This window comes from Microvirga makkahensis, from assembly GCF_009830105.1.
Classification (GTDB): domain Bacteria; phylum Pseudomonadota; class Alphaproteobacteria; order Rhizobiales; family Beijerinckiaceae; genus Microvirga; species Microvirga makkahensis.
In genome coordinates this window covers 1-54,124 of sequence record NZ_WURB01000014.1, presented here as the reverse complement: position 1 = coordinate 54,124, position 54,124 = coordinate 1, and the positions used below count along the sequence as shown (strand labels likewise).

62 protein-coding genes, 1 tRNA gene and 2 pseudogenes (1 of these 65 cut by a window edge) are annotated in these 54,124 nt (G+C 63.1%); 39 read left to right on the top strand and 26 right to left on the bottom strand.

All coding sequences use genetic code 11. The annotated features are described in order from the left end of the window. Positions 1–149, top strand: partial view of a hypothetical protein gene (locus GR328_RS17620; protein ID WP_160886041.1) — the 3' portion only. It extends 103 nt beyond the left edge of the window; 149 of the gene's 252 nt are visible here — the last part of the coding sequence; the start codon falls outside the window, past its left edge; it ends in the stop codon at positions 147–149. A 138-nt stretch (positions 150–287) separates the two neighbouring features. On the opposite strand, the gene GR328_RS17615 is transcribed toward GR328_RS17620, so the two are convergent. After that, positions 288–746 (bottom strand): GNAT family N-acetyltransferase, encoded by a 459-nt coding sequence (locus GR328_RS17615; protein ID WP_160886039.1) that lies wholly within the window; start codon positions 744–746, stop codon positions 288–290. Continuing rightward, entirely contained in the window at positions 743–1,384 is a 642-nt protein-coding gene (locus tag GR328_RS17610; protein WP_160886038.1) for a glutathione S-transferase family protein, read from the bottom strand. The genes GR328_RS17615 and GR328_RS17610 overlap by 4 nt, the downstream gene beginning before the upstream one ends. Positions 1,385–1,482: 98 nt before the next feature. On the opposite strand from GR328_RS17610, the gene GR328_RS17605 reads away from it, so the two are divergent. Both GR328_RS17605 and GR328_RS17600 read left to right on the top strand, forming a co-directional pair. Then, a complete protein-coding gene (locus tag GR328_RS17605; RefSeq protein ID WP_160886037.1) occupies positions 1,483–1,887 on the top strand; it encodes a DUF4345 domain-containing protein in 405 nt (134 codons plus the stop codon). A 197-nt stretch (positions 1,888–2,084) separates the two neighbouring features. Continuing rightward, positions 2,085–3,491 (top strand): adenylate/guanylate cyclase domain-containing protein, encoded by a 1,407-nt coding sequence (locus GR328_RS17600; RefSeq protein WP_160886035.1) that lies wholly within the window; start codon positions 2,085–2,087, stop codon positions 3,489–3,491. Between the two features lie 149 nt (positions 3,492–3,640). Here GR328_RS17600 and GR328_RS17595 read toward each other — a convergent pair whose 3' ends face one another. Both GR328_RS17595 and gatB read right to left on the bottom strand, forming a co-directional pair. Beyond that, entirely contained in the window at positions 3,641–4,129 is a 489-nt protein-coding gene (locus GR328_RS17595; RefSeq protein WP_160886033.1) for a GNAT family N-acetyltransferase, read from the bottom strand. 3 nt (positions 4,130–4,132) lie between these two features. Further along, positions 4,133–5,608, bottom strand: a complete 1,476-nt coding sequence (gene gatB, locus GR328_RS17590; protein ID WP_160886031.1) for an Asp-tRNA(Asn)/Glu-tRNA(Gln) amidotransferase subunit GatB — start codon at positions 5,606–5,608, stop codon at positions 4,133–4,135. 221 nt (positions 5,609–5,829) lie between these two features. On the opposite strand from gatB, the gene GR328_RS17585 reads away from it, so the two are divergent. Continuing rightward, positions 5,830–6,159 (top strand): hypothetical protein, encoded by a 330-nt coding sequence (locus GR328_RS17585; protein WP_160886029.1) that lies wholly within the window; start codon positions 5,830–5,832, stop codon positions 6,157–6,159. Between the two features lie 65 nt (positions 6,160–6,224). Here GR328_RS17585 and GR328_RS17580 read toward each other — a convergent pair whose 3' ends face one another. Continuing rightward, complete coding sequence (locus tag GR328_RS17580; protein WP_160886027.1) at positions 6,225–7,148, bottom strand: DMT family transporter; 924 nt, start codon at positions 7,146–7,148, stop codon at positions 6,225–6,227. 130 nt (positions 7,149–7,278) lie between these two features. On the opposite strand from GR328_RS17580, the gene GR328_RS17575 reads away from it, so the two are divergent. Then, positions 7,279–7,977 carry an ArsR/SmtB family transcription factor gene (locus tag GR328_RS17575; RefSeq protein ID WP_160886025.1) on the top strand — a complete coding sequence of 233 codons (699 nt, stop codon included), beginning with the start codon at positions 7,279–7,281 and terminating at the stop codon, positions 7,975–7,977. Between the two features lie 16 nt (positions 7,978–7,993). Here GR328_RS17575 and GR328_RS17570 read toward each other — a convergent pair whose 3' ends face one another. The 4 genes from GR328_RS17570 to GR328_RS17555 form a co-directional block, all read right to left on the bottom strand. Then, positions 7,994–8,302: a hypothetical protein gene (locus GR328_RS17570; RefSeq protein WP_160886023.1), complete on the bottom strand. Its 309-nt coding sequence runs from the start codon at positions 8,300–8,302 to the stop codon at positions 7,994–7,996. Beyond that, on the bottom strand, positions 8,299–9,813 hold the full coding sequence (gene gatA / locus GR328_RS17565; RefSeq protein WP_160886021.1) for an Asp-tRNA(Asn)/Glu-tRNA(Gln) amidotransferase subunit GatA: 1,515 nt from the start codon (positions 9,811–9,813) through the stop codon (positions 8,299–8,301). Before gatA ends, GR328_RS17570 begins: the two co-directional genes overlap by 4 nt. A 115-nt stretch (positions 9,814–9,928) precedes the next feature. Next, positions 9,929–10,216, bottom strand: coding sequence for an Asp-tRNA(Asn)/Glu-tRNA(Gln) amidotransferase subunit GatC (gatC, locus tag GR328_RS17560; protein ID WP_160886019.1), 288 nt, complete (start codon positions 10,214–10,216; stop codon positions 9,929–9,931). 175 nt (positions 10,217–10,391) lie between these two features. Next, positions 10,392–11,093 carry a metal-dependent hydrolase gene (locus tag GR328_RS17555; RefSeq protein WP_160886017.1) on the bottom strand — a complete coding sequence of 234 codons (702 nt, stop codon included), beginning with the start codon at positions 11,091–11,093 and terminating at the stop codon, positions 10,392–10,394. A 129-nt stretch (positions 11,094–11,222) separates the two neighbouring features. Here GR328_RS17555 and GR328_RS17550 point away from each other — a divergent pair, with 129 nt between their 5' ends. From GR328_RS17550 to GR328_RS17525, 6 genes are all read left to right on the top strand, one after another. Beyond that, positions 11,223–12,488 carry an ABC transporter substrate-binding protein gene (locus GR328_RS17550; protein ID WP_160886015.1) on the top strand — a complete coding sequence of 422 codons (1,266 nt, stop codon included), beginning with the start codon at positions 11,223–11,225 and terminating at the stop codon, positions 12,486–12,488. 2 nt (positions 12,489–12,490) lie between these two features. After that, positions 12,491–13,462 carry a carbohydrate ABC transporter permease gene (locus tag GR328_RS17545; protein ID WP_205790100.1) on the top strand — a complete coding sequence of 324 codons (972 nt, stop codon included), beginning with the start codon at positions 12,491–12,493 and terminating at the stop codon, positions 13,460–13,462. After that, positions 13,459–14,283: a carbohydrate ABC transporter permease gene (locus tag GR328_RS17540; RefSeq protein ID WP_160886013.1), complete on the top strand. Its 825-nt coding sequence runs from the start codon at positions 13,459–13,461 to the stop codon at positions 14,281–14,283. Before GR328_RS17545 ends, GR328_RS17540 begins: the two co-directional genes overlap by 4 nt. A 19-nt stretch (positions 14,284–14,302) precedes the next feature. Beyond that, complete coding sequence (locus GR328_RS17535; RefSeq protein ID WP_160886011.1) at positions 14,303–15,439, top strand: ABC transporter ATP-binding protein; 1,137 nt, start codon at positions 14,303–14,305, stop codon at positions 15,437–15,439. Between the two features lie 63 nt (positions 15,440–15,502). After that, positions 15,503–16,063, top strand: a complete 561-nt coding sequence (gene ruvX / locus GR328_RS17530; protein ID WP_160886009.1) for a Holliday junction resolvase RuvX — start codon at positions 15,503–15,505, stop codon at positions 16,061–16,063. Positions 16,064–16,234: 171 nt separating this feature from the next. Continuing rightward, positions 16,235–16,308, top strand: a tRNA-Gln gene (locus GR328_RS17525). Between the two features lie 41 nt (positions 16,309–16,349). Here GR328_RS17525 and GR328_RS27480 read toward each other — a convergent pair. From GR328_RS27480 to GR328_RS17515, 3 genes are all read right to left on the bottom strand, one after another. Continuing rightward, on the bottom strand, positions 16,350–16,856 hold the full coding sequence (locus tag GR328_RS27480; protein WP_343039417.1) for a tyrosine-type recombinase/integrase: 507 nt from the start codon (positions 16,854–16,856) through the stop codon (positions 16,350–16,352). Between the two features lie 183 nt (positions 16,857–17,039). Further along, complete coding sequence (locus GR328_RS27475; protein ID WP_246215942.1) at positions 17,040–17,207, bottom strand: hypothetical protein; 168 nt, start codon at positions 17,205–17,207, stop codon at positions 17,040–17,042. A 163-nt stretch (positions 17,208–17,370) separates the two neighbouring features. Further along, positions 17,371–17,574, bottom strand: a complete 204-nt coding sequence (locus GR328_RS17515) for a hypothetical protein (protein WP_160886007.1) — start codon at positions 17,572–17,574, stop codon at positions 17,371–17,373. 39 nt (positions 17,575–17,613) lie between these two features. Here GR328_RS17515 and GR328_RS17510 point away from each other — a divergent pair, with 39 nt between their 5' ends. From GR328_RS17510 to GR328_RS17500, 3 genes are all read left to right on the top strand, one after another. After that, positions 17,614–18,138: a type VI secretion system-associated protein TagO gene (locus GR328_RS17510; protein ID WP_160886005.1), complete on the top strand. Its 525-nt coding sequence runs from the start codon at positions 17,614–17,616 to the stop codon at positions 18,136–18,138. A gap of 13 nt (positions 18,139–18,151) precedes the next feature. Further along, on the top strand, positions 18,152–18,718 hold the full coding sequence (locus tag GR328_RS17505) for a hypothetical protein (protein ID WP_160886003.1): 567 nt from the start codon (positions 18,152–18,154) through the stop codon (positions 18,716–18,718). 551 nt (positions 18,719–19,269) lie between these two features. Then, positions 19,270–19,605: a hypothetical protein gene (locus tag GR328_RS17500; RefSeq protein ID WP_160886001.1), complete on the top strand. Its 336-nt coding sequence runs from the start codon at positions 19,270–19,272 to the stop codon at positions 19,603–19,605. Positions 19,606–19,713: 108 nt separating this feature from the next. Here the strand turns inward: GR328_RS17500 and GR328_RS28055 are convergent, their stop codons facing one another. From GR328_RS28055 to GR328_RS17475, 6 genes are all read right to left on the bottom strand, one after another. Then, the gene (locus tag GR328_RS28055; RefSeq protein ID WP_281352000.1) at positions 19,714–20,013 is read right to left on the bottom strand and encodes an HGGxSTG domain-containing protein; all 300 of its coding nucleotides are present in this window, start codon (positions 20,011–20,013) and stop codon (positions 19,714–19,716) included. 159 nt (positions 20,014–20,172) lie between these two features. After that, on the bottom strand, positions 20,173–20,400 hold the full coding sequence (locus tag GR328_RS17495) for a hypothetical protein (RefSeq protein ID WP_160885999.1): 228 nt from the start codon (positions 20,398–20,400) through the stop codon (positions 20,173–20,175). Then, positions 20,397–20,537, bottom strand: a complete 141-nt coding sequence (locus GR328_RS17490) for a hypothetical protein (RefSeq protein ID WP_160885997.1) — start codon at positions 20,535–20,537, stop codon at positions 20,397–20,399. Before GR328_RS17490 ends, GR328_RS17495 begins: the two co-directional genes overlap by 4 nt. An 84-nt stretch (positions 20,538–20,621) precedes the next feature. Then, on the bottom strand, positions 20,622–20,765 hold the full coding sequence (locus GR328_RS17485; RefSeq protein ID WP_160885995.1) for a hypothetical protein: 144 nt from the start codon (positions 20,763–20,765) through the stop codon (positions 20,622–20,624). 37 nt (positions 20,766–20,802) lie between these two features. Then, the gene (locus GR328_RS17480) at positions 20,803–21,660 is read right to left on the bottom strand and encodes an AAA family ATPase (protein ID WP_160885993.1); all 858 of its coding nucleotides are present in this window, start codon (positions 21,658–21,660) and stop codon (positions 20,803–20,805) included. Then, complete coding sequence (locus GR328_RS17475; protein WP_160885991.1) at positions 21,651–21,890, bottom strand: hypothetical protein; 240 nt, start codon at positions 21,888–21,890, stop codon at positions 21,651–21,653. The genes GR328_RS17480 and GR328_RS17475 overlap by 10 nt, the downstream gene beginning before the upstream one ends. A gap of 586 nt (positions 21,891–22,476) precedes the next feature. Between GR328_RS17475 and GR328_RS17470 the strand changes: the two genes are divergently transcribed. The 6 genes and pseudogenes from GR328_RS17470 to GR328_RS17445 all read left to right on the top strand — a co-directional run bounded on the left by GR328_RS17470 (position 22,477) and on the right by GR328_RS17445 (position 25,575). Next, positions 22,477–22,842, top strand: a complete 366-nt coding sequence (locus GR328_RS17470) for a hypothetical protein (RefSeq protein WP_160885989.1) — start codon at positions 22,477–22,479, stop codon at positions 22,840–22,842. A gap of 523 nt (positions 22,843–23,365) precedes the next feature. Then, positions 23,366–23,734 carry a hypothetical protein gene (locus GR328_RS17465; RefSeq protein ID WP_160885987.1) on the top strand — a complete coding sequence of 123 codons (369 nt, stop codon included), beginning with the start codon at positions 23,366–23,368 and terminating at the stop codon, positions 23,732–23,734. A gap of 126 nt (positions 23,735–23,860) precedes the next feature. After that, positions 23,861–24,225, top strand: a pseudogene (locus GR328_RS17460) (four-helix bundle copper-binding protein). Next, positions 24,222–24,764, top strand: coding sequence for a DUF305 domain-containing protein (locus GR328_RS17455; protein ID WP_160885985.1), 543 nt, complete (start codon positions 24,222–24,224; stop codon positions 24,762–24,764). Before GR328_RS17460 ends, GR328_RS17455 begins: the two are co-directional and overlap by 4 nt. A gap of 106 nt (positions 24,765–24,870) precedes the next feature. Continuing rightward, on the top strand, positions 24,871–25,344 hold the full coding sequence (locus GR328_RS17450) for a DUF305 domain-containing protein (RefSeq protein ID WP_160885983.1): 474 nt from the start codon (positions 24,871–24,873) through the stop codon (positions 25,342–25,344). A gap of 24 nt (positions 25,345–25,368) precedes the next feature. Further along, on the top strand, positions 25,369–25,575 hold the full coding sequence (locus GR328_RS17445) for a hypothetical protein (protein WP_160885981.1): 207 nt from the start codon (positions 25,369–25,371) through the stop codon (positions 25,573–25,575). 267 nt (positions 25,576–25,842) lie between these two features. On the opposite strand, the gene GR328_RS17440 is transcribed toward GR328_RS17445, so the two are convergent. Beyond that, entirely contained in the window at positions 25,843–26,106 is a 264-nt protein-coding gene (locus GR328_RS17440; protein WP_160885979.1) for a heavy-metal-associated domain-containing protein, read from the bottom strand. Positions 26,107–27,042: 936 nt separating this feature from the next. On the opposite strand from GR328_RS17440, the gene GR328_RS17435 reads away from it, so the two are divergent. Then, positions 27,043–27,609, top strand: a complete 567-nt coding sequence (locus GR328_RS17435; protein WP_160885977.1) for a L,D-transpeptidase — start codon at positions 27,043–27,045, stop codon at positions 27,607–27,609. A 27-nt stretch (positions 27,610–27,636) separates the two neighbouring features. Here the strand turns inward: GR328_RS17435 and GR328_RS17430 are convergent, their stop codons facing one another. Beyond that, positions 27,637–27,891 (bottom strand): hypothetical protein, encoded by a 255-nt coding sequence (locus tag GR328_RS17430; protein ID WP_160885975.1) that lies wholly within the window; start codon positions 27,889–27,891, stop codon positions 27,637–27,639. Between the two features lie 1,257 nt (positions 27,892–29,148). Between GR328_RS17430 and GR328_RS17425 the strand changes: the two genes are divergently transcribed. From GR328_RS17425 to GR328_RS17415, 3 genes are all read left to right on the top strand, one after another. Beyond that, positions 29,149–29,574 (top strand): cupredoxin domain-containing protein, encoded by a 426-nt coding sequence (locus tag GR328_RS17425; RefSeq protein WP_246215941.1) that lies wholly within the window; start codon positions 29,149–29,151, stop codon positions 29,572–29,574. Positions 29,575–29,892: 318 nt separating this feature from the next. After that, the gene (locus tag GR328_RS17420; protein ID WP_246215944.1) at positions 29,893–31,032 is read left to right on the top strand and encodes an ABC transporter substrate-binding protein; all 1,140 of its coding nucleotides are present in this window, start codon (positions 29,893–29,895) and stop codon (positions 31,030–31,032) included. A gap of 19 nt (positions 31,033–31,051) precedes the next feature. Next, on the top strand, positions 31,052–32,041 hold the full coding sequence (locus tag GR328_RS17415) for a YVTN family beta-propeller repeat protein (protein WP_160885971.1): 990 nt from the start codon (positions 31,052–31,054) through the stop codon (positions 32,039–32,041). Positions 32,042–32,491: 450 nt separating this feature from the next. Here GR328_RS17415 and GR328_RS17410 read toward each other — a convergent pair whose 3' ends face one another. Together GR328_RS17410 and GR328_RS17405 are read right to left on the bottom strand one after the other, a co-directional pair. After that, a complete protein-coding gene (locus GR328_RS17410) occupies positions 32,492–33,805 on the bottom strand; it encodes a DUF5666 domain-containing protein (RefSeq protein WP_160885969.1) in 1,314 nt (437 codons plus the stop codon). Beyond that, a complete protein-coding gene (locus GR328_RS17405) occupies positions 33,802–34,671 on the bottom strand; it encodes a DUF6502 family protein (RefSeq protein ID WP_160885967.1) in 870 nt (289 codons plus the stop codon). The genes GR328_RS17410 and GR328_RS17405 overlap by 4 nt, the downstream gene beginning before the upstream one ends. 126 nt (positions 34,672–34,797) lie before the next feature. Between GR328_RS17405 and GR328_RS26900 the strand changes: the two genes are divergently transcribed. The 12 genes from GR328_RS26900 to GR328_RS17350 all read left to right on the top strand — a co-directional run bounded on the left by GR328_RS26900 (position 34,798) and on the right by GR328_RS17350 (position 46,822). Beyond that, positions 34,798–35,547 carry a hypothetical protein gene (locus tag GR328_RS26900; RefSeq protein WP_205790098.1) on the top strand — a complete coding sequence of 250 codons (750 nt, stop codon included), beginning with the start codon at positions 34,798–34,800 and terminating at the stop codon, positions 35,545–35,547. Between the two features lie 165 nt (positions 35,548–35,712). Then, positions 35,713–36,099, top strand: coding sequence for a response regulator (locus GR328_RS17395; protein ID WP_160885965.1), 387 nt, complete (start codon positions 35,713–35,715; stop codon positions 36,097–36,099). A gap of 441 nt (positions 36,100–36,540) precedes the next feature. Next, entirely contained in the window at positions 36,541–36,822 is a 282-nt protein-coding gene (locus GR328_RS17390; protein WP_160885963.1) for a hypothetical protein, read from the top strand. Positions 36,823–37,451: 629 nt separating this feature from the next. Beyond that, the gene (locus GR328_RS26695) at positions 37,452–37,613 is read left to right on the top strand and encodes a hypothetical protein (RefSeq protein ID WP_170304134.1); all 162 of its coding nucleotides are present in this window, start codon (positions 37,452–37,454) and stop codon (positions 37,611–37,613) included. 249 nt (positions 37,614–37,862) lie between these two features. Next, on the top strand, positions 37,863–38,066 hold the full coding sequence (locus tag GR328_RS17385; protein ID WP_160885961.1) for a hypothetical protein: 204 nt from the start codon (positions 37,863–37,865) through the stop codon (positions 38,064–38,066). Between the two features lie 241 nt (positions 38,067–38,307). After that, the gene (locus GR328_RS17380; protein WP_343039413.1) at positions 38,308–40,290 is read left to right on the top strand and encodes an AMP-dependent synthetase/ligase; all 1,983 of its coding nucleotides are present in this window, start codon (positions 38,308–38,310) and stop codon (positions 40,288–40,290) included. Continuing rightward, the gene (locus GR328_RS17375) at positions 40,287–41,087 is read left to right on the top strand and encodes an ABC transporter ATP-binding protein (RefSeq protein ID WP_160885959.1); all 801 of its coding nucleotides are present in this window, start codon (positions 40,287–40,289) and stop codon (positions 41,085–41,087) included. The genes GR328_RS17380 and GR328_RS17375 overlap by 4 nt, the downstream gene beginning before the upstream one ends. Positions 41,088–41,097: 10 nt before the next feature. Next, entirely contained in the window at positions 41,098–42,054 is a 957-nt protein-coding gene (locus GR328_RS17370) for a branched-chain amino acid ABC transporter permease (protein WP_205790096.1), read from the top strand. A gap of 12 nt (positions 42,055–42,066) precedes the next feature. Next, positions 42,067–43,152, top strand: a complete 1,086-nt coding sequence (locus GR328_RS17365; protein ID WP_160885957.1) for an ABC transporter permease subunit — start codon at positions 42,067–42,069, stop codon at positions 43,150–43,152. 71 nt (positions 43,153–43,223) lie between these two features. Further along, entirely contained in the window at positions 43,224–44,546 is a 1,323-nt protein-coding gene (locus GR328_RS17360; RefSeq protein WP_160885955.1) for an ABC transporter substrate-binding protein, read from the top strand. A 167-nt stretch (positions 44,547–44,713) separates the two neighbouring features. Next, complete coding sequence (locus GR328_RS17355; protein WP_160885953.1) at positions 44,714–45,562, top strand: ABC transporter ATP-binding protein; 849 nt, start codon at positions 44,714–44,716, stop codon at positions 45,560–45,562. Between the two features lie 27 nt (positions 45,563–45,589). Then, on the top strand, positions 45,590–46,822 hold the full coding sequence (locus GR328_RS17350) for a phenylacetate--CoA ligase family protein (RefSeq protein ID WP_160885951.1): 1,233 nt from the start codon (positions 45,590–45,592) through the stop codon (positions 46,820–46,822). Positions 46,823–47,155: 333 nt separating this feature from the next. Here GR328_RS17350 and GR328_RS17345 read toward each other — a convergent pair whose 3' ends face one another. The 3 genes from GR328_RS17345 to GR328_RS17335 all read right to left on the bottom strand — a co-directional run bounded on the left by GR328_RS17345 (position 47,156) and on the right by GR328_RS17335 (position 49,666). Then, a complete protein-coding gene (locus GR328_RS17345; protein ID WP_160885949.1) occupies positions 47,156–47,932 on the bottom strand; it encodes an outer membrane protein in 777 nt (258 codons plus the stop codon). Positions 47,933–48,347: 415 nt separating this feature from the next. Next, on the bottom strand, positions 48,348–48,785 hold the full coding sequence (locus tag GR328_RS17340) for a sigma-70 family RNA polymerase sigma factor (RefSeq protein WP_160885947.1): 438 nt from the start codon (positions 48,783–48,785) through the stop codon (positions 48,348–48,350). Positions 48,786–48,877: 92 nt separating this feature from the next. Continuing rightward, on the bottom strand, positions 48,878–49,666 hold the full coding sequence (locus tag GR328_RS17335; RefSeq protein WP_160885945.1) for a pentapeptide repeat-containing protein: 789 nt from the start codon (positions 49,664–49,666) through the stop codon (positions 48,878–48,880). Between the two features lie 632 nt (positions 49,667–50,298). Here GR328_RS17335 and GR328_RS17330 point away from each other — a divergent pair. The 3 genes from GR328_RS17330 (at position 50,299) to GR328_RS17320 (ending at position 53,941) form a co-directional block, all read left to right on the top strand. Continuing rightward, positions 50,299–50,979 (top strand): Crp/Fnr family transcriptional regulator, encoded by a 681-nt coding sequence (locus GR328_RS17330; RefSeq protein WP_160885943.1) that lies wholly within the window; start codon positions 50,299–50,301, stop codon positions 50,977–50,979. Positions 50,980–51,129: 150 nt separating this feature from the next. After that, positions 51,130–52,158 (top strand): Fe(3+) ABC transporter substrate-binding protein, encoded by a 1,029-nt coding sequence (locus tag GR328_RS17325; RefSeq protein ID WP_160886141.1) that lies wholly within the window; start codon positions 51,130–51,132, stop codon positions 52,156–52,158. A gap of 70 nt (positions 52,159–52,228) precedes the next feature. Next, a complete protein-coding gene (locus GR328_RS17320; protein WP_246215940.1) occupies positions 52,229–53,941 on the top strand; it encodes an ABC transporter permease in 1,713 nt (570 codons plus the stop codon). 56 nt (positions 53,942–53,997) lie between these two features. Here GR328_RS17320 and GR328_RS27470 read toward each other — a convergent pair. Continuing rightward, positions 53,998–54,124 (bottom strand): annotated as a pseudogene (locus GR328_RS27470) (succinyl-CoA--3-ketoacid-CoA transferase); the annotation flags it as partial.

Below are 54,124 nucleotides of genomic sequence, written 5' to 3'. Positions count from 1 at the left end.
CCGCCCAACTCGCCGCCCGCGAGCGCCTGGCCAAGTGCAGCGCCGAGTGGAAGCAGGCCAAGGCTGGAGGCAAGCTCGAGCCTGGCATGAAGTGGCCGAGGTTCTGGAGCGCCTGCAACGCGCGGATCAAGGGCGGCACGAAAGCCTGAACACCCGGATCACCACGCCGTCATCACCGGCCTTGTGCCGGTGATCCCCACCATGAAGAGCACAGCACTCTCGGGGTCGGGGCGGTCGGGACGAGCTCGGCTACGACCCAGAGGACGGATGGCCTAAGGATCCGCCGCTCAGAGCTTCTTCTTGAATCCCTCGTGCGAGCGTGAGTAACCCAGCCTCTCGTAGAAGCGGTGGGCGTCCCTGCGGGTCTTGTTGGAGGTCAGCTCCATGGTCCCGGCGCCGCCGAGGCGCGCCTGCTGCTCGGCGAAGGCCATCATCTTGGCGCCGATGCCACCGGAGCGCCGGGAAGCCTTCACCTTCACGCTCTCCACCTTCACGCGCGTCGTTCCGCGCCCGGTGAGGTTCGGGATGAAGGTGAGCTGGAACGTACCTACGACCTCGTCGCCGTCGAGGGCAACGAAAAGCCTGTTCTCTGGGCTTCTCGCGATCGCGGCGAAAGCGGCCTCGTAAGCGGGCTTGGTTTCCGGCAACCACACGTCGCCGTTCGTGCCGAGTTCGTCCTCTTCGTGAAGGCGGATGATCGCTTCGAGGTCACCCACCCTCGCCTTCCGGATGTCCAGAGCGCTCATGCCGCCACCCGCGATTCCATCGGCAGGAGAGTCTTCGTCGAGGCGAAGCCGGGCAGAGCCTCGACCCGCGTCATCCAGGTCATAACGTTGGGAAAGTCGGCGAGATCGAGTCCGGCCTCACCGGCGTAGGTGACGACGCCGTAGATATCGATGTCAGCGATGGTTGCGCCTTCTCCGACGATCCAGGCGCGTCCTGCCAGATGCCGGTCGAGCACCTTCAGGGCTGCGTCCCCTCCGGCGACATGCGCCTCGTACACCTCGGCAGGGGCGGACCGAATGCCGAGCTTGATGGTCCGGGCGCGATAGACATTCGAGGCCAGCCGGTCGAAATCCCAGTAGAGCCACTCGCGCGCCTGCAGGCGCTCGTCCAGGGTCGCGCCGCCGAACCTCCCCAGAATGTCCGAGAGATATTCGAGGATCGCCGCGGACTCGCAGAGATGCCGCCCGTTGTTGCGGTCGATCAGAAGCGGTACCTGGCCGTAGCGCTGTTTCGAGAGATAGGCGGGCTGCCTGTGCGCACCCTGCATCATATCCACATGCTCGTAGTCGAACGGCTCGCCCGCCAAGCTCAGCATCAGGCCGACCTTGTAGGTGGGACCTGAAAGGGCGATTCCGTGGAGTTCAAAGCGCACCGGCATGGCATACTCCTCGTAGGACAATTTGCACCGCGACCCTATGGGATTGCGTTTCGATACGGAAGCGTCAGTAATGCCTAGCAGGAGGAGTTATGCCCAGCATGGACCGTGAGCGGAAGCTGCTGCAGCAGACGGTGGCCATCGTCGCCACCATCCCGGTCGCGACGGGCCTCTATGGCGTCCTTTTCGGGCAGGCGCTGACGGGTGATGCGGTCAGCATCTCGGCGGAGAGCCATTTCCGTTTCATGTCCGGCCTGCTGCTCGGCATCGGCCTCCTCTTCTGGAGCACGCTGCCGGGAATCGAGGAGAAGACCAACCGGTTCCGGCTGCTCACCCTGCTCGTCGTTATTGGAGGCTTGGGCCGCCTCGTCGGACTGGTCCTGACCGGCCTGCCCTCCTTGTTCATGGTTGGCGGCTTGACCGTCGAGCTGATCGTCGCGCCCGTCCTGTGCCTCTGGCAGATGCGGATTGCGAACCTCTACGCGGAGGAGTTCGGCGTCGCGTAAAGGTGTAAGCCCTCTGCGCGCCATCAACTTGCCGCCTCTCGGCTTTCTGCTGCTCAAGCCCTTGTTTTGCAAGCCTTTGAGCTTGCGAAGTGCTATCCTGCACGCTTACCGGCCGGCTGATGTCGACGAATGCGCCTCGGCGTCCGGGAGCCAACCCGGACTCGGGGCTGAATCTGCTCCTCGAAGGAGGTCGGATCATGAGTGAAGATCAGAAACTTCTGGACATCCTGCGGCAGTCGGTCGAGCCCGAAGTCGCCGGCGCGATCGAGCGGCTGATCCGTGATGCGCCGGACCATGAGCTGAACCGCATCAACGTCCTCGCCTTCGCCGCGCGGAACGGTCTCGACGAAGAGAGCAGCATCGCGGCCTTCCTCCACGCCGCACGGCTCGGCCTCTTCGAAATGTCCTGGAACGTCCTGTGCCCGGGATGCGGCGGGGTGATGGACGCAGGCGCCAGCCTCAAATCACTCAAGAAGGAGGAATACAGCTGCGCCCTGTGCGCTGCGGGCTATGAGGCGACCCTCGATGAGATGGTCGAGGTGACCTTCACGATCAGTCCGCGGATCCGAAGGATCGCGGCCCACGAGCCGGACAAGCTTCCGATGCCGGAATATCTGCGCCAGATCTTCTGGAGTTCGGGCGTCGATCTGCCGGACGATTTCGCGATACGGATCGAGGACATCACGCTCGATTCCGTCGAGCTCCCTGCCGGGGAGCGGGTTATCCTGTCCCTGCATCTTCCCCCGGCCTTCGTGATCGTGTTCGACCCCGTGACGCACGCCGCCCAGTTCATCGACGTGAAGGGCGAGCCAACCCGCGAACGGCAGAACCTGTCCCTGATCCTGACCGAACTGGCCCCCGAAAACAGCACTCTGGAGCTGCGGCCGGGTCCCGTCCGCCTCCTGCTCGAAAACCACACCAAGAGGCGCACACTCCCCGCTGTGTGGGTCGCCGACGACGCCCTGCACGACCTGATGGGGCACCGCCGACCGTTCCTGACCGCCAAGCGCCTTCTGACGAACCAGACCTTCCGGGATCTCTACCGGACCGACACGCTCGACGTCGATCAGCGGCTGAAGATCACGAGCCTCACCTTCCTGTTCACGGACCTCAAGGGCTCTACGGAACTCTACGAGCGCGTCGGAGACCTCGTGGCCTACGATCTGGTGCGCGAACATTTCCGCGTACTCAACGAGATCGTGGCCTCCGAGGCCGGAGCCGTGGTGAAAACCATCGGGGATGCGGTGATGGCCACCTTCCCGACCCCGGATCACGCCATCTCGGCGGCCTTGCGCATGCGTGAGGCGATGCGTGCGCTCAACGCCGAGCGCGGCCAGGAGGATCTGCTGCTCAAGATCGGCATCCACGAGGGTCCCTGCCTCGCCGTGGTGCTCAACGAGCGGCAGGATTATTTCGGGCAGACGGTGAACATCGCGTCGCGGGTTCAGAATCTCGCGGGCTCGCGCTCGATCTTCGCGACAGGAACCGTGATCGAGAACCCCGAAGCCCTCGGGATCATCGAGATGCAGGGCCTGCACCCGACCCTGAAGAGAACAACTCTGCGTGGGATCAACAATGAATTCTCGGTCTACGAGATCCCGTGAGCGCGCATTCTAAAGCGCGCCTTCGTCATCACCGGCCTCGTGCCGGTGATGACGCTTCAGTGACCCGCCATGCTTTTCCGTTCGGGATAGCCGGGCTGACCCTCGGATCAAGTCCAGAGCGGCCATGACATTGCCGGGAAGCCCCTGCGTCAAAACACCTTCTCGAAATGATATTCCGACGAGCCGGAGATGTCGCCGAGATCGCGGCGCCGGTCCGTGCGCTTGTATCCAAGCTTCCCGTAGAGGCGGTGCGCATCGGTGAAGCGCGTATCGGACCAGAGGAACATGTACGTCGCGCCGCGTTCGCGGGCATGGTGCTCGACCGCCTGCACCAGGAAGGAGCCGAGACCCTTCCCCCGCTGGTCAGGGCGCACGTAAAGGCGATGCAGTTCCGCCGTCCCGGCTTCGGGAAAATCGATGGACACGCAGGCGCAGACGCGTCCGCTCGCGTCTTCCGCCACCCAGAAGGCGCCGTCGTTCGGCCGGGGCGATCCGGGCGCGCGAAGATCCCTCAGGTCGTCGTGAGGATCGACGAAGCAGCCGGGGTAATCCGCGAAGCAGAGGGACAGGAGCCCGAACAGATCCTGCGCGTCGCGGTCCTCGGCCTCGCGCAGGGTCGGATGAGACGTCTCGCTCACGGGTCACTCGATCCCGAGCTTCGCCTTCAGGATTTCGTTGACCGCCTGCGGGTTGGCCTTGCCGCCGGTCTGCTTCATCACCTGGCCGACGAACCAGCCGAGCAGCGTCGGCTTGGCCTTGGCCTGCTCCACCTTGTCGGGGTTGGCGGCGATGACCGCGTCGATGGCCTTCTCGATGGCACCCGTGTCCGTCACCTGCTTCATGCCGCGCTTTTCCACGATCTCACGCGGATCGCCGCCTTCGGTGAAGACGATCTCGAACAGGTCCTTGGCGATCTTGCCGGAGATCACGTTCTCGCCGATGAGCTCGATGATCGCGCCGAGCTGACTTGCGGAGACCGGCGATTGCGTGATGTCCTTGCCTTCCTTGTTGAGGCGGCCGAACAGCTCGTTGATGATCCAGTTCGCGGCGGCCTTGCCGTCGCGGCCCTTCGCCACCTCCTCGAAGAAGTCGGCGGAGGCGCGCTCGGCCACCAGCACGCTCGCGTCATAGGCAGACAAGCCGTAATCGGCCATAAAGCGGGCCTTCTTGGCGTCCGGCAGTTCCGGCAGGTGCTGGGCGAGGTCGTCCACGTAGGCTTGGTCGAACTCGAGCGGCAGCAGGTCCGGATCGGGGAAATAGCGGTAATCGTGCGCCTCTTCCTTCGAGCGCATGGAGCGGGTCTCGCCCTTGCCCGGATCGTAGAGGCGGGTCTCCTGCTCGATCACGCCGCCGTCCTCGAGGATCGCGATCTGGCGGCGCGCCTCGTATTCGATGGCCTGGCCGATGAAGCGGATGGAATTGACGTTCTTGATCTCGCAGCGCGTGCCGAATTCCTCACCCGGGCGGCGCACGGAGACGTTCACGTCGGCTCGCAGGCTGCCCTTGTCCATGTCCCCGTCGCAGGTGCCGAGATAGCGCAGGATCGTGCGCAGCTTGGTCACGTAGGCGCGGGCCTCGTCCGCCGAGCGCAGGTCGGGCTTGGACACGATCTCCATCAGCGCCACGCCGGAGCGGTTGAGATCGACGAAGCTCATGGTGGGATGCAGGTCGTGGATCGACTTGCCTGCATCCTGCTCGAGATGCAGGCGCTCGATGCGCACCATGATCGTCTCGCCCGTTTCCGGCACGTCCACGATCACCTCGCCCTCGCCCACGATGGGGCTCTTGTACTGGCTGATCTGGTAGCCCTGCGGCAGATCCGGGTAGAAATAGTTCTTCCGGTCGAAGGTGCTCTTCAGGTTGATCTCAGCCTTGAGGCCGAGGCCCGTGCGGATCGCTTGGCGCACGCATTCCTCGTTGATCACGGGCAGCATGCCGGGCATGGCCGCATCGACCAGGGACACGTGGCTGTTCGGATCGCCGCCGAAGGCCGTAGAGGCGCCGGAGAACAGTTTGGCCTGGCTCGTCACCTGGGCGTGGATCTCCATGCCGATGACGATTTCCCAATCGCCTGTCGCACCTTTGATGAGCTTCTTCGGGTTCACCGGAGCGTTCATGAGCCTTGCGCCTTTGTCTCTCGCACTTTCCTGCCCGGAGTAAGAGCGACGCGATACGGGGTCAACCCCCTTCAAGATGAACAGGCATTCAGATTTGTCGCACCACACCCAAGATCAATTCCCGTTTATGCACAGATATTTACAATTATTGTTACGCTCGCCTGAAACCGCATCCAACATTGGGCGTTGAACGGGAGGTAAAACGGTCAAGGAGTTTGAAAATGGCTATGGATCCCATGGATCGCGAACCGAACGTCTACAATCGCGAGACGAATGTCTACGATAACAGCGCGCGCGGTTCGAACACTCTTGCTTACGTGATCGGCGGTCTTGTTATCGCCCTCGGCTTGCTGGCTTTCCTCTTCTATGATGGCGGCAACGAGCCGAGCACGACCGGCAGCACCGGCACGCAGACGGAAAGCTCGTCTCCATCCGCCGGTACGGGCGCAACGGACAGCCCGGCCACGGCGCCTGCGACCCCGTCCTCCCCGGCTCCGGCGGCCCCGAGCGCTCCGGCCAGCCCGTCGGCTCCGGCCTCCCCGCAGCAGTAATCCGACGCTTCGCGTGAAACTGCCACAAGGGCCTGACTTCGGTCAGGCCCTTTTTCATGCGCCTGTCACGTGGCTCGAATGTCGGCCGGACGGCCCTGCGGCGGCAAGGTCATCAACAGGACGCCCGCGAGGATGCACAGCAGCCCGATCCATGCGGAGGAATCCAGCCTTTCGCCCAGGACGGCAGCCCCGATGGCGACACCGATGGGAGCGCGCAGATACCCCTGAGCCGTGGTCCCAAGGGAACCGAGGGTGTGGATGAGCCGGAAATAGATGAGGAAGGCGATGGCCGTCGAGAAGACTGCCAAACCGATCAGAGCCAGGACGGAGGCTTCGGACGGCGCCAGCGTCCAGGGCCGGTCCAGGACGACGCTGACGGGAAGCAGGATCACGGCGCCCGAGATCAGCGATCCCGTGGCAGGCATGATCGGATCGAGCGATTTGAAGGTGCGTCCGAAGATCGCCGCGCCCGCATAACAGATCGTCGCGAGCACCACCGCCAGCTGGCCGGCCAGTTCCCGCCCGACATGGGTCAGGGCCTGCGTCCCGACGATGATGCAGGTTCCCACCAGGCCGATCATGACGCCCGCGAACTTGCGGAACGTGGTCGCCTCGTGGCGGGACCAGAGCCATGTGATCAGGAAGGTGAAGACGGGCGTCATCGCGTTGAGGATTACGGCGAGGCCCGCATCGACCGATTGCTCGGCCCAGGCGATGAGGGTGAACGGAACGACGCTGTTCAGGCAGGCCTGCACCGCAAAGTCCCTCCATGTGGCGCGATCGCGTGGGAGCGTCAGCCCGCGCATCCGGACGATGGCCAGCAGCACGCCTCCGGCGATGAGCGTGCGGGCAGCGATCAGCGTGACGGGCGGGATCGTTTCGATGCCGATCTTGATGAAGGTGTAGGAGGCGCCCCAGAGCGTCGCGAGAAGGGCCAGAAGAGCAAGCTCGAATACGGGAGGGCGAGTGGAACTTTGCGTCATGGTCATGGGTCCGTTCGTGTGATCCTGGGATGCCGCAACGTGGCACGCAGCCCCTCCTCCGTCGCGCCATAACGCTTCGGCCGCAGCCGAAGCGTTATGGGCTGACCGGCTCTCCATCCTTGTCTATGATCGGCCCATGGCACCCTTCGTCTCAGGCATGGCCCTTGCGGAAATCGCGGCCCTCATGGGGGACGTGGCGCGCGCCAACATCCTCTCGGCCCTCATGGACGGGCGGGCGTTGACGGCGAGCGAGCTCGCCTGGCACGGCGGCGTGAGCGCGCAGACCACGAGCGGCCACCTCGCCAGGCTCAGCGAGGCCCGCCTGATCGCCATGACCAAGCAGGGCCGGCACAGGTATTACCGGCTGGCCTCTTCCGAGGTGGCCCAGGCCATCGAGACGCTGATGGCCGTCGCCTCCTCCGGCCCGAAACGCCACCGCCCCGTCGGCCCCAAGGACGAGGCCCTGCGCAGGGCCCGGACCTGCTACGACCATCTGGCCGGACGGCTCGGCATCGCGCTCGCGGATGCCCTCACCTTGCAGGATTATCTCGTCCTCTCCGACGGCGCCGGCGCCCTGACGGAGAAGGGGCAGCGGTTTCTCTGCGCCTTCGGGATCGAGCTGGAGGAAGGGCACAGGAGCAAGCGAACCCTCTGCCGGACCTGCCTCGACTGGAGCGAGCGCCGCCCCCACCTCGCGGGCCGTCTGGGAGCCGCGCTCTGCACGAAGATGTTCGATCTGGGTTGGGTCGAGCGGGTCAGGGACAGCCGCGCCCTCGCGATCACGACGAAAGGGCGTGGGGGGCTGCGATCGACGTTCGGAATCGAGATCGAGTGATCCCGTTCGATTCCGCTCAGCGTTTCACCAGGCGGCGTGCGGCATAAGCCCCGCCCGCCCAGACCAGAGCGGCGGCGGAGCGAACCGGGAACAGGGTCAGCGCGTCGGCCCGCACGGGCGCGACCCAGGGCAGGCCGATGAGGCCGATCGCATAGGATACGAGGATCGACAGGCCGAGGGCCGCGATGGCGGCGATCACGACCTTGCCGAACTGGTCGGCCTTCCAGCCGAGCAGCACGGCAACGATCACCAGCACCGGGTCGAAGGCCGCAGGCAGCCAGTCCCAGAGATGGACGACGGGTACGGTTGGGCCCACGTCGCTCATGCCCACCAGGGCTGCGGCAGTGCGATGCGGCCGGCGGCGTCCTCGATCGCCTGACCGGCGGCGAAGAGGGTCTCCTCGTCGAAGGCACGGCCGATGAGCTGGAGGCCGAGCGGCAGGCCCTGCGAATCGAGACCGGCCGGAACCGCGAGGCCGGGCAGACCCGCCATGTTCACGGTCACCGTGAAGATGTCGTTGAGGTACATCTCCACCGGGTCTCCGGAGCCCTTCTCGCCGATGCCGAAGGCCGCGGACGGAGTCGCGGGTGTCAGGATCGCGTGGACGCCCTGAGCATACACCTCCTCGAAGTCGCGCTTGATGAGCGTGCGGATCTTCTGGGCACGCACGTAATAGGCGTCGTAATAGCCGGCCGAGAGCACATAGGTGCCGATCATGATGCGGCGCTTGACCTCGCGGCCGAAACCGGCGGCGCGGGTCCTCTCGTACATATCGACGATGTCCTTGCCGTTCTCGCGCAGGCCGTAGCGCACGCCGTCATAGCGAGCGAGATTGGAGGACGCTTCCGCCGGAGCGACGATGTAATAGGCGGGCAGCGCATACCGGGTGTGCGGGAGCGAAACCTCGACGATCTCGGCGCCGGCTGCGCGCAGCCACTCCGCGCCCTGATGCCAGAGCCCCTCGATCTCCGGCGACATGCCGTCGACCCGGTATTCCTTGGGAATGCCGATCCTGAGGCCCTTCACGCCGCGCGTGACGGCGGCCTCGTAATCGGGCACGGGCAGGTCCACGCAGGTGGTGTCCTTGGCGTCGGGGCTGGCCATGGAGCGCAGCATGATGGCGGCGTCGCGCACCGTGCGGGTGATGGGCCCCGCCTGGTCGAGGGACGAGGCGAAGGCCACCGTGCCCCAGCGCGAGACGCGACCGTAGGTCGGCTTGATGCCCACGGTGCCGGTGAAGGCGGCGGGCTGACGGATCGAGCCGCCCGTATCCGTGGCGGTCGCGCCGAGGCAGAGATGGGCCGCGACGGCGGCGGCCGAACCGCCCGACGAGCCGCCGGGCACGAGGTGCGTGCCCTCGATCTGGCCGGACGCGCCCGCGCTCACATTCGAACCCTCGCGCCGCCAGGGCGACACGACCGGACCGAAGGCGCTGGTCTCGTTGGAGGAGCCCATGGCGAACTCGTCCATGTTGAGCTTGCCGAGCATGACCGCCCCGTCGTTCCAGAGATTGCTGGTCACGGTGGATTCGTAGGGCGGGGTGAAGTTGCCGAGGATCTTCGAGGCGGCGGTGGACACCACCCCTTCCGTGCAGAACAGGTCCTTGATGCCGAGCGGGATGCCTTCCATCGGGCGGGCCTCGCCCCTGGCGATCTTCTCGTCCGAGGCTTTCGCCATGGCGAGCGCCTTCTCTGGCGTCTCGAGCACAAAGGCATTGAGCGCCTTGGCCTTCTGAATGGCGTCGATATGGGCCTGCGCGAGTTCGGTGGCAGAGAAGGTCTTGGCCTTCAGGCCGTCTCGGGCCTCGGCAATCGTGAGATGGGTCAGTTCGGTCACGGGATCATCCTGTCATCCCGGGCGCGACACGACGGCAGGCCGGGATCGTCTGGAAGAAATAACTGTTTGCGCGATCCCGGCTCTCCGCTGTCGCTCCGGCCGGGATGACGGGCTCTTACTCGACCACCTTGGGGACCAGGAAGAAGCTGTCCTCCGTGGCAGGGGCGTTCCGGACGATCTTGTCCGGGTAACCGCCATCGGTCACGCCGTCCTGGCGCTTCTTCATCACCATGGGCGTCACGGAGGTCATGGGCTCCACGCCGTCCACGTTCACTTCGTTCAGCTGCTCGACGAAGGAGAGAATCGCGTTGAGCTCGCCCTGGAGGTGAGGCACCTCCTCATCCGTCACGGCAATGCGCGCCAGATGGGCGATGCGGCGGACCGTTTTCTCATCGACCGACATGAATGGTCATACCCCTTGGAATTCCGATGGGCGGGCTATAGCACCCGCCCGCCTTGGGGGGCAATGTCGGATGTGAGGGAGGGTTTTCCCGCCTTTGTCCCGGCCATCCCGATCCGAAGAGCGCGGCGTTTCATGCAAACGAGATCACCGGCACAAGGCGGGTGATAAGGCCGCCTTAAATCCTCACCGCAACCGTCTTGTGGGGCACCACGACCTGGACGCCCTTGCCTTCCATGGCCGCCACGAAGCGGTCCGCGTTGGGAACGAGCGGCGGGAAGGAAGCGTAGTGGCAGGGGATCACCGCCTTCAGATTGCCGAAATAGCGCTGGACGGCGAGCGCCGCGACCTCCGGGCCCATGGTGAAGCGGTCACCGATGGGCACGATGGCGATCTCCGGCTGGTGGATCTCGGCGATCAGGGCCATGTCGCCGAAGATGTCCGTGTCGCCCATGTGGTAGACGGTCGGCTCCCCCGGAGCCTTCACGACGATCCCGTGGGCGGGGCCGAGAGGGAAGTTCACGCCCATTTCCACGAGGCCGGAAGAATGGTCCGCCCGCACCAGGGTGACGGTGAAGCCGTCCTGATCCGTCGTGCCGCCCGTGTTCATGGGATCGATGTTCTCGACGCCCTGCTTCGCGAGATACATGCAGAGCTCGAAATTGGTGACGACCTTCGCACCCGTCGCCTTTGCGATCTCCACCGTGTCGCCCACGTGGTCGCCGTGGCCGTGGGTGAGGAGAATGTGGCTCACGCCCTCGGTGATCTTCGCCCGGTCACCCTCGAAGGCCGGATTGCCGGTGAAGAACGGGTCGATGAGCACGGCCTTGTCGGCGAAGTCGAGCCGGAAGGCGGAATGTCCGAACCAAGTGATTTTCATGTGGGCACCTTCTGAAGCGAGCATGAAGATGGGGCAAGGCCGCCGGTCGGCCATGTTCCAGAGGAACAAAACGACGTCCCTAGGCTTATCAACCTAAGCAATAAACACGAAGCACGCTGGAGGATAGCCATGTCACGCCTGATTACTGGTTTAGCCCTTGCGACCGGTCTTTTCACCACGGCGAGCGCCTTCGCCGTCGAGATTTCCATCTCGTGCAGCGCGCTCGGCAAGGAATATGAGATCTGCAAGCAGGGCGTCGATGCCTGGGCGCAGAAAACAGGCAACACGGTCAAGATCGTCTCCACGCCCAATTCCGCCACCGAGCGCCTGGCCCTCTACCAGCAGCTGCTCGCCGCCGGCGCAGGCGACATCGACGTGTTCCAGATCGACGTGGTGTGGACCGGCATCCTCGCCGATCATCTCCAGGACCTGACCGCAAAGGCCGGGGGCGGGATCGGCAGTCACCTGCCCGCCATGGCGGAAACGAGCCAGGTGAACGGCAAGCTCCTGGCCATGCCCTGGTTCGCCGATGCGGGCCTGCTCTATTATCGCCAGGACCTGCTCGACAAGTACAAGCGCCCGGTGCCGCAGACCTGGGGCGACCTGACGGAGACCGCGCGAATCATCCAGGAAGGCGAGCGCAAGGACGGCAAGGGCGATTTCTGGGGCTATGTCTGGCAGGGCCGCGCCTATGAGGGCCTGACGACCAATGCCCTCGAATGGATCGCCTCCTATGGCGGCGGCACCATCATCGACGAGAAGGGCGAGATCACCATCGAGAACCCGAAAGCCGCAGAGGCCCTCAAGACGGCGGCGGGCTGGGTCGGCACCATCACCCCCGAAGGCGTGCTGAACTACACGGAGGAGGAAGCGCGCGGCGTCTTCCAGGCGGGCAATGCGGCCTTCATGCGCAACTGGCCCTATGCCTGGGCGCTGGCTCAGGGGGCCGACAGCACGATCAAGGGCAAGGTCGGCATCGCGCCCCTGCCGAAAGGAGGCGCGGACGGGCGCCACGCGGGCACCCTGGGCGGCCAGCTGCTCGCCGTGTCGAAATATTCGAAGAACGCCGACGCCGCCATCGACCTCGTCATGTACCTCACGGGCGAGGAGGAGCAGAAGCGTCGCGCGATCGAGGGCTCGTTCAATCCCACCATCGTGGCGCTCTACGGCGACGCCGACATCGCCAAGGTCAACCCCTTCATCGGCGACCTCGCGGACGTCTTCTCGAACGCGGTCGCCCGCCCCGCGACCGTCACCGGCCAGAACTACAACAGGGTCTCGACCGAGTTCTTCAACACGGTCCATCAGGTGCTCTCGAAGCGCGCGCTGCCCGAGGAGGCGCTGAACCGTCTCGACCGCGACCTGAAACGGATCAAGCGCAACGGCTGGCAATAGGCATGTCCGGCGCCGCTCTCCAGGCATCCGCCCCCGCACGGGAAACGATGCGGGGAGGCCGTTCCTCCCTCACCCGCTCGCGCGTCCGTGCCGCGTGGATCTTCATCGCGCCGACCCTGATCGTGCTCATTCTCATCGCCGGATGGCCCCTCGCGCGGACCATCTGGTTCAGCTTCACCGACGCAAGCCTCAACAGCCTCGCCGATTACCAGTTCATCGGCTTCGAGAACTACGTCGCCAATTACGACGGCGAGTGGTTTGGCCTGCTCACCGATCCCGACTGGTGGCATTCGGTGTGGAACACGGTCTGGTTCACGGCGATCTCCGTCTCCATCGAGACGGTGCTCGGCACCATCGTGGCCCTGATCCTCAACGCGTCCTTTCCCGGGCGCGGGATCATGCGCGCGGTGATCCTCATCCCCTGGGCGATCCCCACCGTCGTCTCCGCCCGCATGTGGAACTGGATGCTGCACGACCAGTTCGGCGTGATCAACGACATGCTCCTGCGTCTCGGCCTGATCGCGGCGCCGATCACCTGGACGGCCAGTCCCGACACCGCCCTGTGGACCGTGGTGATGGTGGACGTGTGGAAGACCACGCCCTTCATGGCTCTCCTCATCCTTGCCGCTCTCCAGATGCTGCCTGGCGACATCTACGAGGCCGCCAAGGTCGACGGCGTCCATCCCGTCAAGGTGTTCTTCCGGGTCACACTGCCGCTCATCAAGCCCGCTCTCCTCGTCGCGGTGATCTTCCGCGCCCTCGACGCGCTGCGAGTCTTCGACCTGATCTATGTGCTCACCGCCAATTCTCGCGACACCATGTCGATGTCGGTCTTCGCGCGCCAGCAGCTCGTGGATTTCCAGGAGGTGGGCCTGGGCTCCGCGGCCTCGACGCTCATCTTTCTCATCATCGCCCTTCTCGTCGTCATCACCATGGTTGCGGGGCAGGTTCGCCTGAGCGGAGAGGTCCGATGAAAGTTCTTACCCGCATCGGTTTCTGGCTTCTGGTGGCGGCCATCGGCCTGTTCTCGATCTTTCCGTTCTACTACGCGGTGATCTCGTCCCTCCGCTCCGGAGCCGATCTGTTCTCGGTGGCCTACCTCCCGGAGCGGCTGGACTTTTCCAACTACGTCGCCGTGTTCGAGCGCCAGCCCTTCGGCACGAACATCGTCAACTCCGTCATCGTGGCGGCTTCCGTCGTGGCCCTGTCGCTGGCGCTCGGGATCACGGCGGCCTACGCCTTCGGGCGCATCCGCTTCCGCGGCCGCTCTCTGCTGCTCATGACCATCCTGGCGGTCTCCATGTTTCCGCAAGTGGCGGTGCTGTCGGGCATGTTCGAGCTGATCCGCTCTTTCGGGCTCTACAACACCCTGCCCGGCCTGATCCTTGCGAATCTCATGCTCACCCTGCCCTTCACGGTCTGGGTGCTCACCACCTTCATGCGCGAATTGCCCAAGGAGATCGAGGAAGCGGCCTTCGTCGACGGAGCCACGCCCTGGATCGTGGTGCGCCGGATCTTTCTGCCCCTCATGATGCCCGCGGCAGTGACCACCGGCCTTCTCGCCTTCATCGTGGCGTGGAACGAGTTCCTCTTCGCTCTCACCTTTACCCTGACCAACGAGCGGCGCACCGTGCCGCCCGCCATCGCGCTCATGAGCGGCTCGACGGCTTACGAACTGCCCTGGGGTACGATCATGGCGGCCTCCGTCATCGTGACGCTGCCCATCATCGCCCTGGTGCTCGTCTTCCAGCGCAAGATCGTGGCGGGCCTCACCGCGGGCGCGGTCAAGGGATAGCCTTCAAGGGACATGCGCAATGGCTGATGTCGTCCTCAAGAACGTCCGGAAATCCTTCGGCAGGGCCCATGTGATCCACGGGGTCGACCTCGCCATCGGGGACGGCGAGTTCATCGTCTTCGTGGGCCCCTCGGGCTGCGGAAAATCCACCCTCCTGCGCCTGATCGCCGGCCTTGAGGACATCACCTCCGGCGACCTCTTCATCGGCGGGGAACGGGTGAACGATCTCGCTCCCGCCAAGCGCGGCATCGCCATGGTGTTCCAGTCCTACGCGCTCTATCCGCACATGAACGTCTACGATAACATGGCCTTCGGGCTGGAGATGGCGAAATCATCGAAAGCCGAGATCGACGCCAAGGTGCGCGCCGCCGCGCGCATGCTGCAGATCGAGACCCTGCTCGACCGCAAGCCCCGGCAGCTCTCCGGAGGACAGCGCCAGCGCGTCGCCATCGGCCGCGCCATCGTGCGCGACCCGAAGGTTTTTCTCTTCGACGAGCCGTTGTCGAACCTCGACGCGGCGCTTCGCGTCCAGACCCGCATCGAGATCGCCAAGCTCCACACGGACACCCGCGCGACCATGATCTACGTCACGCACGATCAGGTGGAGGCGATGACGCTCGCGGACCGGATCGTGGTGCTCAATGCGGGCCGCATCGAGCAGGTGGGCACGCCCCTCGATCTCTATCACCGCCCGGCCAATCTCTTCGTCGCGGGTTTCATCGGCTCACCGCAGATGAACTTCATCCCCTGCACGGTCGCAGAGGCCGGACAGGACGGCATCGAGGCGCGGCTTCCGGATGGCGGCACGGTCACCGTCCCGGTCTCCTCGGAAGGGGTGCGCGCGGGCGCGGCGGTGACCCTCGGGATCCGCCCCGATCACGTGCGGCTCTCCGGCCAAGGCACCCTCACCGGCCGGATCGAGCTGGTGGAGGAGTTGGGCGAGAACCACCTGCTCTACGTGAATGTCGGGCGCGAGCGCCACCTGACGGTCCGCGAGCCGGGGGATGCGCGCCACGAGGTGGGGCAGGAGGTCGGCCTGTCCCTCGACGGCGGGTTCTGCCACCTGTTCCGGGAGACGGGAGAGGCCCTGCCTCTGCTCAAGCCCGCAGGCTTTCCCACGAGCCGCCCCTCAGCCGCATCCACCAGCATCGCCTGATCTCGACGCAAGCCCATTTCCTCTATACTGGCTGTCGTGCGACAGTGGCATGAGGAGGCGCCCATGATCTCGAAGGATGACGAGCTGATCGCCTTTATCGATAGCTTGAGCCCGCGCGCGCGCCTTATGGGCGTCGATCTCGGCACCAAGACCATCGGCCTTGCCCTCTCCGATGTGGAGAAGCGGATCGCGACGCCGCTGGAAACAATCAAGCGGGTGAAGTTCACCCCCGACGCGCAGCGGATCAAGGCGCTGGGGGAGCGCTACGACGTCGGCGGGCTCGTGTTCGGTCTGCCCCTCAACATGGACGGCTCGGAAGGCCCCCGCTCGCAGGCGACCCGCGCCTTCCTACGCAACCTCAAGCCGCTCCTTCCCTTGCCCGTCCTGCTCTGGGACGAGCGCATGTCCACCATGGTCGTCACCCGCACGCTCCTCGACGCGGACACCTCCCGCGCCAAGCGTGCCGATGCCGTGGACAAGATGGCCGCCGCCTACATCCTGCAGGGGGCGCTCGACCGCTATGAGCGAATCGCGGCGGATGCGGCCATGGCGCAGGACGAGGCTGAATACCGGTCCGGCATCGGCCTCGACGAGACGCCGGAAGGCAGTTCGCTTGACGACTGAGCCCCCCTGCAGCCGCCCAGATCGAAGCCTCGATCAGTCCGATGACGGAAAGCCGCGGAATGGGGTTGACGCACCCGCAAAAGCAGCCTATCTGACCGGCACTCACTGAGTTCGCCGCTCCGGCCTGGTCCTTACAACCTCCGGAACTCCAAGCGGTTCAAGTACTTACGGTGGGGGATAGTTTAATGGTAGAACAGCGGACTCTGACTCCGTTAGTCTTGGTTCGAATCCAGGTCCCCCAGCCACTTGAAATTACTCGGTTTTTCCCTCTTTACGGTTAGAACATTTAGGCTCGGTCGGGAACTTTCGTTCTGGTTTCGAGCTTCCGGATGGCGCTTTCAGCAAGTGCCGAGTCGCGGTTGAGATAGTGAGTATCGAGGATCGCACCGGCGTCCCTGAGCGAATGCCCGGTGATGGCAACGATCTCGGGCACCTCGCATCCGGCCAAGGCTGGGCGGGTTACAGCCGACCCTCTCAGATCATGGAACGTGAGTCCTGTGATGCCGGCCGTTGCGCAGGCTTTTCGCCACGAAGATCGGAATCCGTCGGCTGCCCAAGGCCGCCCGTCCGAATTTACGAGAATGAGAGGGCTCTGACGGGGAGCTGCGTCAAGCGCAGCCTTGAGCGGCGCACCTGCAGGGATCTTGACGCGCCGCCCGCCCTTGCTCTGTTTCGGCCGAATGTGCGTCCCGTCGTATGCTGGCCCCAGCAGCCGCAGCAGATCCCCCTGCCGCTGTCCTGTCCAGAGAGCGACGAGTAACGGCAGGTGCAGGTGCTTGGGTGCCTTCTCGATGAAGGTAGCCTCGTCATCGTCAGTCCAGATTTTCTCAGCCCTAGAGCCCCGATAGAGCCGCCCGCCCCTTTCGCATGGGTTCGCAGCGACAAGCCCTCTGTTGAAAGCGCATGACAGAATCCGGGCGAGGATCGTCCATGTGTAATCTGCCTGCCGACGCGACCTGAGCGCGAGCTTGTCGCGCTACGCCATGAACTCCCCGCGGACGCGGCGGTCTGCGAGAGCCCTTAGCGGGAAGTCGCCGAACTTGGCTTCGATCTTCTTGATGTGCTTCACCATGTCCGCGCGGTAGCGCTCAGACTTGGAGAGGAAATCGTCACTTGCTTGGAAGCCTTGGAGGATCGAGAGCATCACCCCTTGGGGCGGTGCCTTCTTGGCGCTTACAGCTGCATGATACGAGGCAATGAACTCCGGAGAGCCAGGCTCACCTTGGAGGCGCGGCCCGCCCTTCCACGCATAGTGCTAGGTCGTGAACGTGCCGTCCGCGAGCTTCTTGCGCTTGGAGTTGATGCCCTTAAGCCGAATGCGCATTGCCCTTCGCCTTCCATGCTTCGAACTCGTCTAGCGGCTTCACCGGCAGGTCATCTCCAGACACGACGACGATCCTGCCTGTAGCGGGATCGACCTCGACACGCTGGACCTTCAGGCCTGCACTTTGAGCCCCCTTAACGGCCCTGGAAACGTCAGCTTGTGTGATGAGTGGCTTGCGGCGGCTCATAGCTAACCTGCAAGCGTTTCGGCTTCGATGCCCTTTTGAATGAGCCTGGCCAATGTGACTGGGGCTAGCAAGTGGCAGGTTAGGGAGGAGAAGTCCCGGCTTGACGACTCACGCGAGGTGTTTCTCTCAGTTCTATTGGTGGGGCCCATCCGCGGGAGGTATGGACAGGACAAGTACGGGGCCTTGTTCATCACCTGCCGAGAGCGGGCAACAAACATATACTTCGTGTTCGGCGACCACTTCATGTCGAGCCTCCAGGGTGCCGGGAAGGTCAGCGCTCGAGTGGGCACAAACACTCCCAAGACCATCTCGATGATCGAATCTAACGATCACTCGGCTCTCGGACTTTGGGGCAACCGGACGGCCGTTCCCTATGTCAAGGATCTGTTCGGCGGGAAGTCGCTCTACGTCCGCGCGGTGCCCTACAACGAGTCTGCCATCGAGATGGATTTCCCGATCGCCGGAATTGACGAAGCAATCAAGCCGCTGCGGGAAGCTTGCAAATGTCAAGATATTGTTAACCATCACGCTCAACACTCCATCAGGGGGGCGCCACAGACCTGATGGAGCAGGCGTCATGACTGAACTGCTAACCGCTGCAGACGAGGACTACGGCCTGCCGAAATATAGGCAGTACAATAGGGAGCTGTGTCCTCCTGGTGAGGATTATGATGATCTCCCGGAACATCTTAAACTGATGCCGCTTCCAGAGTTCCTCGATTATCTGAAGCCGGGAGCGAAGTTTGTGCCGGGTGTGTACGTGCTGTTCGATGTCGAGGGTTACGATCGGGCAGAATTGTACATGTCAATCTATGTACGCACTGCATTTGACTATGAGGACTACTTCCCGCTCATTAAGGTCGGTCTAAGAGGTACTGTCATCGACGACCTCCCGTTTGAAGCGAAATACGGCGGCTTCAGAAGGAACCCAGATTCGCAGGAGCCAAAGGGGACGATGTTTGGCAAAGGCGCCTTTCGGTCCCTCATGGCCTTTCTCGAGCGCGAGCTACCCCAGCGCGGGTTCAAAGGCATATTCTTGGAACAGGTTCATAACGAGATCCTCCAGTCAGTTGCTCTTCGATATGGCTTCGAGCGTCTGACCAAGCCGACCAACATCTGCTTCATTAAGCATTTTACGGTCTAGCGCACACGAAATGGCCGGGCAGTCCTGCGTGCTGATCCCGGCCAACATGTTCAGCGAATTGACTCCTAATCGGTTAGGATTATACGCTTAGGAATGCTCAGGCTTAGCTCCTTATTGTCCTTGCTCTGGCACTCGTTGGCTGCTCCGCGACAGCGGTGCGATACGACCCACTCTCCTTCGAGAAGTTCGCCCATGGCGACAATCGTTATCTTGTTAGGGGTAGACCCGATTTCAGCTCATTCCTCATCCCGCCAGATGTTTTCGCGATCGTGGACATCAGTGAAAGAACCGTCTCGGCTGCCGCAGAAGCCTATGTGGCACAGCGGAAGCATGGGTGCCGCTATGTCAAAACGATGAGCTACGGCACCATGGCAGGTTTGTTCGAAGTTATATACGAGTGCTAGGGCCGGACAGCCTTGCGAAGTGATCCCGGCTTCATCTAGCTCCAGCCGTTACAAACGTCGGGTAAGGCCGTTTATGGAATGCAAGTAGTGCCTGGCAGACCTTATATCTGTTCAGTCATCTGAAGTTTGGGCGAGGAGAAACGCTGTATGCTGAGGCCAGGACGGAACATTGCGATCAAGGTCCCCTTGCACCGCTGGGACGAAACCCTTGCATTCTATCGTGATAAGGTTGGTCTGGAGGTCATCCGCACCTTCGACAAGAGTGTATCCTTCCGGTTCGGGGAAATGACGTTATGGCTGGACCGCGTTGATCATCAAAGCCAGGTCGATGTCTGGCTGGAATTGTTCACTGACGATCCAACCGGAGCACTCACCAAGCTCGGCAGTCCAAAACGTGATGAATTAGAACCTTTGGACGGCGTAACTGGCCATTGGACATCAGATCCGGCTGGAACAGTCTTGCTAATCCGTAAAGAAGGCTGATGCAGGTAAAGCAGGTTCCATGTTCAAGGTTGAGCCTCGGCATTGTCCCCAGATGAGCAAATTCCGATAAGCGCCCTTATGGAACGCGCTATTGCTCGGACCAGGTGTTCACGACTGCTGCCCGAGCGTCGGCAAATCCTCACCGATGTCGGGCATATCCGGCAGGGCGGTGCTCTGCGCCCTCTTGGCGACCCAGTGATCCTTCCAGGCCTGGTGCCTCTGTGCGGGCGTGATCGTCCGGCTGTACCGGCCGCCCTTCCAAGCGCCATTGCGCTCGCCAGCCGGCGTCCCGCTACCAGGCGCACCACCATGGAGACGGCACCTGGCCTTGCGGGGAGCCGGAGAACGCCTGCATGGCTCTCCTGAGCGGGTTTTTGCACCACACTGGCGAGTTACAGGGTCGTTCATGGGTTGGTCCAAAACAAATTCTGAAATTCGCGGCGTCGCGCGTAAAAGGACGCCCGCCGGTCCTGCTTTCGATCGGTGCGAGCTTGTGATCTCCCCCCGGGGGCGGTCGGTCCCGGCGTCAGGAACCGACCGCATGCTGCGAAGGGGGGCACAGCAGTCTCATTGAAGGCTTTCCCCATCACGTTGGATGAAGCCCTTTGCCTCTGCCATGAACCGAGCTCTGGACGCGGCCAAAGACTTCCGCTGGTGGCCGAGCTCCGCCTTGATCTCCTCGTCAGTCGCACCCTTTCTGGACAGGAGCCGCGCCGTGTCCCGAAGGTTTCCCTCTGCGACCTCGTCGAACCAGGCCGCAAGGTCGGCCACGGTTTCGATCCTGAGCGTAGTCATTCCCGGCCCTCGCGTATGGCTGTGAGGTGTTCCTCGATCGCGGTGACGCGCTCGTCTGTCTTGCGGTGCTTCTCCCGCATCTCGTCCCCAACAGTCTTGACGCATGCGGCGAGCATCTTGCCGAAGGTCGCGCCCATCCCCTTGCCGCCCCCCCCTCAAGCGCCTCATCGGCAGCTTTCAGGAGCTTCTCATTCCAGGCCTCGTCATTCATGGCGCGGCCCTCAGTGGGTCACGCCGGAGACGTAGGCGACGGCACCGGGGTTTTGCATCTTCCAGCGGATCGTGCGCACGGCCTTGAGGCCCAAAAGATTGTTCCGGAAGAGACTCACTAACTCGGCAGGGCCGTCGACGGGATCGCTATCCATTTGAAGGGCTGCTTCCCGGGTAGAGTTCAACTCCACGTCACCGTCGGCAAGCAGCAGCTCCGCGGCATCGATGAGCGTGATCTATTCGCCCGCATTGGCCGACACGAGAACCGGGATGCCCCAGATGTCGCCACCCATGACATTGACGTTCGGGAACAGCCGCTCGCCATTGGTGCTCTTGAGAATTGCCAGGTGCATGGCCGTGGAAGGTGATCTCGAGATCCACGTCGCCGAGATGAGCATTGGAGCCGCGGTGCCCTCGCGTCTCGTCCTTGCCTGTGTGACCGATAAGGCAGACGTGCACATTCGTTTGGGTTTCGACGATGCGAAGATGCCCTAGGAAACGGTTTACGTCCTTGGCGCTGTTCTCGTCGCCGCCACCTAGAGCTAGCGCCTTTGAGTAGGTATCGAGCACCAGCACGCCTACGGGTAGGCCGAAGCGTTCCTCCACAGTTCGGATCGTGTCCGTCAGGATCTCCACGCTCTCGGGGCGCATGATGTCCACCGGAGCGCGGATGACAACAACAGGCAGCTCAGCCAACTTGTGCTTGCGCTTGTATGCCTCCAGGCGCCGGAGCATGAGATCCGCCCGCTCAAAGGCGAGAATGACGACAGCACATCGCTCCTTTGAACGGTAGCCTCGCCAGTCCCAGCCCGTCCCAAGGTGAACGCACAGGTCCGTGACGATGGCCGATTTTTCCTTGCCAGGACCACCGATCCAGCTTGAGGTATCGCCTCTAGCCAGAACGTTCTTCATGAGCCAGGGCTTCTCAACTTCAACTTGGATGTCATCGAAGGCGATAAAGGGGAGAGCCTTGCTCTTCCTTCCGCTGCGCTGCGCGAGCCAATCCAGGGTGGCGTTGGAAGCTGTGTTCGGGTCCACCATCATGCGCATGAGCGCCCTCCGCGCTGCTGCTCAAGACACTCACGCCAGTGAACCAGAGCTTTCCAAGCCGCCTTCATGTGCTCATCTGCATGACGCTGGTACCGGCTCGAGCCAAAGGTGTCGCCGATGGCAACCGCGCGGGCTGCAAGGTCGCCGAATTCGGAAATCATGATGAGATGTTCTTGATAGTAGCGCTGGGCGGCCTCTGCGGGTGTGGGCCGGGAGATATGATCGCGCATCACGCCACCTCCCATCCGAAGGGGTGGCCCTCATCATTGAAGAGACCCTTGAGGCGGACACTTGCCAGCTGAGGCGCTTTGGCCCTAAATTCATTCTTGGAAGTTTTAGAGACCTTCCTGATCAGATTACCGCCGCTGCCCTGGGCTCCGCCCCCCAGGGTGGCGGTTTTCTTTTTGGGCCGTCGAAGCCTCTCGGAAATAGTCGGGAATTTTCCCGTAACCCTTTGATTCAACACAGCAGGTTTTCTCCTCAGTCGGAGAAAAACTTTCGTAATTTCAATGACGCTGGACGGACACTGACTCCGTTAGTCTCGGTTCGAATCCAGGTCCCTCAGCCATTCTGATTAGCCCGCAAGTTCAATGAACTAGCGGGTTTTTTCATGCCCGAGATGTCTCCAGAACGTGCTGCAAGGCGTTTCGAAGGGCTCCCAAGGAAACACAAGGGATTGCCGGCCATTGCCGGGAGTTCCGCGCAACAGACGCGTAATACGCCCTTCCCCTTAGAACCACCAACCGATCTCGCCAGTGCCATAGACCTTGCAGAAGCTCCGGATCCGAGGAAAGTTGTCCTCCTCTGGGGCATTCCATGGAAAAGTTCTCAGCCGCTTCCGTTCTGGCGGGTATACCGCTCATCGCTGCTGCCGCCATGCCTGTAGGCGGGATGTACTTGGCAGCTAGCATCCTGACTCTGCTCTCATTTGGCACGTTCGCCATAGCGAAGGGCAGCATTCACGAGGTCGCCTCGGCGGTCCTGCTGGTAGGTGCAGTCCTCTGCATCGGCTTTGCCAATCTTGCCAGGGTCCCAACGGACGTCCAGACAGCCGCAGGGCATTTCAGCCGCAAGTTTGCTCAACCCGAACCCCGGAGCAGGAAACCGGAGCCGGCTCACAGGCTCCAGGCCGACGTTCCCACGGGAGCCGTTGCGGGCTACGAGAGGGATCTCGGCGTCTAGACTGAAGAGCACACCATATGCCGACGTATACGTTTCCGCACGCCTGCGGGCATTCCAGGGAGATTGAACTGCAGGACAATCCGGCCAATCACCCGGATAGAATTGCTGAGAGGGTTGCCAAGGCTCTGCGTTCCTGAGCGCGACATCGAGCGGTCAACACTGATCGACGGAGGATTTTCCGACCTGCTTCCAGCCCGTGCCCGCTCCTCGCGCGACTTGCGCAAACATCAGTCCCGTACGGCATCAACGGCGGCCATACGCCCTTCGCCGCTCGTCTGCTGGAGAGCAGCCCTCGGGACCGCGGGACCGAGGGCTGCTCCGTGTTCCCCTGCCAAGCGGACGAGGCTACGCTGGGCAAGCCTTCCGAACATTCGTTCGTTGTGGCCTGCGAGCAATGTTGCGGCCATGATGTCCGGCAGACGGTCCAAAGTCTGGAACGCGAAGACGCGGCTTCCGTCCGGCTGAGAACGAGGAACCTATCCCGGGGGGTGGCGTTTCGCCCACGGCCATGATGGACGACGCCGTGACCCCTTTCATCCGACGCTTGCTCAGCCGTTGGCTGGCCGCACTGGCCGCCATCGGCCTCCTGACGGCGCCGCTGCACGCGGTGACACCGGTCCAGGCGTCGGTATCGCCAAAGGCCCTCCACCACATATCAGAAGCAACGATCGACGGTGGACTCGGACATGCGGATCACGGGCACGGCGGTCCATCCAAGGGACGTGTGCTCGGGCAATCGTGCTGCCATTCAGCCTGCGCACTGGCTCTGATCCCCTCATATGCAGGCAATATCGACTTCGTATCGCAGCCCGCTCTCGTTTCCACTCTACCCGACGTGATGCCGCCCCCGAAGGCGCCACCGAGCATCGACCGCCCACCGAAACGTTCCTGATCCGGCACTGAGCGGTTCCCTCGTCTACCGGGGCTTCCCCTTGCCATGAACGGCAGCCGTGCGGCGCGCCAGACGCCGGGTCCGTACCGGCCGAACCGCCGCGCCTGAACTTCAGGAGATCAAGACATGCACCAGATGGCCCCGGAGCTGCAGTCCTGCATCGACGAATGCCTGCGCTGCTACCAGACCTGCCTCGGCATGGCGATGAACCATTGCCTGGAGCAAGCGGCGAACACGTGGAGCCCGGCCGCATGCGCATCATAATGGCCTGCACCGAGATCTGCCGGATCTCGGCCCATTTCATGCTGATCGGAACGCCTCACCGCAAGCATACCTGCCGTGAGTGCGCGGAGCTCTGCGAGGGATGTGCCCGGTCCTGCGAACGAGTCGGCGACATCCAGGAATGCGTCGACCGAAGCCGCCGATGTGCCGGAACCTGCCGCCGGATGGCGGCCTGCCCCCTGTCGAAACTCAAAGGAAAACCGTCATGAACACCCGCTACCTTCTCATCCTGAGCACTGTTGCATCCCTTACCGCCTCTAACGCCGTCGCGCAGCAGAACCAAGGAGGTTCATCGTCCGGCCCGTCACAGCAAACGGAAATCCAACTCCCGGAGGCCTGTCGCACCGCAGCTCGGGCCAGCGTCCAGGAGGACACGATGAAGAAGATGCAGGACATGCAGGCAAGCGTGTCCCGAGGCATGGAGAGCGGCATGCAGGCCATGACGGGCCAGATGAACGACACCCAGAAGGGCCTGCATGAGGCCATGATGAAGATGAACAGCCCGATGATGACGGGCATGATGGCGAAGGACGCCGATGTGGCGTGGGTCTGCGCCATGATCCCCCATCACCAGGGTGCCATCGCCATGGCCCGCGCCGGGCTGAAGGGCGCCGACAATGCCGAGTCGAAGCAGCTCGCCGAGAAGACCATCATGGAAAACGAGAAGGGCGTGAAGGAACTGATCGCATGGGTCGAGAAGCACGCCCAGAGCGAGAACAAGAACGAGACGACCGGCTCCACGAAGTAGCGGAACCCGTTCACTCGAACGGTAGGTCGTTCCCTGCCTTGTCAACAGGGAACGACCTACCTTCTAAACGCCTCTCGCAGGCCTCACACGGGAGGAGGACAGGACGATGCCCAGATACATGCGCTTCGGCGCCATGATCGCAACGTCCACGATCGTGATGTTCGGTCTGATGTACCTGAACGTCTACAGTCTGGACCACGCCTACTTCAGCGAGACGAGGGCCTGGATGGCCCTGGTCATGGGAGCGACCATGGCCATCATCATGCTGGCCTTCATGCTCGGCATGTACTCGAACACCAAGGCCAACCTCGCCATCTTCGTCGGCAGCGTGGCGGTGTTCGCCCTCGCCCTTTACTTGGTCCGCAGCCAGGACACGGTCGAGGACGTCGCCTGGATGAAGGCGATGATCCCGCACCACTCGATCGCGATCCTCACCAGCGAGCGGGCGAACATCACGGACCCTCGCGTCAAGGCACTCGCGGACCAGATCATCAGCTCGCAACGCAAGGAGATCGATGAGATGAGGATGCTGATTCTGGAGATGGAAGGCGGTGGGTCGAGACCCAACCCGTCCCAGTAGCCTTCCGGCACAACGGAGAATGCAATGTCAGAGCAGAACCAGTTCCCGCGAACGGACGACTTCCGGATCGAACGAGACGGCGACACGATCGTCCTGACCTTCACCCCCGACGGGCGTTCCTACACGTTCACGGTCGATGGAGATCGGCTGTCGGAGCCTACCGTTTCGCCGCCCCAGACCAATGCCGCCGACCATGTGGAATGGGCAGGGGATTGGACCCCATGCTCGTGATCGGCTTGCGCGTACACGTGGTCGACGTCGGTGTGCTGGTCGATCGCGGTTGACAGGAGGATCCGGCCGTCCGACGCAACCGCCTGCGGCGCGGAGATCACCAGGATTCCCGCGGCGAGCGCAAGCAAGGCAGCGATTGTGAGGCCGATCAGCCGCAAGGAGCTCTCCAGTCCGTCAGAATCGAATGTGTGTCGCGAAAGCCCTGCTTCGCCAAGGCGGCCCGACGAGGTGTGCGACCATCCGGACCGCCTTGCGTGGGTCGAATGTTCAGGCGGCCGCGGAAGGCGTGTATCCGGCTTCGGCGACGACAGCCTTGACCGCCGAGAGGTCCGTGGTGCCTCGGACCGATACCAGCTTCGAGGCGGGGTCCGCATTGACCTCGGTGCCCGGCAGGGCTGCCTCGACCGCCCTCTTGATCGTGCCGGCGCAGTGGCCGCAGGTCATATCCCCGACGCGAAGCGTCAGGCTCCTGTCCTGGGGTGTTGTCGCCTGCCCGGCATTTCCGGATCGATGGGTTGAGCATCCGCACATGTCTTGTCACTCCTATCTGATGTTGACGATGCGGAGCGTGCGACTTCCAATGGTTGGAAGGTCAAGAGGTATCGGTCCGCGCCCAGGAACGGACCTCGGCCAATCCAAACCTGATCTCGGGAACTGGCACTTCTCGGAAGTATCTGCGACTTCAGCAAACAGGCCAAAAGCGGACCATTCGCAGCGCGCGACTGCCAGTTCGAACCGATTGCCTGGGGCGTGTCCGACCTACGCGGTGCTGTGCGGTGGCTTTTTGGCGCGAGGGCTTGTCGTTGCGAATCCTCATATGCAGTGTGGCATCAACCGGCCGGGATTCAGTGCCATCTTCAGACGCCTGAGCGGTCGGGAAAACACCTGCGACACATTGATGAGTATAAGCAGGCTTAATCCTTTGCCAGAGGAAAGATAAGTCATGGCCAAGACTTGGGCTAAACTCTGACACCGTTAGTCTTGCTTGGAATCCAGCCCACCCAGCCAACCGTCTTATCCTGTCAGACCAGCGAGCGGGTGTTTCACGGTCTGCAGACGTGGAACGTCGAGGCCATTTTACGAGCATTCTCCCTTCGCGTACCGATGGCTCAGCAAGCTGCGCAGGTTCGATGATCGGCCGGCTCTCCCTGCCTCCTGGTCACGAATTTTCCTCATCCTCAGAAACCTCGCGCTGGGTGAAGCCATGAGGAAGATCCGCTCTATGGAAAACGGCTTCGTGGAGCTGTCGCCGTACAGGACCCCTAGCCTCTTAGGACTGCCGGTCGCGCCACCGCCTTTCGCCGGATGCGACGGACAGAAGCCGATCCTCAGCTTACGCGCCTCAGCCTTGCTCGCATCAGCCTTCCTTGGCGATATGAAGATGAGATTGGAACCTTAGCCTTTTCCAGCCGTCATCTCTGTGGGTTTATTCAGCCGAGGCGCAAGACCAACCAGTGGAGAGCCACGATGCGGGCATGGATCTCATTCGTCTGCCTCTCTCTCGGAGCGCATGCCCTCTCCTCTCCGGCCACGAGTGCTGAGGTGTCGATCCTCGTGAACAAGACAACCCAGCGTATGACCGTTTCCGTCGATGGCGTGCAGCGGTATTCGTGGCCTGTCTCGACGGGAATGTCTCAATATTCCACTCCCACGGGAGCGTTCACGCCATCGCGATTGGCGAAGGTGCATTACTCCCGCGAATGGGACGATGCGCCCATGCCCCATTCGATTTTCTTCACCGATTCCGGACATGCCATTCATGGCAGCAACGTCACGAGGCGCCTGGGCTCACCTGCCTCGCATGGCTGCATTCGGCTGGCTCCCGCGAATGCCCGGCTTCTCTTCGACCTTGTTCAGTCCGAAGGCGCCGCCAATACCCGGATCGAGATCACCGGTGTCGATCCGATCGGAACGATCGTTGGCAGTGGGAACGAGTCAGGGCTCGATTACAGCCGCCTGACGAGCTTCGATCCTCTCACGAACGGAATCATCGCCAGCGGTCCGCCGCACCTGCGACCGGAGAGACAACGATAGGAAGATCGACGAGGATGCCTGTTGCCCTCAGCGTCGCAGGCGCCTCACATTCGCCCGCACACGCTTGCGGTAGCCCTTGACGACGTTGTGGGCCGACCCACCGGCCGCCACCGTTGCCGTCGCCTCGGCGAAAGCGGCCACCTTCTCCGACACCATCAGCATGGACTCGGCAGGGGTGCCCCGACCACGAGCGATCTGGCTCAGCCTGGTCCAGATGACGATCTGAGACTCCAGAGCCAGCCTGTTCGTCTCGACGGCCAGCTGCATCCATGAGAACAGCATCAGTGCCCGCCCCTCTTATCGCGGCGGAGCCTGGCCCCGCGTGCTTGTTCCCAAGCCATTGATCCGACCTCTGGCAATGCCCTTCTCCCAAACATTCTCAAGCACCGATGCATGTGTTCGAATTATGACCCGATAGGATCACAAGGCGAACCTCATCAGTGCGGACTCGAGGGGGCACAGGGTCCCGCACAAAGACCCCGAGCATGGGTCAGCAGGATACTATCCGAACGATCGATGCCCAACGTACCAAAGGACTGGCTGGCGTCCGCCATCGGATTCGAAACGCGGAACTTCCGCTGAGGGTCGACTCGTGAGATCCCGCGACCGTGAGATGCGTCCGGGATTCTCCGCCAAGGCGGACAGTCAGTCTGCTTCCGGGAAGTGCCAGGAGGTGAGGTTCCTTTGATGGAGATCATATCACCTCCTGGCAGATCGCCTGCTCAGCGCTTCGTCACCACGACCTCAAGGTAATTGCCAGGCACGATGGACGTGTCGCTCCATCGCGATTGAGCCGCGGGAGCAGGTCCATGATGTCGGATCGCAGCGCTGCTCCACGATCCGCGTCTAGCGCCGCGAAGGCGCGATGTGTCGGGCCGTAACAGGTCTTGGAGCCCTGGAGCCAATGCTCGGGCGATCTGGAGCGTCGTTCCGATCACAGCGTAGTCACCGGTTGCCCAAGTCGCCTGCTGGCGCTGCTTGAGCGCACCCAGATCAGGACACGAGGCACTGAGGCGGAGATCCGCTCCCGGTCGCGGTCTGAGGATCTTCCGTCACTCAGGAGCGTCCAATGCTCTCCTGATCGGACATTCGATCGACGTCCGGGACGCGCCACAATCGGCCATTCCCTTCCAGGGAAGCCAAGGTCCTAACGATGAAGCTCACAGGGGCAGGAGGATCTGCAGACCGTTCCTGCCGGGGCCGGATGTCAGCTTCCCGAGGGCGGCGCCGGCAGCTCATGCGGCCAGAGATGGACGGTCTTGCCAATTCTCGTGAATCCGGACGTAGCCGCCCCGGCCGCTGCTCAGGCAATCCTTGACGTCACCCCTCAAGCGGCTTCAGGGCGGATTGCGGAAGGTGCGCCTCGCTCTACTCCTGCAGAAGCCTGACTTAGGTCAGAACAGTGCCCGGAACTGGACCTTCCGGGCCTCATACTCCAGGTGCGATAGCGGAACAGGCGTAACTCCTAAGCGCAACATTGGCCTCGCAGGTTCTCTGGTAATCTCCCGGCGATTTGGCCGAACTTGAGGGAGAATCGCCTTGGCCCCTATCCGCACCATCATGCTGGTGCTTGCGCTCGCCGGGCTCTTCCCGGCCACGGCTGACGCACAATCAGGCCTGCTGCAACGGGCCACCGAGCTTCCCCCGATCGAGCTGTCATCCGGAAAGCCGCTTGCCCAGGCCCCTTACGAAATCGAGGCCGGCAAGTATTACCGGCTCACCATCCGCTCAGACGGAAGCCAGGAACTCGCTCTCGCGGGGCCGGAATTCTTTCGCAATGTCTGGATCAACGAGGTCGTCATCAACGACATCGAGGTGCGCCCATTGGGGTTGGACAGCCTGGAATTCGATGCCGAGGGCGAGGCGACCATTTCGTTCGTGCCGATCAGACCCGGCCGCTTCGAGCTGCGTATCCCGGGGACGACGGGCGCATCGCAGCGTGCAGAGTTCCTCGTGAAAGGTTGAAGCCCCTGGAACCCTGGCTCGTGGCTGGCCTCTGGTGAGCCAGAATCGTCTGTGCGCTCATGCGGGACACGTTCCGGATCACGAAAACCTGACACGGGCTCCCATTGTTCGGCGTAGCCCTTGTGCCATAGTTTTTTGAACTGGCCGAAATGATGGTGCAGCGGGGTCTGCGTTCTTGGCTTGGCTCTGCTCTGTCCTTCGGCGCCCAGTTTGGACGGGACGCCCCCGATGATACCACTTCCCTCAGGGCTATTCTTGCGAGCTCACAGGAGCCTTCTCCTGCTGACGTTGGGCGCGTTGACATCCCTCCTTTCCTTCATGCTGCCGGTCCATGCACAGGCACCGCAACCAGTCGATATTCGCATCGGGCTGATCACCCGCCAGCTGCCGCCGCCGACGGTCTTCGAGTTCGATCCCGTGCCCGAGGATGTGGGGCTCGCAGGCGGACGCCTGGCGGTGCGGGACAACAACACGACCGGACAATTCACGGGACATCGATACTCCCTTGAGGAGGAGACCCTCGAGGAGGGACAGGATGCGGTTGCGGCCGCACGATCCCTCGTCGCGCGCGGAGCCGGCTTCCTGGTGGTCAATCTCCCGGCTGACGAGCTTCTCTCCATCGCCGATGCGCTCAAGGGCGAGAACGTGGTGCTCTTCAACGTCAGGGCGCCCGACGACCGGCTGCGTGGCGCCGATTGCCGCTCCAACGTCTTCCACATGGCCCCAAGCCACGCGATGCTCACCGATGCCCTCGCCCAGTTCCTCGCCTTCAAGCAGTGGCGACGGCTCTTCCTGATTGTCGGACCGCAGCGGGGGGACAAGCTCTACGCCGAGGCCATGAGGCGGGCGGCCCGCAAGTTCGGGCTCGTGATCGCGGCGGACAAGCCGTGGGAGTTCGGGCCGCTGGCTCGCGCCAAGGCCGACAGCCCCACCACCGCCGAAGCGCTCGTCTTCACCCGGGGTGTCGATTACGACATCGCCGTGGTGGCCGACGAGGCCGGGGATTTCGGCGACTACGTCCCATTCAGAACTGCGGATGCGCGGCCCGTGGCAGGCACCCAAGGCCTGATCGCCACGACGTGGCACCCAACGTTTGAGGTATGGGGAGCCGCACAGGCTCAGTCCCGCTTCCAACGCGCGGCTGATCGCCTGATGCGCCCGCTGGATTACCAGGTCTGGATGGCGGTGCGGGCGGTTGGTGAGGCCGTCACCCGGAATAAGGCGACCGATCCCGGCGAGATGAAGAAGTTCATGTCAGGAGCGGGATTCGCCCTTCCGGCCTACAAGGGGGTGTCGCTGAGTTTCCGGCCCTGGGACCAGCAACTGCGTCAGCCCCTCCTCATCGTGCAGCCTCGCTTCATGGTGTCGGTTGCCCCGGAGGCGGGCTTCCTGCACCAGCGCACGCCGCTCGACACCCTCGGCTTCGATCAGCCCGAGACTGCGTGCAGGCTTCAATGAAAACCAAGGGAGGATCACCATGGCGTGGAACAGGGTTGGCCGAAGGATGGCGCTTGCGCTTGCCGGGACCGTATGGCTGGCGGTGTCTGGCGAGGCGGGGGCTTACCCGATCTATGTCTCGAACGAGAAGGACAACACCATCTCTGTGGTCGACTCCGACAAGCTCACCGTGGTCGCCACCTGGAAGGTCGGCCGCCGTCCGCGGGGCATTACTCTGAGCACCGATGGGAAGTGGCTCTATGTCTGTGCGAGTGACGACAACCGGGTGGACGTGGTGGACACGACGACCGGCATGGTGGTGCGCAGTCTCCGGTCCGGTCCGGACCCGGAACTCTTCGTCCTCCATCCGAAGGGCAATCCGCTCTACATCGCCAACGAGAACGACAACATGGTCACGGTGCTCGATGTGGAGAAGAACCTTGTGCTGACGGAGGTGCCAGTCGGCGTCGAACCGGAGGGCATGGGGATCAGTCCGGACGGCACGATCCTGGTCAACACGTCCGAGACGACCAACATGGCCCACTTCATCGATACGGCAACCTATAAGATTGTCGCAAACGTGCTTGTCGATGCGCGCCCGCGGATTGCCGAATTCTCCGCCGACGGGAAGGTGTTGTGGGTCTCCTCCGAGGTCGGAGGAACCGTGAGCGTGATCGATCCCGCCAGTCGCCAGATCACGAGAAAGATCGAGTTCAAGATCCCCGGGATGGTCCCGGAGGCGATCCAGCCGGTCGGGGTGCGGCTGACCAAGGATGGCAAGAAGGCTTTCGTGGCCTTGGGCCCGGCGAACCGTGTGGCGGTGGTGAATGCCGAGACCTTCGAGGTTGAGAAATATCTGCTCGTCGGTCAGCGCGTCTGGCAGCTCGCGTTCACTCCGGACGAGAAGCTTCTGATCTCGACGAACGGCGTTTCCAACGATGTTTCGATCATCGATGTGGAGGCCGAGAGGGTGGTGAAGAGCGTCAGGGTCGGAGCCATGCCTTGGGGCGTCGTGGCAGGGCCGAACTGATCATTCGGGCCACCGGTCCGGCAAGCCAATCGACGGGCACGGCCTCCCGATCCTGATCCGCACCGCGCGGGGCGCCTGGGCGGAGCGGCTCGAGGGCATCGATGCCGGCGCCGACGCGGAGGAGCTCCGGCCGCGCGGGGACACCTGACGTTCCGACGAGATCGAAACGGTTACTGCCGGCGTGCGCCGGCACGTCGAGCGGGAGCTTGTGCGAACCCGGCATTCCGCGGCGAAGTGGATCCGGTTCGCCGAAGAATGCGGCAGACCGAGAAAACGAGGTGCTTTCACGCAACCGGGGTCAGGTCGGGCCGGGCTCAAACGCGCTCCTGGAGCGTGGCGCAATCGAGGTCCTCTCCCCAGGCTCACAAGCATTCGTTCCGCCTGTCAGGAATGTCCGGGGCTCTCTCCTTAGGCGAATATTCTCCTCGCCCCGGTTTCGTGGAGGCGCTGCTATCCCCTTCCACCACCACCGCCATTACCGCCGTTACCTCCGCCGTTTCCGCCTCCGCTACCTCCCCCGTTTCCGCCTCCGTTACCTCCCCCGTTACCTCCGCCGTTTCCTCCCCCACCGTTGCCGTTTCCGCCGCCGCCGGAACTTCCGGCACCGTTCCCATTGCCGCCGCCACCGTTCCCGCCGCCGCCCCGCGAATGGCCTGTGCTGCCGGATGGACCATTGCCGTCATTCCGCCCGCGACTCACCCCGGAGCGTGAGCCCTTGTGGGGGGATCGAGCAGGGCCGAGATCCCGGTCAGGCGGGGAAGCCGCAGGCCCCTGCCCGCCCGCGGGCGAGCTGGTCGAGCTGCCGGTGCCGAGGCTCTGGGGGGATCGGCTGGATCGGACCGGCGCCCCCTGGACCGAGACGCCTTTAATGCTCAACCTCCCCCGTCGATCTGGCACAGCAGTCACAACGGCAGGTGCATACGTTCCGGCCGGCAGTGTCACCGAGGCTTGGCCGACGACCTCGAGGCCCGAGCCGAGGCGCAGCCCGTTTCGCGTGCGTTCGACATAGGCTTCGATGGAGACCTGCCGGACTGGCCCGAGGATATCGCGCTCCCGGGCAGACCCGGCGACTTCCAGGATACCCCGCTTGTGCGTGCCTTCGAGCACGGCCCGGGTGCCCACGAGCGCGGGGTCCACCCCGTCAAGCCTCAAGGCCCCGATCCTGAAGCTGCCGTCGCGCAGCTTGCGCACCCTGCCGGCAATCCTGTCGGGGCCGCCGGCTCTGCGCTCTATCAGGCTTGCGACGATGATGCCGTCCGGTCGGCGCAGGCCGAACACCGCAACACGCTCCCCGCGCCGCCACGGCTGCGCGCCGTTGAGCTTGTCGGTGGAGACCGTCTGACCAAGCACCCTGATGGTCTTGCCGCGTGTCGCCTCGATCGTGCCGACGACTTCACTGGTCACGTCGATCCGCCCGGCCGTCAGCACATGGTTGCGGGTCTCTGCAACGACCTGAACCACCTGGCCGATCTTGAGATCGGAGGCAGCGCGAGGCTGCCCATCGATCCGGACCGGCACGTCCGGCGCATAGGCTACGCGCTGTCCGTTGACGATGATGCTGCCGAACCCACGGATCGTGCCCATGACGCCCGTGCCGCCGATTCCGCGATCGCCATCCGGATCGGATGCGATCACTCCGGTACCGCCGATGCCGCGGTCCCCCGTGTCCTGACCCCGCACCGCCTCCAGGGGAGCAAGGAGCAACGTCAGCGCGGCCAGCCAGCAGATGGCGGTTCGTGCGATCGAAGCGGCGCATTTCCTCACGTCCCGGGCTCCTGGTTATTGTGCTCGCTGGGTCCGCCAGCCGAGAAGGGCGGGACAACCTCTTCGGAATAGACATAAACACCGAAGTTCCACCGCCAGCGACCGGGCATTGCTCCATCGCTGACGGCGTGCGCCTCGCGATTGAGCTTCTGCAGGGCCTGCATGGCGACCTCGCGGGAACGCTGCTGGAGTTGTTCTGCGAGCTCCTTTGTCAGGCCATCGTAGTGGACCGCACGCTCGAGGAATTGCGGGGATGGCGCCTCCACATTCGTCACGGCAGCAGCAATATGGTCGTGCAGGTTGCGTCCGAGATAATAGAGCTGCTGATCGCCCCCGCTCCGCGGCACGTACGCCGCCTCGACCAGAACGGCTCGATCCTGGTCGTCGATGACGACGAGCCTGCGGTCGAGCCACTCGTCCAGCACCGCCCGGGGCCGCACATCACGTGTGACCGAAGCGACGAGCCGCTCGAAGGACGGCCGGGACGGGTCGGCAGTGCGGGGCAGTGGCAGAGGATGTCCGTCGCCATCGCTGAAATCCGGATCCGCCAGCCACCGGGCCAGTATGCGGCTCGTCTGCGAAACAGTCGCCGGAACGGCATTGACAGGCGCCCCCGCCCCGCGCAGCCGGCGAACCTCCTTGCGGTGAATGCCGGTGAGAAGACTGACCCTGCTGTCCGTCTGCTCCTTGCCCGGCAGCGCAAAGTCGTACTCGGCGACGTTCACGTAAAGCTCGCGCAACAGCTCCGTGAGCATGGGGAAGGTGACCCCGCTCCGGATCAGAAGCCGGACGAGCGGACGCAGCAGGCGCGCCAGAGGCGCGTGAAGCTTGGCTGGTTCTAAGGATCGAGGGACATCGCCGGGCATGCCATCACCTAACCGGAAACTCTCGTGGGAATCAATCCCACGTCCGGATTGACGTGGGAAATTTTCTCACTTAGCGTTAGAAGCAAGGGGGCTCCTCGGTCTCTCATCGCATTAGAAGGAAACCTCATGACACGGCGCCTTGCTCTTACGGCCTCGGCCTTCGCCCTGGGTCTCGCCATCAGCGTGCAACCACTGTCGCTGGACGTGGCCTCGCTCACGCTCGAGAAGTCTCAGGCCCAGGCCAAAGGAGGCGGCGGCGGCAATGGTGGCGGCAATGGTGGCGGCAATGGCGGCGGCAATGGAGGAGGTAACGGCGGCGGGAATGGAGGAGGTAGCGGCGGCGGTAACGGCGGCGGATCTCGAGGCAGTGGCAGCGAGAATTCCCGTGGCGGGGCCAGCGACCGCGGCGGGCGCAGCTCCGATGCGGGCACAAGCTCCACCTATAGTCACTCCCGGGCGGAACAGGCAGCGAGCGGCACTCGCGCTGCCGGCACAGGAGGGGAAAAGGTCTCCTCAAGAGCCAGAAAAGCCGCATCCAGTGCCAAGAGCATTGGCCTCGACGCGGCGAAGCTCGGGCGCATGAACGCGGTGAATGCCTCGGCGACGGCACGGCAGCGCGCGGCGGCGAACTCCACGGTCGGCCTGATCGCCACCTACGAGAAAGCCCTTACCATCAGTGGGAGCACGGAGGACCAGATCACCGAGGCCGAGATCACCGAGGCCGCCAAGGCTCTGGCGGCCTTGTCGAAGACAGGCGTGCCGGAGGAGCCGGTCGAGGTGCTCAACGAGAGGCTCGGGCTCGACATCGACCCTGAATCGGCCCTGTTCGACCGCGTTATTGACGAGGCCCGGGAAATCCAGGCCGCACGCCGGTAAGCCGTGACCGTTCTGCCCAGCGGCAGGACGTTCTCGGAAACAAGCAGCAGCCTGGCCCGCGTGGACACCCTCCCGGGTCAGGCGAGAAAAGCGTCGTTTATTGGGGGCAACCGGGCTCACATGCAGGGATACGTTCAGCAGGTCGGAACCATCGGGAGAGCGTCCATGCACAATGGCCGAAAGCCTCGCGTGCTCATCGTCGAAGACGAAACCATGATCTCAATGCTGATAGAGGACATGGTGTGCGATATCGGAGGCCATGTGGTCGGTCCGGCCGCCAGCTTCGAGCAGGCCATGACATTGGCGCTCGAAACCGACTTCGACCTTGCCGTTCTCGACGTCAAGCTGGATGGATTGGTGGTCTATCCCATTGCAGACGTACTGCGTTGCCGCGGCATCCCGTTCATCTTCATGACAGGCTACGATTCCAGCGTCGTTCCCGAGCGTTACCAGCACGCGCGCGTGCTATCGAAGCCGTTCTCACACCAGACCTTCAACGAAACCTTGGAAGGTGTATTCGCTCGAGCCTCCGTTGCGCCGGCTGCATGCTAGAGCATCCTGCGGACTCGAAGGGCCCCTGTTCCGGTGATCCCAACCCGTCGAGCATCGCGCCCTTCCGACTGGGATGGCCGGGCCTGCCCCGTGATCGAGTCCGGGAACGGCCGTGACACGATGCTCTCGTCAAAGAGAAGGCATCGGATCGATCCCCAAAGCGCACATCCACTCTCATGTCCCGTGCTTTAGGCTCCGAGCGACCTGAACGGCCGTCCCCCCGCCCGGTGAAAGCACGATCGGAATGTCACCTGCGGGTCAGGCTGTATACAAATCCTGCTGCCGACCCATTGCGGCCTCACCTCGGGAAGCCAGCCTCCCGAACATTCCAGCACATGACGAAGCGTCAAGCTGATGCTAAGAAGCCCGAAACGGCCAAGCTCGCCTCGGGGCTCATGAGATCCGGGCTTCGGACGACTTACGCATTCGCGCAGGTTCGACATGCTGAGATTTGCAGCCTCCTCGATTCTGATCCTTTCCGCGGTCAGCACGGCTTTCGCCGAGACTCGCCAATGCTATCCGCGGATCGGGGACATCGCCTTCCAGTATGAGGGGCTATGCCCGAATTCGGAGATCAAGTGGGTCATCTTCGAGAATGACCTGGGAGCCTTCGGGAGGAACTGCAACGACGAGCCCTGGAGCTACAGCCGGGCTCAGCATGCCTATTACAACCACAGGAGCCAAAAGATGCTCCCCATGACCGACTGCCAGCCCCTCCGGTAACCGCAGCCGACTCACTCCCCGACGCAGAACTCCCCGCCTGTACTCGGCCGAAACCCGCTCGGGCAGCCGGATTTGATCCTGACCCATTCCCGCCGCGAGGCGAGGACGCAGTAGACCCCGTCTGCCGTGCTGACATAACCGGCTGGGCAGATGCCCCTGTTCCGGACCGAAGCGGGGAGATCGTTCAGACAGAATGAGCCGCTGGGGCGCGTGTGCGGCGGGCATCCGGCCCGCGCGCCCCAGGGTTGCGCCTCGGCCGGCGCCAGTGAACAGCCGATCAATCCTGCAATTATGAAGAAGCAGCGCATTCCTCTGCCCCGGCCTTGTTTCTAGAGGTTCGCCCTCCCTTAGCACAGCTTGGCTTTAAGCGCATTCCTCAACGTCGCATCGAAGAGCGGCCCCGTCTGCTATCCGAAAACCAGCATCACCGTGATCAGGGCTCCCAGCCCCAGCACACCCGCGGCAAAGCCGGCGACGGTCAGAATGTTGGTACGATGATCCGGATCCATGGCGAGCCCTTTGCGTCTGATTGCCTGCCGTCACAACGGCTCTGGGCCGGAAAATGTCCCGCTCCCGGCCGAGAACCTTCCCTCCGGCCGGGAGTTGAAGTCTCGGGAAAGGAGATACTCATGCGATTTCGAATGATCCTGCCTCTCATGGCAATGCTCGCGCTGACGGCCTGCGGCGAGGATGGACCCGACCAGACCGACGGCACGGACCAGAACAATCCGTCCTCTACCGCCCCCGCCAATCCTCCTCCGGGTGGCGCTCCTGCCCAACCCGCGCAATAACCGACACGCCCTCCACCGCCATCGGATGCGGAAGGATCACTGCCTGCCGCCCTCGGCCGCGCCCCCTGCGGCCGGGGTCTCTCGACGCACCGGACCTCGAGGCAGATCCTGCGACGGAATAGGCCATTGTCATTGTTTTGCCGCAGGCATCATCCTTGATCCATACTGCACGGGACCTGATCGGGCTGCGTAACGGTCTCGCCTCTCACAGCCGTGCTCTTTGCGTCTTGAAGGATGGTGGAGGCGCTGATGAACAACAGTTTTCACATCGGCCAGCTTGTCCGCATCACCCGTCCCTCCTCGGGCTATGCGGACCATCGGATCTACTGCATTGTTTGCATGGTCGCCCAGGAGAAAGGCCGCCAGATCTTTCGCGTCAAGAACACGGTCGGCGCAGAACGGCTGGTCACGTCGGACGAGATCGAGCCGGCGGCCCTCACGGCGGTTCCCTAGATCCTGAATCGGGCCGCTGCCGCTGCCTCGAAAGCGCGCGCAAGCATATTAGCCCATGGTATTGGTGTGATACCCTTGCCGATGCCCGAGGGGCACGACAGAATACCTCCCATAGAGCTCGACAAGAGCGTCCGGCCATGAACCGGAAGTAGAAGCGCGGCACCGATAAGCCGCGCGCCAGAGGAAACGAGGCCATCCCGCATGCCGTCCGGCATGTGCGGTGTCGAGGGAGGAGACGTCGGTGACGGCGGCTGCGGATTCGCGCGAAGATACGTTCCCCAAACTGCTGGCGCGGAATGCACGCATTCGCCCCCAGAGAACTGCGTTCCGCCACAAGGACCTCGGCATCTGGCAATCCTGGACCTGGGCGCAGGTCTACGACACCGTCCGGGCCTATGCCAGCGGCCTTCAGGCGCTCGGCCTCGAGCGGGGCGGCAAGATCGCGGTCATCGGCTACAACCGCCCCCGCCTCTACTGGACGATCGCCGCGGCACAATGGCTCGGCGCGATCCCGGTTCCGGTCTATGCGGATTCCGTCGCCGAGGAGATGGCCTATGTGCTCAGCCACGCGGAAGTGACCCATGCGGCGGTGCAGGACCAGGAGCAGGTGGACAAGCTCCTCACCGTCGCCGACCAGTTGCCGCTCCTGGAGCAGGTCCTCTACGACGAGGAGAAGGGACTGCGCGATTACGACCACACCCGCCTGCATTCCATCGCCTCCGTGATCGAGGAGGGGCGCGCGCGTCTGGCCGGTGAGGGCGAGGCGGCGAAGCTCGACCGCGAGCTGCAGAACGGCAAGGGTTCCGACCTCGCCATCATTCTCTACACCTCCGGCACCACCGGCCGTCCCAAGGGCGTGATGCTCACCTCCGATGCGGTGATCGCGGCTGCCCGGATCGGCTGCGAGTTCGACGATCTCAACGAGACCGACGAGATCCTGGCCTATCTGCCGATCGCATGGGTCGGCGACCACATCTTCTCCTATGCGCAGGCTTTCCTCGCGGGCCTGTGCGTGAACTGCCCCGAAAGCCCGGAGACCGTGGCCGAGGATCGGCGCGAGGTCGGCGCAACCTATGTGTTCGCCCCTCCCCGCGTCTTCGAGAGCATCCTCACGCTCACGATGGTGCGTATCGAGGATGCGAGCGCGCTCAAGCGGCGCATGTTCCACTACTTCATCAAGCACGCCAACAAGGTGGGCGAGAAGATCCTGAACAAGGAGCCCGGCGTCGGCCTGGGGGACCGCCTGCTCTGGCAGATCGGCAACGCGCTCGTCTATGCCCCCTTGCGCAACCGGTTCGGCATGACGCGGGTGAAGGTGGGCTACACGGCCGGCGAAGCCATCGGTCCCGAGATCTTCCGCTTCTATCGCTCCATCGGCGTGAACCTGAAGCAGCTCTACGGACAGACGGAAGCCAGCGTCTACATCACCATGCAGCCGGACGGCGAGATCCGCGCCGACACGGTCGGCCGCCCCGCTCCGGAAGTGGAAATCCGCATTGCCGACAACGGCGAGGTGCTCTACCGCTCCCCGGGCGTGTTCATGGGCTACTACAAGGATGAGGAGAAGACCGCCGAGACGAAGACGCCCGACGGCTTCGTGCATTCCGGCGACGCGGGCTTCTTCGACGCCAACGGGCATCTCAAGATCATCGACCGGGCCAAGGATGTGGGCAAGATGCGGGACGGCTCGCTCTTCCCGCCGAAATACGTCGAGAACAAGCTGAAGTTCTATCCCAACATCAAGGAGGCGGTCTGCTTCGGCGACGGGAAGGATTACGTCTCGGCCTTCATCAACATCGACCTCGTCGCAGTGAGCAACTGGGCCGAGCGGAACGGCGTCACCTACGCATCCTATCAGGAATTGGCGGGCCACCCTCGCGTCTACGAGATGATCGAGAAGCACGTGGACGAAGTGAACCGCTCCCTCGCCTCTGAGCCGCGCATGGGCGGCGCGCAGATCAAGCGCTTCCTCATCCTGCACAAGGAGCTCGACGCGGACGACGGCGAGCTGACCCGGACCCAGAAGGTGCGCCGCGGCTTCATCGCCGAGCGCTACGCACCGCTGATCGAGGCGCTCTACGACGGTTCGCCCGAAGCTGACATCTCCACCGAAGTGACCTTCGAGGACGGGCGCAAGGGCGTGATCTCCGCTCGCGTGAAGATCAGGGACATGGAGCCATATCCCGTGCAGCAGACAGCGACATTGCCGGAGGCCGCGGAATGAGGGCCCCCGACCATCCGATCCTGAGCAAAGGGGATGTGCTGCTCGCAGTCGAGAACGTGTCGCTGGGGTTCGGCGGCGTAAAAGCTCTGACGGACGTGTCGTTCGATATCCGCAAGAGCGAGATCCGGGCGATCATCGGCCCGAACGGCGCCGGCAAGACCTCGATGCTCAATTGCATCAACGGCTTCTATTATCCGACGCAAGGCCAGATCACCTTCAAGGGCGTGAAGCGCCCGAAGATGCGCCCTTTCGAGGCGGCGCGCGGCGGCATCGCCCGCACCTTCCAGAACGTGGCCCTGTTCAAGAGCATGTCTACGCTCGACAACATCATGGCAGGCCGCTCCATCAGGATGCGCTCGAACTTCTTCTGGCAGCTCTTCCGCCATGGCCCGGCCCTGAAGGAGGAGGTCGAGCACCGCCGCTTCGTGGAGGAGATCATCGACTTTCTCGAAATCCAGCACATCCGCAAGACCCCCGTGGGCCGTCTTCCTTACGGCTTGCAGAAGCGAGTGGAGCTCGGCCGCGCGCTTGCGATGGAGCCGGATCTGCTGCTGCTCGACGAGCCGATGGCCGGCATGAACCTCGAGGAGAAGGAGGACATGTCGCGTTTCATCCTGGAGGTGAACCAGCAATACGGCACGACCATCGCCCTGATCGAGCACGACATGGGCGTGGTGATGGATCTCTCGGACCGCGTGGTGGTGCTCGAATACGGACGCAAGATCGCGGACGGCACGCCGGACGAGGTGAAGCGCGACCAGCGCGTGATCGACGCCTATCTCGGCGTGGCACATTGAGGGCAAGCCGATGGACATCCTCTACAAAGTCTTCATCGAGCCCTTCGTCTTCATGGGCGAGGCGCCTGACCTTCTGATCCAGACGCTCTGGGAGGGCCTGGTGTCGGGCGTCCTCTATGCGCTCATCGCCCTGGGTTTCGTGCTGATCTTCAAGGCCTCGGGCGTGTTCAACTTCGCTCAAGGCATCATGGTCGTGTTCGCCGCCCTGATCCTCGTGGGTCTCTACGAGAAAGGCGTTCCGGCCTTCCTGGCGCTGATCCTCGCCGCTCTCGCCATGCTGGTTCTGGCCGTGGTGGTGGAGCGCGTGGTGCTGAGGCCGCTCGTCAACCAGCCCGACATCATCCTCTTCATGGCCACCTTCGGCCTCACCTATCTCCTCATCGGCTTCGGCGAGCTCATCTTCGGCGGCAACCCGCGAGAAATGATCACGGAGGCCTTGCTCCTGCCGCAGGGCACGACTGAAATCGACGCGCTCGGCGGCTCCATCCGGATCCAACATCTCGACGTCGCGGCCGCCGTGATCGCGTCCCTGATGATCGGGCTGCTCGCGGTGTTCTTCTCCAAGACCCGCATCGGCCGGGCGCTGCGCGCGGTGGCGGACAGCCACAAGGCCGCGCTCTCGGTCGGCATCTCGCTCAATCAGATCTGGGTTATCGTATGGTTCGCGGCGGGCCTCGTCGCCCTGGTCGCAGGCATCATGTGGGGCGCGCGCTCGGGCGTGTCGTTCTCTCTTCAGATCATCGCCTTGAAGGCTCTGCCCGTGCTGATCCTCGGAGGCTTCACCTCCATTCCCGGGGCGATCATCGGCGGGCTCATCATCGGCGTCGGGGAGAAGCTCGGCGAGTTCTATTGGGGGCCGCTGGTGGGCGGCGGAATCGAAACGTGGCTCGCCTACGTCATCGCCCTCCTCTTCCTGCTCTACAGGCCGCAAGGGCTGTTCGGCGAGAAGATCATCGAGCGCATTTAAGGGAGAGCGCCAGTGTTCTACCGCGAGGCGGGTCAATTCAAAACGAACTATGTCAGCGACTCCGCGATCTTCCCCCTGCGCGAGGACAGGATCGGGATCGGGCTCATCATCGCAGCAGCCTATGCCCTTGCCTTCCTGGGCAACGATTTCCTGCTCCAGGCGGTGATGATCCCCTTCCTGATATTCTCGCTGGCGTCGATCGGCCTCAACATCCTCACAGGCTATACCGGCCTGCTGTCACTCGGCACTGGCGCCTTCATGGGCGTGGGAGCCTATGCCTGCTACAAGCTGATGACGGCCTTTCCGGACGTGAACGTGATCGTCTGGATCTTCGTCTCCGGCTTCTTCTCGGCGGCCATCGGCGCGCTGTTCGGCCTGCCTTCCCTGCGCATCAAGGGTTTCTACCTCGCGGTCGCGACGCTCGCCGCCCAGTTCTTCCTGCAATGGTGCTTCATCCGCATTCCATGGCTCGTGAACTACAACGTCTCGGGCGCGCTCGATGCACCTCTGCGCACCTTCTTCGGCGTTCCGATCATGGGGCCGAACGCCACGCCGCAGACGCGCTACCTGCTGGTCCTGACCATCGTGATCCTGCTTACCTGGCTCGCCTCCAATCTCGTCCATGGCCGGATCGGGCGCATGTGGATCGCGATCCGCGACATGGACCTCGCGGCGGAACTCATGGGCATCCGCCCGCTCCAGACCAAGCTCCTCGCCTTCGCCGTGTCGTCCTATTACTGCGGCGTCGCAGGCGCGCTCCTCGTCTTCCTCTGGTACGGCGGCGCGGAATACGACGTGTTCAACATCAATCAGTCCTTCTTCATCCTCTTCATGGTGATCATCGGAGGGCTGGGCAGCCTCATCGGCTCGTTCTTCGGCGCGGCGCTCATCTTCATCCTGCCGATCGTTCTGGGGATCGTACTGCCCGCGGTTCTGTCGCCCTTCGGAATCTCGGTGGGCTCGGACACCATCGAGCACCTGCGCTTCATGATCGTGGGCGCGCTCATCATCTTTTTCCTGATCGTCGAACCGCACGGTCTCGCGCGGCTCTGGCAGATTGGCAAGCAGAAGCTCCTGGTCTGGCCGTTCCCCTATTGACGGCCGGATGAAAGGAGACGGGAACTTACAAAAATCCGGCTCAGCCGGACCAACAACGGGAGGAAACGAGAATGTCGTTTCGCAAATTGAGCCTGGGATTGGCCGCAGCGACGATGCTCGCCGGCACTGCAGTGCCTGCCTTCGCGCAGGATTCGATCTATGTCCCCCTCTTCACCTACCGCACGGGCGCCTTCGCGGGCTCGGGAACCTACATCGCCGACGGCATGCACGACTATCTCGAGATGCTGAACCAGCGCGACGGCGGCATCGGCGGCGTCAAGCTCGTCCTGGAAGAATGCGAGACCGGATACGACACCAAAAAGGGCGTCGAGTGCTACGAGTCGGTAAAGGGCAAGAACCCGGTCCTGGTCAATCCCTGGTCCACTGGCATCACCCTGCCGCTGATCCCGCGCGCCTCGGTCGACAAGATCCCAATCCTGTCCATGGCGTACGGCCTCTCGGCCTCTGCCCGCGGCGACATCTTCCCCTGGGTCTTCAACCCACCGAGCACCTACTGGGACGGTCTCTCGATGATCATTCGATACATCGGCGAGAAGGAAGGCGGCCTGGAGAAGCTGAAAGGCAAGAAGATCGGCTTCATCCACCTGGACGCGGCCTTCGGCAAGGAGCCGATTCCACTCCTGCAGGAACTCGCCAAGGATATCGGCTTCGAGGTCGCGCTCTATCCTGTCGCCGCGCAGGACATGCAGAACCAGTCCTCGCAATGGCTCAGCGCCCGCCGCGACCGGCCCGACTACATGATCATGTGGGGCTGGGGCTCCATGAACGGCGCGGCGGTGAAGGAAGCGGTGCGCTCGGGCTATCCGATGGACAAGTTCTACTCGGTCTGGTGGCCGAGCGAGGATGACGCCCGTGCGGGCGGCGCCGGCGCCAAGGGCTTCAAGATGCTCAACTGGCACGCGGTGGGCACGAATTTCCCGGCTCTTCAGGACATCCAGAAGCACGTGGTCGACAAGGGCTTGTCCAAATCTCCCAAGGATAAGGTCGGCGATCTTCTCTACAATCGCGGCGTCTACAACTCGCTCCTGATCGCGGAAGCCATCGCCACCGCCCAGAAGATCACAGGCAAGAAGGCGGTGACCGGCGAGGACGTGCGCCGCGGCCTCGAGAACATCAAGCTCGATCCGGCCCGTCTGAAGGAACTTGGCCTCGAAGGCTTCACCGAACAGCTCGTGCTCTCCTGCTCCGACCATAACGGCCACCGCCCCGCCTTCATGCAGGAATGGGATGGCGCGAAATGGGTGAAGATCTCCGACCCGATCGAGCCGATGACCGACCGTGTGAAGGCGCAGCTCGATGCCGCCGCAAAGGACTATGCCGAGAAGAACGCCGGGTGGCCCAAGCGAACGGAACCCTGCGACAAGGCAAGCTGATTCAGTTCCTCCCGTCGTCACCGGCCTTGTGCCGGTGATCTCCATCGGCAAGGCGCAAGGCCTTTCCATATCGAGATGGCCGGGCCAAGCCCGGCCATGACTGGGAACTGCTCCGAGCCTCAACCCTGGACCTCCTGCAAGCGAGGCGGAAAGCAGAGGACACATTCATGACCAGCGCCGTTCAGATGCCGCCGCAGCCCAATCCGCAAGCGGCCGAGACCGTCCTGGCGGTCAACAACATCGAGGTCGTCTACGACCACGTGATCCTGGTGCTCAAGGGCGTGTCGCTCACCGTCCCGAAGGGCGGCATCGTCGCTCTGCTCGGCGCCAACGGCGCCGGCAAGACGACCACGCTGAAGGCGATCTCCAACCTGCTGCGCGCGGAGCGCGGGGAGGTGACCAAGGGCAGCATCGAGTTCCAGGGCGAGCGCGTCGACCAGCTCTCCCCCAACGAGCTGGTGCGGCGCGGCTGCATCCAGGTTCTCGAAGGCCGCCACTGCTTCGGGCATCTCACCATCGAGGAGAACCTTCTGACCGGGGCCTTCACCCGCAAGGACGGCAATGTCGCCATCCGTCGTGACCTGGAGGCGATCTACGAGTACTTCCCGCGCCTGCGACAGCGGCGCAGCTCCATGGCGGGCTACACGTCCGGCGGCGAACAGCAGATGTGCGCCATCGGCCGGGCAATGATGTCGCGCCCCTCCATGATCCTGCTCGACGAGCCGTCGATGGGCCTCGCGCCGCAGATCGTGGAGGAGATCTTCGAGATCGTGCGCATTCTCAACTCGTCCGAGGGCGTATCCTTCCTGCTTGCGGAACAGAACACCAACATGGCGCTGAAATACGCGACCTACGGCTACATCCTGGAGACGGGGCGCGTGGTGATGGACGGCCCTGCCCAGGCGCTGCGCGAGAACGAGGACGTGAAGGAATTCTACCTCGGCGTCTCGGAGGGCGATCGCAAGTCGTTCCGCGACGTGAAGAGTTACAAGCGCCGCAAGCGCTGGCTGGCTTGAGCGATCAGACGACGGGAGAGACAAACCTTGACCGAAGCCTTCGACGCCCTTGAAACCCAAGCTCCGGAGGAGCGCGAGCGCGCCCTCTTCTCGCAGTTGCCGGAGATCCTGAAGCATGCGACCGCAGCTCCTGCCTATGCTGAGCGGCTGAAAGGGATCGATCCGGCAGGCATCACGAGCCGCGAGGCATTGGCGAAGCTGCCCGTCCTTCGAAAAGGCGAGCTCTCCACCCTTCAGAAATCGGCCCTGCCCTTCGGCGGCTTCGTCGCGGAGGCCCCGGGTTCCTTCGGACGTCTCTTCACGTCTCCAGGTCCCATCTTCGAGCCGGAGGCAGCGGTGCCCGATCCCTGGCGGGCTGCGCGCGGCCTCTTCGCGGCGGGCTTTCGCCGTGGCGACATCGTTCTCAACACCTTCAGCTATCACCTGACGCCTGGGGGCTTCATCATGGATTCCGGCGCCCGGGCACTCGGATGCGCGGTCATTCCCGCAGGCCCCGGCAACACCGAGCAGCAATTCGATCTGATCGAGGCCTATCGTCCGGGTGCCTATTGCGGCACGCCGGACTTTCTCAAGATCCTCATCGACGGCGCCGGAGCGAACGGCCGAGACGTTTCCTCCATAAAGCGCGCGCTCGTATCGGGCGCCGCGTTCCCCAAGTCGCTCCAGGAGAAGTTCGCCGAGCACGGCATCGATGCCTACCAGGCCTACGCCACCGCCGATCTGGGATTCATCGCCTACGAGACCTCCGCCCGCGAAGGCCTCGTCGTGAATGAGAACATCATCGTGGAGATCGTGCGCCCGGGGACGGGCGATCCCGTCCCGGAGGGCGAGATCGGCGAGATCGTCGTCACCACCCTCGATCCGCACCACCCCTTCATCCGTCTTGCGCTCGGCGATCTGACCGCCGCCCTGCCGGGATTTAGCCCCTGCGGCCGCACCAACATGCGGATCAAGGGATGGATGGGCCGGGCGGATCAGGCCACCAAGGTCAAGGGCATGTTCGTACGCCCCGAACAGGTAGCCGAAATCGGCCGCCGTCATCCCGAACTGGGACGCCTGCGCCTGCTCGTCGAGCGGGAGCACGAAACCGACGTGATGACCCTGCTGGCCGAGTGCGAGGCGGATACGCCCGATCTGATCGCAGCCGTGACGGCAAGCCTGCAATCCGTCACGAAGCTCAAGGGCGTCGTCTCCCTCGTCAGGCCCGGCACCCTTCCCAACGATGGCAAGGTCATCGCGGACGAGCGCAGCTTCGCCTGAGGACCGGCTCTCGGATCCCGTGCGTGAGGAAGGACAGGGAGAAAAAAGAAAAAGCACCCGAAAGGGTGCTCTAAGGTATCCGGCCGTAGGGGCAAAAGAGACCGGAGGACCCTATAAACGTCCGCCCGTTGGGATAGTTCCCAAGATGCTCAAAAAAATCTCCGTCGACCGCTGCATGCCTCATTGAGGTCATGTTTTGCGCTTCAGTGCTCAGGTTCCCGTGGGGGCAAAACCCGGGCCAGGGCCGCGGCCACTCCAAAAAGGGGGGTCGCGGCCCATCTTCCAGGCAGGAAAGACCCAGGCTTTTGCCTGGGCCCTGTCTCTTAAGAGTTCTCAATAGGTGCCGAACTTGAAGTTCAGCTTGGCACGCGCGACGAAGAAGTCGTTGTCATCGCTGCCGGCTCCCGGCGCGAAGACATCGATCGGCGGACCGCCTGCATCCGGCGTGAACGTTCCGACGAAGCCGTCGTCATCATCGTCGTCCTCGTCGAAGCTGAGCCACAGACCTTCGATGCCGAAGGTCACAGCCGAAGAGCCGAACCAGTTCACCGGAAGAGCCCACTCGACACCGCCGCCCAGAGCCCAGCCGGTGTTGTCGTCCGTGTAGGCGAGACCGCCGGTGCCGTAGATCAGGACGCGGTCGAACGCGACACCCGCTCGAGCACGGACCGTGCCGAACCAATCCGACAGGTTGTTCTCGAACTCGCCAGGGACGAAGGTTCCGGGCGCGCCGGCGGGCACGAATCTCACTTCCTCGCCGTCATCGGTATCGGCCCACTGGATGTCCGCCTCGAGGCCGACCACGAAGGAACCGATCTGATAATTATAGCCGATCTGGCCGCCGCCAACGAAACCACCGTCGTCCCCGTTCTCAAAGAACAGCGTGCCCGGAACGGCGCCGCCCAGGACCACGGTCTCATCATCATCGCTGCGCCAGCCCCAGCCGGCGTTCACACCGGCATAGAAGCCCGTCCACGTGAAGATCGGGGCCGCTGCAATAATCGGCGCCGGAGGCGCTTCGCGGACCGGAAGGTCTGCCGCGGACGCAGTTGCTGCAGCCAATGCGGCACCAGCAACCCCGGCAAGAAGGATAGATAGGTACTTTTTCATAACCGTAACCCCTGATGTGAGGATCCACGGCCGAAAACTTACGCTTGTTCCAGAATAAATCTATGGCAAACAGGCAACACTACGCTGCAAGCGCACAAATCGCACAAAGACAAAGGTAGTAACACTTTTGGATAGTTAAGCCTGCAACAGGTATATATTCATGATACTAGATAGTTACCATAGATTAAATTGACTTTAACTTGAGAGCATGTCCTAATGATCTTGTTTTCGGGTAGCAACCGAAGGCGAGGAGACAACTATCCACCCTGCCCACGGGCAGGGTTTTTTCTGAGCATCCGGACGGCCCGGCGCATCGTGCGAGAAGGTAGACCCGGTTTTGCGCAAGGAGCGATGCACCAGCAAAAGAGGGAGCATCGGGCCCGACAGGGCAAATCCAGATTTCCCGTCGAATGCTCTAGAGGTCACCCAAATTCAGCTGGGCCTGGGTGCCGGGCTTGCGGGTCGTTCGCTTCTGGGAGGCGCCGTTCCCGCTCCTGGCGGATCGAGAGCGGTCTGCCGCACCGCTCATCCGAGCCTTGGCCTTATCTCTTGCGATGGCCTCAGGGGCGTTGGGATCGTCCTCCAGCCATTTGCCGCGCTTGATGACCTCATTGACCCGGCCTTGATTGACCCCCAGTTCGAAGGCGATCTCCTGCTGGGTCATCTCCGTCGTCGCGTGGAGTTCGAGGATGCGCCGGGCGAGTTCAGGCGTCATCTTGCGGCCCGCAATGCGGCGCGCCGGAGCCACCGAGCGCTTTCCGCGATCCCTTTCGCGGAGCTTCTGCAGAATGGCGAGAGCCATGTGCATCCCCTGCTCACGAAGGGCGTCTTCGAATTCCTTGAGTGTCGTCACCTTGGTCCTGCTCCCGGAATCTGGCGGCTCGTCCCTGGAAACTCAAGGGAAACAACGGTCAAGCTGTCCCTTTGTTTCAGAGGCGGAGCCTCTTAATCGTCGTCGCTGCCGCACGGCCATGTTTTCGGAGGCGTAAGGCCGGTGGGGAGCCTGGTCTGCGCATCGCCACAGGCAATATCGATCTGCGCCTGGGTGAGGCCCTTGACGGCGCTCAGGTCCACCCCCGCCAGCTGTGTCAGGTAGAGATAGCTCCCGGTCATGATCACGTCCTGAAGCACCGCCCCTTGCAGCTGCGCTCGGGAAAGATTGGAGAAGCTGAAATCCACACCCGTAAGCTTCGCGTGCTGAAAAATCACCCGCGCCAACTCGGCCTTGGTCATCGTGGCCCGCTCGAGATTGGCGCCGCTGAAATCGGACCTGTTCAGCTCGGCCTTCTGGAAGTTGGCTCCGAGAGCCTGGGCCTGGGCAAAGTTTGAACGATTCATGTCGGACGAAGCGAAATTGGCCTCCACCAGCACAGCCCCGGCGAAGTTCGCCCTCCATCCAAGCGCCTTGGTGAAGTCGGCTTTCGACAGATCCGACTTTTCGAACCGCGTCCGGCTGATTTCGGTTTCGCTGAGGTCGGCCCCCAACATCCTAGAGCCTGCGAAATCGCTCAATGTCAAAAGCGAGCGCTTGAAGTTGGCATCCGACAAATCCTCCCCGTTCAGCATGAGACGAGCCTTGGAGCACCCGGCCCAGTCGACCCCTGGCCCTGGCCCATCCTGGCACTTGGCCTCGGCCGCTCCGCCGCAAGCAGCAAAAATGAGCGCAGCGCCGAAGAGCAGGCCCCTCCGCTTGCCGAACGGTTGTGCACTCATCTTCACGCGATTGGGCCTCATGAACTCCTCTTGGGCTACAAGCATGGAACCTCGCTATAAAGGTAGGACTCGAGATGCTTCGGAGGAGGCCCACGCCCGCTGCTCGGCGAAGAAGGAGCCAGCTTCTCGCTGACGCGGCCTTTCGGGTCCGCACGATGCGCTAGGAATTCAGGCGTCGGCGGACTCGACATCGCTCGTCTATGGCCTAGCTTTAGCCAAAACTGCGGGACTCCGGGACTCATTGCATGCGTCAGAGAGCGATCTTTTTCCTTCTTGCATTGGCGAGCGCAACCCTCGGCGGGTGTTCGACATCGCCGAGGCCCGAGGGTGTGCTGCCGCGCACGGATCTCCCCCCGCCTCCCTCCATCACCAGGAGCGGGCCGAGCCGCGCACCTGCCACGCGCACACGGGCAGGCGCGCCGCCCCAGCGCCAAGGACTGAGCGTGCCAGACAGGCTGGTTCCCCCACGGCCTGCCGTGACCCCCTGACTCGCGCGTTGCAGGAAGTCCTTTACCGCCCGCCAAGCCCCCTTCAGGGGGCATTTTCGTGGACGGCACCAGCCGGATTACTACGGGATGCACAGAGCTACGGCTGTAGCGTTTGCCTCGGGTGGCCGGTATATGACGTTGCGAGAGGAATGAATGGAGAATCAAATGGCCTGGCTGCAGGGACTGACCTGGATCGACGCAGTGGCCTGGCTTGCGGCCATTCTTGCTATCTCCGGCAGCGCGATGCGTACGATCATCCCGCTGCGCTGCATCGGTATCGCAGCGAATGCGACGTCCCTCACCTACGCGGTGGCGATGCGTCTCTATCCCAGCATCACGGTCAATCTGATTCTTCTGCCCCTGAATGCAGTGCGCCTCTACCAAATGCTGCGCCTGATCCGACAGGTGAAGCAGGCGGCGAAAAGCGACCTTTCGATGGACTGGCTCAAGCCCTTCATGACACGGCGCAAGGTGAAGACGGGAGAGATCCTGTTCGCCAAGGGTGACAGCGCCACCTGCATGTTCTACACCCTGTCCGGCCGCTACCGCCTGAAGGAGCTCGGCATCGAGCTGCAGCAGGGGCAGGTCGTCGGAGAGATGGGCTTCCTGTCGCCTGAGAACCGGCGCACGCAGACCCTCGAATGCATCGAGGGAGGCGAGGTGCTGAACATATCCTATGACGAGGTGCGCCAGCTCTATTTCCAGAATCCCGAATTCGGCTTCTATCTCCTGCGCCTGACCAGCGAGCGCATGTTCAAGAACATGGAGCGTCTGGAGATCGAGGTCGAACGCATGAAGGCTTCCGCCGTGGAGCAGGATTCCTTCCGGCAGGCCGCCACAGCTTAGAAGAACTCTAAGGACCGCCCAGTTTAGAAATCCTATAAGCTATTGTTTTTAATAATAATTTTCTTGACCGAACCTTGCCCTTCGTGGTTCTTCCATCGCGTTCAGGTGGGGCGTACTCCCGCCGGATGCTGTCGGTGAAGGACCTTCATGATGTTGACAACGAAATCTACACGCGGTCTGCTCCTGGGCGCTGCCGCTCTCTGCTCCCTGGCGGGATCCGCTTTCGCCGCGGAATCCCTGAACATCTACACCACCCGCGAGCCCGGTCTCATCAAGCCGGTTCTGGACGAGTTCACGAAAGAGACCGGCATCAAGGTCAACACGATCTTCATCAATAACGGCCTCGAGGAGCGCATCCGCACAGAGGGCGAGAACAGCCCGGCCGACGTGATTCTTACCGTCGATATCGGACGCCTGCAGGCCGCGAAGGATTACGGGGTGACGCAGCCCGTTGAGTCGGAGACCCTGGAGAAGGTGATCCCCGCCGCTTACCGCGACCCGGAAGGTCATTGGTTCGGCATCGCCCTGCGCGCCCGCGTGGTCTATGCCTCCAAGGATCGCGTGAAGCAGGACAAGATCACGTATGAAGAGCTTGCCGACCCCAAATGGAAGGGCAAGATCTGCATCCGCTCCGGTCAGGCGCTCTACAATGTCAGCCTCTTCGCCGCCGCTATCGCTCACATGGGCGAGGCGAAGGCCGAGGAATGGCTGAAGGGCTTGAAGGCGAACCTCGCCAAGAAGCCGTCCGGCGGTGACCGCGAGCAGGCCAAGGACATCCTGGCCGGCGTCTGCGACATCGGCATCGGCAATACCTACTACGTCTCCCTCATGCGCAACGGCAATAACGAGGAACAGAAGAAGTGGGGTGAGGCGATCAACGTGATCCTTCCCACTTTCGAGGGCGGCGGCACACATGTGAACGTCTCCGGCCTCGCGCTCGCCAAGCACGCTCCCAACAAGGCGAATGCCGTGAAGTTCATGGAGTTCATGGTGTCCGACGATTCGCAGCGGATCCACGCCGAGGCCAATTCCGAGTACCCGGTCAAGGCCGGCATTCCGATCCACCCGACCGTCGCCTCCTTCGGCGAGCTCACGGCGGACAATGTGCCGATTGCCGAGATCGCCAAACTGCGCAAGAAGGCCAGCGAAATGGTCGACAAGGTCGGTTTTGACCAATAAGCGATAGAGCAGCTCCTGAACCTGCTCCCCAAATAGGAGGCGCTGCCGGCGACGGCAGCGCCGTTTCACGTTGAAAGCGACCGCTGAAGCTCAGTCCCTGTTTCGCGTCGCCCCCTGGCGGGGCGTCAAGCGCATCCCCTGGTGGATCTCCGCCGCGGTGGCTGCGGTGGGGCTGCTCGTGCTCATGCCCATTGCCACGCTGATCGGGATCGCGGCGGAAGGCGATGCCGAGATCTGGCCGCATCTCATCCGTAACGTTCTGCCGACGAGCATCGTCGACACCCTTGCCCTCCTCGGCGGCATCGCTCTTGTCGCAGGCTCCATGGGCATCACCTCGGCATGGCTCGTAACGGCGCACCGTTTTCCGGGCCGCGGCGTTCTCGTGTGGCTCCTGCCCCTGCCGCTCGCGGTGCCGACATACATCACGGCCTATATCTATGTGGAGATCTTCGACTCGGCCGGCCTCGTGCAGATGGCGTTGAGGAATTTCATGGGATGGCAGTCCCGCGCCGATTACTGGTTTCCGGAGATCCGCTCACTTTACGGCTGCATCCTCGTGATGTCCGCCGTCCTCTATCCATATGTCTACATCGCCGCCCGTGCGATGTTCCTGACGCAGAGCGCGAGCATGCTGGAAGTCGCGCGCGTTCTCGGCGTAAGCCGCTTGAAGCTCTTCCGCGTGATCGCGCTGCCCCTCGCCCGCCCTGCACTCGCAGTGGGCTTGTCGCTCGCCCTCCTCGAGGCCCTGAACGATATCGGCGCAAGCGAGTATCTCGGCGTGCGCACGCTCACGGTGTCCGTCTACAACACCTGGCTCAACCGCGGCAGCCTTCCGGGAGCCGCCCAGATCGCCTGCGTGATGCTGGCGCTCGTCGTGGCCCTGATCCTGATCGAGCGCCACGGCCGCAGGGACCGGCGTTATGCCACCTCCGCCAAGCGGTCGCGGGTGGTGCATCCGGCGCCGCTCTCGGGTGGACGTGCCATCGTGGCGACGGTTCTCTGCGCCATTCCGGTCTTCCTCGGCTTCGTCCTTCCCATCGGGTTTCTCGCGCGTGAGATCCTGCGCGGCAGCCTCTTTTCGCAGTTCGACGGGGAGTTCCTCGAACATCTCCTCACGACGATCGGCCTGTCGGTGGCCGCGACTCTCGCCGTGCTGGCGCTTGCCGCCCTGCTCGTCTCCGCCGCGCGCATGTCGAAATCATCGTTGACCAGAAGCGCCCTGTTCGTGGCGGGCTTGGGCTACACGGTCCCGGGTACGGTCCTCGCGCTCGGGCTCATGACGCCGCTGGTGAAGATCGACGGGCTGATCGGAAGGCTCTGGAACAGCTTCACGGGCGAGCGCCTCGGCCTGCTTCTCATGGGCACGGCGGGCGGCATCATCATCGCCTATGTCCTGCGGTTCCTGTCCATCGCCACGGGCTCGCTCTCAGCGGGTCTTGATCGCGTCTCGCCGAGCCTTGAGGATGCGGCGCGGACTTTGGGCGCCTCACGGCGGGAAATGGTCTGGCGCATCCAGATCCCACTCATGCGCCCCGCTCTGGCGAGCGCGGCCCTGCTGATCTTCGTGGATTGCCTCAAGGAGCTGCCGGCGACTCTGCTCCTGCGCCCGCTCAACACGGAAACCCTCGCCACTCAGGTCTACACTTACGCTGCACGCGGCCGTTTCGAGGATGGCTCGCTCGCGGCGCTCGTGATCGTGCTCATCAGCCTGTTGCCGGTGATCCAGCTCGTGCGTAGCGCCGAGGCGAGGCCGAAGGTCGCCGATACGTCGTCGGCTTCCTGACGCGAAAAAGGCGGCCGCAAGGGCCGCCTCCCGGTATCGTCCCGGGACTTGCCGCCTCAGGCGGCGTTTTGGTTCTGTTTGAGGTCGATCTTGAACTCGGCCTGGGTCTTGGCCCTGATCTCGTCCGCCGTCACGCCTTCGGCCAGCTCGATCAGGCTCATGCCCGTGCCTCCCTTCTTGTCG

What these genes read in the sequence shown, in the direction of transcription:
- GR328_RS17470 (WP_160885989.1), top strand. Translation starts at nt 22,477, where the DNA reads ATGGAAAAGTTCTCAGCCGCTTCCGTTCTGGCGGGTATACCGCTCATC.
- GR328_RS17490 (WP_160885997.1), bottom strand. Translation starts at nt 20,537, where the DNA reads ATGGGCGCGACCTTCGGCAAGATGCTCGCCGCATGCGTCAAGACTGTT.
- GR328_RS17540 (WP_160886013.1), top strand. Translation starts at nt 13,459, where the DNA reads ATGAAAGTTCTTACCCGCATCGGTTTCTGGCTTCTGGTGGCGGCCATC.
- GR328_RS17385 (WP_160885961.1), top strand. Translation starts at nt 37,863, where the DNA reads ATGAACAACAGTTTTCACATCGGCCAGCTTGTCCGCATCACCCGTCCC.
- GR328_RS17335 (WP_160885945.1), bottom strand. Translation starts at nt 49,666, where the DNA reads ATGAGGCCCAATCGCGTGAAGATGAGTGCACAACCGTTCGGCAAGCGG.
- GR328_RS17615 (WP_160886039.1), bottom strand. Translation starts at nt 746, where the DNA reads ATGAGCGCTCTGGACATCCGGAAGGCGAGGGTGGGTGACCTCGAAGCG.
- ruvX (WP_160886009.1), top strand. Translation starts at nt 15,503, where the DNA reads ATGATCTCGAAGGATGACGAGCTGATCGCCTTTATCGATAGCTTGAGC.
- GR328_RS17360 (WP_160885955.1), top strand. Translation starts at nt 43,224, where the DNA reads ATGTCGTTTCGCAAATTGAGCCTGGGATTGGCCGCAGCGACGATGCTC.
- GR328_RS17405 (WP_160885967.1), bottom strand. Translation starts at nt 34,671, where the DNA reads ATGCCCGGCGATGTCCCTCGATCCTTAGAACCAGCCAAGCTTCACGCG.
- GR328_RS17440 (WP_160885979.1), bottom strand. Translation starts at nt 26,106, where the DNA reads ATGTGCGGATGCTCAACCCATCGATCCGGAAATGCCGGGCAGGCGACA.
- GR328_RS17390 (WP_160885963.1), top strand. Translation starts at nt 36,541, where the DNA reads ATGCTGAGATTTGCAGCCTCCTCGATTCTGATCCTTTCCGCGGTCAGC.
- GR328_RS17370 (WP_205790096.1), top strand. Translation starts at nt 41,098, where the DNA reads ATGGACATCCTCTACAAAGTCTTCATCGAGCCCTTCGTCTTCATGGGC.
- GR328_RS17570 (WP_160886023.1), bottom strand. Translation starts at nt 8,302, where the DNA reads ATGAGCGACGTGGGCCCAACCGTACCCGTCGTCCATCTCTGGGACTGG.
- GR328_RS17610 (WP_160886038.1), bottom strand. Translation starts at nt 1,384, where the DNA reads ATGCCGGTGCGCTTTGAACTCCACGGAATCGCCCTTTCAGGTCCCACC.
- gatB (WP_160886031.1), bottom strand. Translation starts at nt 5,608, where the DNA reads ATGAACGCTCCGGTGAACCCGAAGAAGCTCATCAAAGGTGCGACAGGC.
- GR328_RS17535 (WP_160886011.1), top strand. Translation starts at nt 14,303, where the DNA reads ATGGCTGATGTCGTCCTCAAGAACGTCCGGAAATCCTTCGGCAGGGCC.
- GR328_RS17495 (WP_160885999.1), bottom strand. Translation starts at nt 20,400, where the DNA reads ATGACTACGCTCAGGATCGAAACCGTGGCCGACCTTGCGGCCTGGTTC.
- GR328_RS17355 (WP_160885953.1), top strand. Translation starts at nt 44,714, where the DNA reads ATGACCAGCGCCGTTCAGATGCCGCCGCAGCCCAATCCGCAAGCGGCC.
- GR328_RS17415 (WP_160885971.1), top strand. Translation starts at nt 31,052, where the DNA reads ATGGCGTGGAACAGGGTTGGCCGAAGGATGGCGCTTGCGCTTGCCGGG.
- GR328_RS17375 (WP_160885959.1), top strand. Translation starts at nt 40,287, where the DNA reads ATGAGGGCCCCCGACCATCCGATCCTGAGCAAAGGGGATGTGCTGCTC.
- GR328_RS28055 (WP_281352000.1), bottom strand. Translation starts at nt 20,013, where the DNA reads ATGAACGACCCTGTAACTCGCCAGTGTGGTGCAAAAACCCGCTCAGGA.
- GR328_RS26695 (WP_170304134.1), top strand. Translation starts at nt 37,452, where the DNA reads ATGCGATTTCGAATGATCCTGCCTCTCATGGCAATGCTCGCGCTGACG.
- GR328_RS17550 (WP_160886015.1), top strand. Translation starts at nt 11,223, where the DNA reads ATGTCACGCCTGATTACTGGTTTAGCCCTTGCGACCGGTCTTTTCACC.
- GR328_RS17605 (WP_160886037.1), top strand. Translation starts at nt 1,483, where the DNA reads ATGGACCGTGAGCGGAAGCTGCTGCAGCAGACGGTGGCCATCGTCGCC.
- GR328_RS17445 (WP_160885981.1), top strand. Translation starts at nt 25,369, where the DNA reads ATGTCAGAGCAGAACCAGTTCCCGCGAACGGACGACTTCCGGATCGAA.
- GR328_RS17500 (WP_160886001.1), top strand. Translation starts at nt 19,270, where the DNA reads ATGCTGAGGCCAGGACGGAACATTGCGATCAAGGTCCCCTTGCACCGC.
- GR328_RS17585 (WP_160886029.1), top strand. Translation starts at nt 5,830, where the DNA reads ATGGCTATGGATCCCATGGATCGCGAACCGAACGTCTACAATCGCGAG.
- GR328_RS26900 (WP_205790098.1), top strand. Translation starts at nt 34,798, where the DNA reads ATGACACGGCGCCTTGCTCTTACGGCCTCGGCCTTCGCCCTGGGTCTC.
- GR328_RS17505 (WP_160886003.1), top strand. Translation starts at nt 18,152, where the DNA reads ATGACTGAACTGCTAACCGCTGCAGACGAGGACTACGGCCTGCCGAAA.
- GR328_RS17455 (WP_160885985.1), top strand. Translation starts at nt 24,222, where the DNA reads ATGAACACCCGCTACCTTCTCATCCTGAGCACTGTTGCATCCCTTACC.
- GR328_RS17515 (WP_160886007.1), bottom strand. Translation starts at nt 17,574, where the DNA reads ATGAGCCGCCGCAAGCCACTCATCACACAAGCTGACGTTTCCAGGGCC.
- GR328_RS17580 (WP_160886027.1), bottom strand. Translation starts at nt 7,148, where the DNA reads ATGACCATGACGCAAAGTTCCACTCGCCCTCCCGTATTCGAGCTTGCT.
- GR328_RS17330 (WP_160885943.1), top strand. Translation starts at nt 50,299, where the DNA reads ATGGCCTGGCTGCAGGGACTGACCTGGATCGACGCAGTGGCCTGGCTT.
- GR328_RS17510 (WP_160886005.1), top strand. Translation starts at nt 17,614, where the DNA reads ATGAGCCTGGCCAATGTGACTGGGGCTAGCAAGTGGCAGGTTAGGGAG.
- GR328_RS17475 (WP_160885991.1), bottom strand. Translation starts at nt 21,890, where the DNA reads ATGCGCGATCATATCTCCCGGCCCACACCCGCAGAGGCCGCCCAGCGC.
- GR328_RS17545 (WP_205790100.1), top strand. Translation starts at nt 12,491, where the DNA reads ATGTCCGGCGCCGCTCTCCAGGCATCCGCCCCCGCACGGGAAACGATG.
- GR328_RS17325 (WP_160886141.1), top strand. Translation starts at nt 51,130, where the DNA reads ATGTTGACAACGAAATCTACACGCGGTCTGCTCCTGGGCGCTGCCGCT.
- gatC (WP_160886019.1), bottom strand. Translation starts at nt 10,216, where the DNA reads ATGTCGGTCGATGAGAAAACGGTCCGCCGCATCGCCCATCTGGCGCGC.
- GR328_RS17555 (WP_160886017.1), bottom strand. Translation starts at nt 11,093, where the DNA reads ATGAAAATCACTTGGTTCGGACATTCCGCCTTCCGGCTCGACTTCGCC.
- GR328_RS17435 (WP_160885977.1), top strand. Translation starts at nt 27,043, where the DNA reads ATGCGGGCATGGATCTCATTCGTCTGCCTCTCTCTCGGAGCGCATGCC.
- GR328_RS17430 (WP_160885975.1), bottom strand. Translation starts at nt 27,891, where the DNA reads ATGCTGTTCTCATGGATGCAGCTGGCCGTCGAGACGAACAGGCTGGCT.
- GR328_RS17420 (WP_246215944.1), top strand. Translation starts at nt 29,893, where the DNA reads ATGCTGCCGGTCCATGCACAGGCACCGCAACCAGTCGATATTCGCATC.
- GR328_RS27475 (WP_246215942.1), bottom strand. Translation starts at nt 17,207, where the DNA reads ATGCTCTCGATCCTCCAAGGCTTCCAAGCAAGTGACGATTTCCTCTCC.
- GR328_RS17600 (WP_160886035.1), top strand. Translation starts at nt 2,085, where the DNA reads ATGAGTGAAGATCAGAAACTTCTGGACATCCTGCGGCAGTCGGTCGAG.
- GR328_RS17480 (WP_160885993.1), bottom strand. Translation starts at nt 21,660, where the DNA reads ATGCGCATGATGGTGGACCCGAACACAGCTTCCAACGCCACCCTGGAT.
- GR328_RS17450 (WP_160885983.1), top strand. Translation starts at nt 24,871, where the DNA reads ATGCCCAGATACATGCGCTTCGGCGCCATGATCGCAACGTCCACGATC.
- GR328_RS17345 (WP_160885949.1), bottom strand. Translation starts at nt 47,932, where the DNA reads ATGAAAAAGTACCTATCTATCCTTCTTGCCGGGGTTGCTGGTGCCGCA.
- GR328_RS17575 (WP_160886025.1), top strand. Translation starts at nt 7,279, where the DNA reads ATGGCACCCTTCGTCTCAGGCATGGCCCTTGCGGAAATCGCGGCCCTC.
- GR328_RS17395 (WP_160885965.1), top strand. Translation starts at nt 35,713, where the DNA reads ATGCACAATGGCCGAAAGCCTCGCGTGCTCATCGTCGAAGACGAAACC.
- GR328_RS17485 (WP_160885995.1), bottom strand. Translation starts at nt 20,765, where the DNA reads ATGGATAGCGATCCCGTCGACGGCCCTGCCGAGTTAGTGAGTCTCTTC.